This window comes from Streptomyces sp. NPDC002784 (genome assembly GCF_053592135.1).
Map to the genome: position 1 here is coordinate 55423 of NZ_JBSFVD010000021.1, position 56837 is coordinate 112259.

At 72.3% G+C, this 56837-nt stretch carries 47 protein-coding genes, 2 tRNA genes and 1 pseudogene (2 of these 50 only partly in view); 11 read left to right on the plus strand and 39 right to left on the minus strand.

The genetic code is table 11. The features are described from left to right. The 3 genes from ACWD1Z_RS29035 to ACWD1Z_RS29045 all read right to left on the minus strand — a co-directional run. Positions 1-126 carry the 5' end (the start) of a carbohydrate kinase family protein gene (locus ACWD1Z_RS29035; protein ID WP_451122542.1) on the minus strand. It extends 1020 nt beyond the left edge of the window, so the window shows 126 of its 1146 coding nt (coding positions 1-126); it begins with the start codon at positions 124-126; the stop codon falls past the left edge of the window. Positions 127-287: 161 nt separating this feature from the next. Continuing rightward, entirely contained in the window at positions 288-1577 is a 1290-nt protein-coding gene (locus tag ACWD1Z_RS29040) for a glucarate dehydratase family protein (RefSeq protein ID WP_451122543.1), read from the minus strand. Further along, complete coding sequence (locus ACWD1Z_RS29045) at positions 1574-2521, minus strand: 5-dehydro-4-deoxyglucarate dehydratase (RefSeq protein WP_451122544.1); 948 nt, start codon at positions 2519-2521, stop codon at positions 1574-1576. Before ACWD1Z_RS29045 ends, ACWD1Z_RS29040 begins: the two co-directional genes overlap by 4 nt. A gap of 281 nt (positions 2522-2802) precedes the next feature. Between ACWD1Z_RS29045 and ACWD1Z_RS29050 the strand changes: the two genes are divergently transcribed. Beyond that, complete coding sequence (locus ACWD1Z_RS29050; protein ID WP_451122545.1) at positions 2803-3987, plus strand: MFS transporter; 1185 nt, start codon at positions 2803-2805, stop codon at positions 3985-3987. Between the two features lie 41 nt (positions 3988-4028). Here the strand turns inward: ACWD1Z_RS29050 and ACWD1Z_RS29055 are convergent, their stop codons facing one another. From ACWD1Z_RS29055 to ACWD1Z_RS29075, 5 genes are all read right to left on the minus strand, one after another. Next, positions 4029-5018 carry an adenosine deaminase gene (locus tag ACWD1Z_RS29055; RefSeq protein WP_451122546.1) on the minus strand — a complete coding sequence of 330 codons (990 nt, stop codon included), beginning with the start codon at positions 5016-5018 and terminating at the stop codon, positions 4029-4031. Positions 5019-5038: 20 nt separating this feature from the next. After that, the gene (locus tag ACWD1Z_RS29060) at positions 5039-5944 is read right to left on the minus strand and encodes a ribonuclease Z (RefSeq protein WP_451122548.1); all 906 of its coding nucleotides are present in this window, start codon (positions 5942-5944) and stop codon (positions 5039-5041) included. A gap of 6 nt (positions 5945-5950) precedes the next feature. Next, positions 5951-6304 (minus strand): histidine triad nucleotide-binding protein, encoded by a 354-nt coding sequence (locus ACWD1Z_RS29065; RefSeq protein WP_451122550.1) that lies wholly within the window; start codon positions 6302-6304, stop codon positions 5951-5953. 97 nt (positions 6305-6401) lie between these two features. Continuing rightward, positions 6402-9596 (minus strand): S41 family peptidase, encoded by a 3195-nt coding sequence (locus ACWD1Z_RS29070; protein ID WP_451122552.1) that lies wholly within the window; start codon positions 9594-9596, stop codon positions 6402-6404. 54 nt (positions 9597-9650) lie between these two features. Continuing rightward, the gene (locus ACWD1Z_RS29075) at positions 9651-10208 is read right to left on the minus strand and encodes a hypothetical protein (RefSeq protein WP_451122554.1); all 558 of its coding nucleotides are present in this window, start codon (positions 10206-10208) and stop codon (positions 9651-9653) included. 111 nt (positions 10209-10319) lie between these two features. Here ACWD1Z_RS29075 and ACWD1Z_RS29080 point away from each other — a divergent pair, with 111 nt between their 5' ends. Then, a complete protein-coding gene (locus ACWD1Z_RS29080) occupies positions 10320-11927 on the plus strand; it encodes a hypothetical protein (RefSeq protein WP_451122556.1) in 1608 nt (535 codons plus the stop codon). A 30-nt stretch (positions 11928-11957) separates the two neighbouring features. Here ACWD1Z_RS29080 and ACWD1Z_RS29085 read toward each other — a convergent pair whose 3' ends face one another. The 4 genes from ACWD1Z_RS29085 to hrcA form a co-directional block, all read right to left on the minus strand. Next, positions 11958-12698, minus strand: a complete 741-nt coding sequence (locus tag ACWD1Z_RS29085) for a 16S rRNA (uracil(1498)-N(3))-methyltransferase (RefSeq protein ID WP_451122558.1) — start codon at positions 12696-12698, stop codon at positions 11958-11960. Then, a complete protein-coding gene (locus tag ACWD1Z_RS29090) occupies positions 12695-13780 on the minus strand; it encodes a nitronate monooxygenase (RefSeq protein ID WP_451122560.1) in 1086 nt (361 codons plus the stop codon). Before ACWD1Z_RS29090 ends, ACWD1Z_RS29085 begins: the two co-directional genes overlap by 4 nt. A gap of 123 nt (positions 13781-13903) precedes the next feature. Then, entirely contained in the window at positions 13904-15040 is a 1137-nt protein-coding gene (gene dnaJ / locus ACWD1Z_RS29095) for a molecular chaperone DnaJ (protein ID WP_250075151.1), read from the minus strand. Continuing rightward, positions 15041-16057, minus strand: coding sequence for a heat-inducible transcriptional repressor HrcA (gene hrcA, locus ACWD1Z_RS29100; RefSeq protein WP_389416089.1), 1017 nt, complete (start codon positions 16055-16057; stop codon positions 15041-15043). It abuts the gene before it with no gap. A gap of 161 nt (positions 16058-16218) precedes the next feature. Here hrcA and ACWD1Z_RS29105 point away from each other — a divergent pair, with 161 nt between their 5' ends. Together ACWD1Z_RS29105 and ACWD1Z_RS29110 are read left to right on the plus strand one after the other, a co-directional pair. Next, complete coding sequence (locus tag ACWD1Z_RS29105) at positions 16219-16944, plus strand: MBL fold metallo-hydrolase (RefSeq protein WP_451122563.1); 726 nt, start codon at positions 16219-16221, stop codon at positions 16942-16944. A gap of 34 nt (positions 16945-16978) precedes the next feature. Beyond that, positions 16979-17794 carry a DUF3097 domain-containing protein gene (locus ACWD1Z_RS29110; RefSeq protein ID WP_451122565.1) on the plus strand — a complete coding sequence of 272 codons (816 nt, stop codon included), beginning with the start codon at positions 16979-16981 and terminating at the stop codon, positions 17792-17794. Between the two features lie 35 nt (positions 17795-17829). On the opposite strand, the gene hemW is transcribed toward ACWD1Z_RS29110, so the two are convergent. After that, positions 17830-19062, minus strand: coding sequence for a radical SAM family heme chaperone HemW (hemW, locus tag ACWD1Z_RS29115; protein ID WP_451122567.1), 1233 nt, complete (start codon positions 19060-19062; stop codon positions 17830-17832). 28 nt (positions 19063-19090) lie between these two features. Then, on the minus strand, positions 19091-20968 hold the full coding sequence (locus ACWD1Z_RS29120; protein WP_451122569.1) for a SpoIIE family protein phosphatase: 1878 nt from the start codon (positions 20966-20968) through the stop codon (positions 19091-19093). Positions 20969-21070: 102 nt separating this feature from the next. On the opposite strand from ACWD1Z_RS29120, the gene ACWD1Z_RS29125 reads away from it, so the two are divergent. Both ACWD1Z_RS29125 and ACWD1Z_RS29130 read left to right on the plus strand, forming a co-directional pair. Further along, positions 21071-25099, plus strand: a complete 4029-nt coding sequence (locus ACWD1Z_RS29125; RefSeq protein WP_451122571.1) for a HAMP domain-containing protein — start codon at positions 21071-21073, stop codon at positions 25097-25099. Next, a pseudogene (locus tag ACWD1Z_RS29130) lies at positions 25096-25545 on the plus strand (response regulator); the annotation flags it as partial. The gene ACWD1Z_RS29125 and the pseudogene ACWD1Z_RS29130, both read left to right, overlap by 4 nt. Before the next feature lie 27 nt (positions 25546-25572). Here ACWD1Z_RS29130 and ACWD1Z_RS29135 read toward each other — a convergent pair. Both ACWD1Z_RS29135 and lepA read right to left on the minus strand, forming a co-directional pair. Then, the gene (locus tag ACWD1Z_RS29135) at positions 25573-27447 is read right to left on the minus strand and encodes an AMP-dependent synthetase/ligase (protein ID WP_451122573.1); all 1875 of its coding nucleotides are present in this window, start codon (positions 27445-27447) and stop codon (positions 25573-25575) included. Between the two features lie 251 nt (positions 27448-27698). Next, positions 27699-29567 (minus strand): translation elongation factor 4, encoded by a 1869-nt coding sequence (gene lepA, locus ACWD1Z_RS29140; RefSeq protein ID WP_451122575.1) that lies wholly within the window; start codon positions 29565-29567, stop codon positions 27699-27701. Positions 29568-29819: 252 nt separating this feature from the next. Between lepA and rpsT the strand changes: the two genes are divergently transcribed. Beyond that, positions 29820-30086 carry a 30S ribosomal protein S20 gene (gene rpsT, locus ACWD1Z_RS29145; RefSeq protein WP_030042978.1) on the plus strand — a complete coding sequence of 89 codons (267 nt, stop codon included), beginning with the start codon at positions 29820-29822 and terminating at the stop codon, positions 30084-30086. A 216-nt stretch (positions 30087-30302) separates the two neighbouring features. On the opposite strand, the gene ACWD1Z_RS29150 is transcribed toward rpsT, so the two are convergent. The 9 genes from ACWD1Z_RS29150 to leuS all read right to left on the minus strand — a co-directional run bounded on the left by ACWD1Z_RS29150 (position 30303) and on the right by leuS (position 41512). Beyond that, positions 30303-30698 carry a nuclear transport factor 2 family protein gene (locus ACWD1Z_RS29150; protein ID WP_389416080.1) on the minus strand — a complete coding sequence of 132 codons (396 nt, stop codon included), beginning with the start codon at positions 30696-30698 and terminating at the stop codon, positions 30303-30305. A gap of 66 nt (positions 30699-30764) precedes the next feature. Beyond that, complete coding sequence (holA, locus tag ACWD1Z_RS29155) at positions 30765-31751, minus strand: DNA polymerase III subunit delta (RefSeq protein ID WP_451122577.1); 987 nt, start codon at positions 31749-31751, stop codon at positions 30765-30767. Positions 31752-32031: 280 nt separating this feature from the next. After that, a complete protein-coding gene (locus ACWD1Z_RS29160; protein ID WP_389416078.1) occupies positions 32032-32277 on the minus strand; it encodes a hypothetical protein in 246 nt (81 codons plus the stop codon). A 162-nt stretch (positions 32278-32439) separates the two neighbouring features. Next, positions 32440-33267: an arylamine N-acetyltransferase family protein gene (locus tag ACWD1Z_RS29165; protein ID WP_451122579.1), complete on the minus strand. Its 828-nt coding sequence runs from the start codon at positions 33265-33267 to the stop codon at positions 32440-32442. A 4-nt stretch (positions 33268-33271) separates the two neighbouring features. Continuing rightward, the gene (locus ACWD1Z_RS29170; RefSeq protein ID WP_451122581.1) at positions 33272-35740 is read right to left on the minus strand and encodes a ComEC/Rec2 family competence protein; all 2469 of its coding nucleotides are present in this window, start codon (positions 35738-35740) and stop codon (positions 33272-33274) included. Next, positions 35737-36699, minus strand: a complete 963-nt coding sequence (locus ACWD1Z_RS29175) for a helix-hairpin-helix domain-containing protein (RefSeq protein ID WP_451122583.1) — start codon at positions 36697-36699, stop codon at positions 35737-35739. The genes ACWD1Z_RS29170 and ACWD1Z_RS29175 overlap by 4 nt, the downstream gene beginning before the upstream one ends. A gap of 107 nt (positions 36700-36806) precedes the next feature. Continuing rightward, entirely contained in the window at positions 36807-37652 is an 846-nt protein-coding gene (locus ACWD1Z_RS29180) for a DegV family protein (RefSeq protein ID WP_451122585.1), read from the minus strand. 71 nt (positions 37653-37723) lie between these two features. After that, complete coding sequence (locus ACWD1Z_RS29185; protein ID WP_451122587.1) at positions 37724-38464, minus strand: hypothetical protein; 741 nt, start codon at positions 38462-38464, stop codon at positions 37724-37726. Positions 38465-38635: 171 nt separating this feature from the next. Further along, entirely contained in the window at positions 38636-41512 is a 2877-nt protein-coding gene (leuS, locus tag ACWD1Z_RS29190) for a leucine--tRNA ligase (RefSeq protein ID WP_451122589.1), read from the minus strand. 434 nt (positions 41513-41946) lie between these two features. Between leuS and ACWD1Z_RS29195 the strand changes: the two genes are divergently transcribed. Together ACWD1Z_RS29195 and ACWD1Z_RS29200 are read left to right on the plus strand one after the other, a co-directional pair. Beyond that, the gene (locus ACWD1Z_RS29195) at positions 41947-43185 is read left to right on the plus strand and encodes a cytochrome b/b6 domain-containing protein (protein ID WP_451122591.1); all 1239 of its coding nucleotides are present in this window, start codon (positions 41947-41949) and stop codon (positions 43183-43185) included. Next, positions 43182-44789 (plus strand): NADH-ubiquinone oxidoreductase-F iron-sulfur binding region domain-containing protein, encoded by a 1608-nt coding sequence (locus ACWD1Z_RS29200; RefSeq protein ID WP_451122593.1) that lies wholly within the window; start codon positions 43182-43184, stop codon positions 44787-44789. Before ACWD1Z_RS29195 ends, ACWD1Z_RS29200 begins: the two co-directional genes overlap by 4 nt. 146 nt (positions 44790-44935) lie before the next feature. Here ACWD1Z_RS29200 and ACWD1Z_RS29205 read toward each other — a convergent pair. Further along, positions 44936-45008: transfer RNA gene (locus tag ACWD1Z_RS29205), tRNA-Ala, on the minus strand. A gap of 100 nt (positions 45009-45108) precedes the next feature. Here ACWD1Z_RS29205 and ACWD1Z_RS29210 point away from each other — a divergent pair. Further along, entirely contained in the window at positions 45109-46323 is a 1215-nt protein-coding gene (locus tag ACWD1Z_RS29210; protein ID WP_451122595.1) for a glycosyltransferase 87 family protein, read from the plus strand. Here the strand turns inward: ACWD1Z_RS29210 and ACWD1Z_RS29215 are convergent. From ACWD1Z_RS29215 to ACWD1Z_RS29250, 8 genes are all read right to left on the minus strand, one after another. After that, positions 46302-46535 carry a hypothetical protein gene (locus ACWD1Z_RS29215; protein WP_003976229.1) on the minus strand — a complete coding sequence of 78 codons (234 nt, stop codon included), beginning with the start codon at positions 46533-46535 and terminating at the stop codon, positions 46302-46304. The two genes, ACWD1Z_RS29210 and ACWD1Z_RS29215, sit on opposite strands and share 22 nt — an antisense overlap. Positions 46536-46538: 3 nt before the next feature. Next, entirely contained in the window at positions 46539-46712 is a 174-nt protein-coding gene (locus ACWD1Z_RS29220) for a hypothetical protein (RefSeq protein ID WP_389416068.1), read from the minus strand. 223 nt (positions 46713-46935) lie between these two features. Continuing rightward, positions 46936-47008, minus strand: a tRNA-Ala gene (locus tag ACWD1Z_RS29225). Positions 47009-47083: 75 nt separating this feature from the next. Next, positions 47084-47740 carry a histidine phosphatase family protein gene (locus ACWD1Z_RS29230; RefSeq protein ID WP_451122597.1) on the minus strand — a complete coding sequence of 219 codons (657 nt, stop codon included), beginning with the start codon at positions 47738-47740 and terminating at the stop codon, positions 47084-47086. After that, a complete protein-coding gene (gene rsfS / locus ACWD1Z_RS29235; protein ID WP_389416066.1) occupies positions 47737-48180 on the minus strand; it encodes a ribosome silencing factor in 444 nt (147 codons plus the stop codon). Before rsfS ends, ACWD1Z_RS29230 begins: the two co-directional genes overlap by 4 nt. Positions 48181-48273: 93 nt before the next feature. Further along, complete coding sequence (locus tag ACWD1Z_RS29240) at positions 48274-49902, minus strand: LCP family protein (RefSeq protein ID WP_451122600.1); 1629 nt, start codon at positions 49900-49902, stop codon at positions 48274-48276. 16 nt (positions 49903-49918) lie between these two features. Beyond that, a complete protein-coding gene (gene nadD / locus ACWD1Z_RS29245) occupies positions 49919-50557 on the minus strand; it encodes a nicotinate-nucleotide adenylyltransferase (RefSeq protein WP_451122602.1) in 639 nt (212 codons plus the stop codon). Positions 50558-50619: 62 nt separating this feature from the next. Then, entirely contained in the window at positions 50620-50784 is a 165-nt protein-coding gene (locus ACWD1Z_RS29250; protein WP_351983746.1) for a hypothetical protein, read from the minus strand. Between the two features lie 306 nt (positions 50785-51090). Here ACWD1Z_RS29250 and ACWD1Z_RS29255 point away from each other — a divergent pair, with 306 nt between their 5' ends. Beyond that, positions 51091-52191 (plus strand): M48 family metallopeptidase, encoded by a 1101-nt coding sequence (locus tag ACWD1Z_RS29255; protein ID WP_451122604.1) that lies wholly within the window; start codon positions 51091-51093, stop codon positions 52189-52191. Positions 52192-52224: 33 nt separating this feature from the next. Here the strand turns inward: ACWD1Z_RS29255 and ACWD1Z_RS29260 are convergent, their stop codons facing one another. From ACWD1Z_RS29260 to proB, 5 genes are all read right to left on the minus strand, one after another. Continuing rightward, entirely contained in the window at positions 52225-53292 is a 1068-nt protein-coding gene (locus ACWD1Z_RS29260; protein ID WP_451122606.1) for an SCO2583 family membrane protein, read from the minus strand. Between the two features lie 101 nt (positions 53293-53393). Beyond that, entirely contained in the window at positions 53394-53966 is a 573-nt protein-coding gene (locus tag ACWD1Z_RS29265; protein WP_451122608.1) for an SCO2584 family spore wall biosynthesis protein, read from the minus strand. Positions 53967-54073: 107 nt separating this feature from the next. Next, complete coding sequence (locus tag ACWD1Z_RS29270) at positions 54074-55360, minus strand: glutamate-5-semialdehyde dehydrogenase (RefSeq protein WP_451122610.1); 1287 nt, start codon at positions 55358-55360, stop codon at positions 54074-54076. A gap of 112 nt (positions 55361-55472) precedes the next feature. Beyond that, the gene (locus ACWD1Z_RS29275) at positions 55473-55937 is read right to left on the minus strand and encodes a hypothetical protein (protein WP_451122635.1); all 465 of its coding nucleotides are present in this window, start codon (positions 55935-55937) and stop codon (positions 55473-55475) included. A 169-nt stretch (positions 55938-56106) separates the two neighbouring features. Further along, positions 56107-56837 carry the 3' portion of a glutamate 5-kinase gene (gene proB / locus ACWD1Z_RS29280; protein WP_451122612.1) on the minus strand. 397 nt of this gene lie beyond the right edge of the window, so only the last 731 of its 1128 coding nucleotides appear in the window; its start codon lies beyond the right edge, outside the window; its stop codon occupies positions 56107-56109.

The window sequence follows — 56837 nt, forward strand, 5'->3', positions numbered from 1 at the left end:
CACGTCCCAGGGCGGATCGGCGGGGGTGCGCAGCGCGGCCAGGGGGTCGACCTGGGCCGGGCACTGCGGCCTCCCGGCGATGGCGGCGGAGGGTCCCTTTCCGGTGGACGCGGCGGACGCGATCACGGTGCGCTCCCTGACGTGGTGCGGTTCAGGCCAGTGTGCACCACCCCACTGACAACGCGCCGCCGCGCACACCGGCCCCACCGGTCGCGCCGGGCCGTCCCGGGCCCGGGGGCCGCCCCGGCGGGCCGGCACCGGGCACCACCTCCCCGGGAGGCGGCGAGCTACCAGCGCGGGACGGCCGGTGTGACCCAGTCGGGGTCGGCGACGCGCATCGCCGCAGCGTCGTCGCGCTCCCGCAGGGTGCCGTCGTCATCCAGCCACCGCCGATGCAGGAACCGCAGCCGTTCGCGGTCGAGTTCGACGCCGAGGCCGGGCCGGTCGGACACGGCGACCCTGCCGTCCTCGAAGCGCAGCCGCTCGGTGAGCACGTCCTCGGTCTGCCAGGGGTAGTGGGAGTCGCAGGCGTGGTGCAGGTTCGGGACGGTGGCCGCGACGTGGGTCATCGCGGCCAGGGAGATCCCCAGGTGGGTGTTGGAGTGCATGGACACCCCGACCCCGAAGGTCCGGCAGATCGCGGCCAGTTGCTGGGTGTTGCGCAGCCCGCCCCAGTAGTGGTGGTCGGAGAGGACGACCTGCACGGCGTCCCGGACGAACGCCTCCTCGATCTCGGCGAACGTCGTCACGCACATGTTGGTGGCGAGCGGCACCTCGGTCCCGGCGGCCACCTCGGCCATGGCCGGGGTGCCGAGCGCGGGATCCTCCAGGTACTCCAGGACGTCCGCCAGTTCTCTCGCCACCTTCAGCGAGGTCTCCACCGACCAGGCGCCGTTGGGGTCGAGCCGCAGCGGATGCCCCGGGAAGGCGTCCGCGAGCGCCCGTACGGCGGCGATCTCCTCGTCCGGCGGGAACACCCCGCCCTTGAGCTTGAACGACGTGAACCCGTACCGCTCCGTGAACGTCCGCGCCTGGGCGACGACGCCCGCCGGGTCCACGGCGGCGCCCCAGTCGTCCCGCTCCGCCGCCACGCCCGCCGGGTGCTCGGCCCACCGGTAGAACAGGTACGCGCTGTACTCGACCGCGTCGCGCACCTTGCCGCCGAGCAGGGCGTGCACCGGCAGCCCGAGTGCTTTGCCGAGCGCGTCCAGACACGCCACCTCGAAGCCGGACACCACGGACAGCCGCAGCTTGTCGGCGGTCTGGACGCCGCGCAGTCCGCCCACGTCGACCTGGTCCGAGACCCGGGAGCCGTCGACCGCGACGTCCTCGGCGAGGGCGAACAGGCCGTTCAGCTCGCTGACTCGCCGGCCGATCAGCCGCGCGGCGAAGGGCCGTGCCAGTTCCAGGTACTTCGTGTCGCCGTAGGTCTCCCCCACCCCGGTGATCCCGTCGGCGGTCACGACCTCCACGATCAGCCGGGGCGTGTAGGGCTGGTGGACGCCCTGGGTGTTGAGCAGGGGCGGGTCGGCCACGAGGACCGGCGTCAGCCGGACATCGGTCACGGTGAGGTTCACAGCGCGGCTCCTACGAGGTCCAGACCGGTGGTGAGCAGGGCTTCCAGGTCGGCGAGGTCGGCGTCCGACGGATCCGTCAGCGGAGCGCGCACCGGTCCCACCGGGCAGCCCCGCAGCCGCGCCGCCGCCTTCACCAGGGACACGGCATAGCCGGGCACGCGGTCGCGGAGTTCGACGAACGGGACGTAGAAGTCGCGCAGCAGCCGCTCCACCGTCTTGTCGTCGCCGTCGCGCAGGGCGGCGAAGAAGTGGTTCGCGATCTCGGGCGCGAAGGCGTGCACGGCGGAGGAGTAGGCGGGGACGCCGACGGCGGCGTAGGCGCGGGCCTGGATCTCGGCGGTGGCGGCGCCGTTGAAGAACAGGAAGCCCTCGGGGGCGGCGAGCGTGAGGCGCTGGAGCCGGTCGAGGTCGCTGTGGCCGTCCTTGAGCCCGACGACGTTCGGCAGGGCCGCGATCCGCCGCAGCGAGCCGGCGCTGAAGGCGACCTGTCCGCGCTGGTAGGCGATGAGCGGCAGCCGGGTGGCCGAGGCGATCCGCGCCAGCTGCCGCACCAGCCCTTCCTGCGGGGCGGCGACCAGGTAGTGCGGCAGGACGAGCAGGGCGTCGGCGCCCGCCTGCTCCGCGATGCGCACGAACCGTACGGCCTGCGCCCAGCCGTAGCCGATGCCCGCGACGACGGGCAGCCTCCCGGCCGCCTCCTCGACCGTCACGGTGACGACCGTGCGGTACTCGTCCTCGTCCAGCGAGAAGAACTCACCGGTGCCGCAGGCGGGGAAGACCGCGCCGGGCCGGGCGGCGATCCGCTCGGCGACATGGGCGCGGAAGCCGTCGGGGTCGAGGCTGCCGTCGTCGTGGAAGCTCGTCAGCGGGAACGACAGCACCCCGCCCGCCATCCCGTCCCGCAGCCGCCGTACGGCCGTATCGGTGTCGAGGGCCACGGTCATCCATCTCCCCACGCAGATGGTATCCATATATGTAGATGGAGGCTAAGGATGCGAACGGTCGGGCGTCAATGGCCGTGCCCCCGCAACCGGCTACCGACCAGCAGGAAGGCGCGTGTTTACCCGCCCTTTCCCCGGCGAAACAGAATGTGCCCCGGATCACACCACCCGCCCTTCTTCACCCCTCCCCCCGCTTGATACAAATTGCCCGCGCGTTCCTGTCCGTCGACGGTCGTCGCCCTCCCCCTTTCGAGCCGCTCCTCTCGCATGCCCTGGGAACGCCCGTGTCCGCCCGCACCACCCTGCCCTGGCCCCTCGTCGCCCTTTTCACGGCCGGGTACCTGGCTCCGTATCTCCTGCCGACCACCGTCGGCCGCCTCGATACGGGGCTCGACCTCTCCGCCACTCAGGCCGGCGCCATCGGCAGTGCCCTGCTGCTCGGTTCGGCCGCGGCGGGGTTCCTGCTCGCCTCGCGCGTCGACCGGATCGGCCCCCGCACACTGGCCCGCCTCGGCCTCACGCTCGCCGTCCTCGGCTACGGCGGGGCCGCGCTGACCCACTCCGTCCCGGCCGTCGTCGCGGGCGCCGTGATCGGCGGATGCGGCTCCGGTACGGTCACCGCGGTCGCCGCCACCGGGATCGCCGCCCGTCCGGACCCGCACCGGGTCACCACCTGCGGCCTGCTCGGCGTCTCCGCCCTCGCGGGCGCCGTGTACCTGACGGTCCCGCACCTGGGCCCCGGCCACGGCCTCCCGCTCGCCGCCATCGCGCTCACCGCGCTGGCCATGTGGCCGCTGACCGGCCGCCTCCCCGCCCCGGACCCTGTGGCCCGGACCCGGCAGGAGACCGGCCCGCTCCCCCATCCGCGCTCCGGACTCGTCCTCGCCGCCGCCCTGATGTGCTGGTCGCTGGCCCAGAACTCCCTGTGGGGCGTCAGCGGCCGGATCGGGCTGACGCAGGCTCACCTGAGCGAGGTCACGGTCGGCCTGGTGTTCGCCGTGGCGCTCGGCGCGGGCCTGCTCGGCGTGGTCGCGGCCGGCGCGATCGGCCCCCGGCTCGGTCACGCGCTGCCCATCGGCGCGGGTACGGCCGTCATCGCGGTCTGCATCGCGGTCAGCGCGTCCGCACGGGACCTGGCGACCTTCGCGGCCGGCGAGATCGCCTGGAACGCCCTCTACCCGATCGTCCTGTCCTACGTCATCGGCCTCGCCGCGTCCCTCGACGGCCGGGGGCGCTGGGCGGTCCTGGTCGGCTCGGCGTCCTCGCTGGGCACGGCGGCGGGTCCGCTGGCGGGCAGCGTGCTGTCGGCGCAGGCGGGCTTCCCGGCGATGGGGGCGGTGCTGGCCGTGGGGCTGCTGGTGGTCGGCGTACCCATGACGATGGTGGCGATGGGCGCCGGCCGGCGCTCGCTGCCGGTGGTGGAGATCCCGGTGGAAACCCCCGTGTACGACCGGGCGACGGCGGCCTGAACGCCGCTCTCAGGGGCGCGGGGAACCGCGCGCGGCGCCCCCTAGAACTCGTACGCCTCCACCTCGGCCAGATACCGTGCCCGCCGCTCTTCGTCGTGCTCCAGGAAGCTCGCCAGGAAGGAGTTGCGGGCCAGTTCGCGCAGCCGGTCGTCGGTCAGGCCCAGCGCCTCGCGCACCGCGCCGAAGTTGTCGCCCGCGTACCCCCCGAAGTACGCCGGGTCGTCGGAGTTCACCGTGCACAGCAGGCCCGCTTCGAGCATCGCGGGCAGCGGGTGGTCCGCCAGGGTGTCCACGGTGCGCAGGCGGACGTTGGAGAGCGGGCAGAGCGTCAGCGGGACCCGGTCCCGGACCAGCCGCTCCACCAGCGCCGGGGACTCCATGCAGCGCAGCCCGTGGTCGACGCGCTCCACGCCCAGCACGTCCAGCGCCTCGGTGATGTACTCCGGCGGCCCCTCCTCACCGGCGTGCGCCACCCGGCGCAGGCCGAGCGCGGCGGCGGCCTCGTACACCTCGCGGAACTTCACCGGCGGATGCCCGACCTCGGCGGAGTCCAGGCCGACGCCGACGATCCGGTCGAGGTAGGGCTTCGCGGCGTCCAGGGTCGCCATGGCCGACTCGGCGGACTCGTCGCGCAGGAAGCACAGGATGAGCTGCGTCGAGACGCCGTGGTCGGTCTCGCTGCGGTCCAGCGCGCGGGAGAGCCCCTCGACGACCGTGCCCATGGACAGCCCCCGCGCCAGATGGGCCTGCGGGTCGAAGAAGATCTCCGCGTGCCGCACGCCCTGCGCGGCGGCGCGGGCGAGATAGGCGTGCGCGAGGTCCTCGAAGTCCCGCTCGGTGCGCAGCACCGCCATGAGCTCGTAGTACAGGTTCAGGAAGGACTGCAGATCCTCGAACCGGTACGCCTCGCGGAGCTGGTCGGTGTCCGCGTACGGCAGCTCGACACCGTTGCGGGCGGCCAGCTCGAAAGCCAGCTCGGGCTCCAGGGTGCCTTCGATGTGAAGGTGCAGTTCTGCTTTCGGGAGGGGCATCAAAGCATCGTACGGGCCTCTCACCGACGTTTCGGAACCGGCACCCGCAGCAGATCGTGCGCCACCGTCAGCTCCCCCTCGAACCCGGCGGCCCGCGCCTGCCGCTCGAACTCGTCGGGCTCGGAGTAGCGCTGGCTGAAGTGCGTCAGCACCAGGTGCCGTACGCCCGCCTCCCGCGCCACGCGGGCCGCCTGGCCCGCGGTGAGGTGGCCGTGCTCCACGGCGAGGTCGGTGTCCTCGTCGAGGAAGGTCGACTCGATGACGAGCAGATCGCAGCCGTCGGCGAGCGCGTGCACGCCGTCGCACAGCCGGGTGTCCATGACGAACGCGAACCGCTGGCCGCGGCGCACCTCGCTGACGTCGTCGAGCCGTACGTCACCGAGCGCGCCCTCCCGCTGGATCCGTCCCACGTCCGGGCCCTTGATGCCGTGCGCGGCGAGCCGGCCGGGCAGCATGCGGCGGCCGTCGGGCTCGATCAGCCGGTAGCCGTACGACTCGACGGGGTGGGAGAGCTTGCGGGCCTCCAGCGTGTAGCCGGGGGTGGTGGCGAGTGTCCCGTCCTCGCTCACGGGTGCCTGGACGATCTCGACGGTCTCCCGGTACGCGGTCGCGTACCGCAGCCGGTCGAAGAAGCGCCGGCCCGACTTCGGGTAGTGCGCGGTCACCTCGTGCGGGACCTTGTCGAGGTTGATCCGCTGGATGACCCCGGCGAGGCCGAGCGAGTGGTCGCCGTGGAAGTGCGTGACGCAGATCCGGTTCAGGTCATGGGCGGCGACCCCGGCCCGCAGCATCTGGCGCTGCGTGCCCTCGCCGGGATCGAAGAGGATGCCCTCCCCGTCCCAGCGCAGCAGGTAGCCGTTGTGGTTGCGGTGCCTGGTCGGCACCTGGCTCGCGGTGCCGAGGACCACGAGTTCGCGTACGGACATGGCTCGTTACCCGGGGGGCCACTGCATGCCACGGCCGCCGAGGACATGGGCGTGGACGTGGAAGACGGTCTGGCCGACGCCGGCGCCGGTGTTGAAGACGACGCGGTAGGAGTCGAGCTTTTCCTGTGCGGCGACTTCTCCGGTCTCACCCAGGACGTCGGCGGCCAACTGCGGTGCGGCGGCGGCGAGTTCGGCAGCGTTCGGGTAGTGGGCCTTGGGGATGACCAGGATGTGGGTGGGCGCCTGGGGGTTGATGTCGCGGAACGCCACGGTGGTGTCCGTCTCGCGGACTACGGTCGCGGGGACGTGGCCTTCTGCGATCTTGCAGAACAGGCAGTCGTCCTGGGGTTCTCCTGCCATGCGGTTCCCTCCGGAGGGGTGCGCCCAATGATTCGGGGGCATCGTATCGTCGGCGGGTGCGAGTCCTTGGTGGCTGGTCGCGCAGTTCCCCGCGCCCCTAGGTGGGCATACCCGGGGGAGTTTTCGCCGGACTGCTCTCCAGCGCCTCAAGCGCCATCCGTACCGCCTCGTCCAACTGGGCGTCCCGGCCCGCCGCGTAGTCCTGCGGGCGCTGCACCACCTCCACGTCCGGGTCCACCCCGTGGTTCTCCACCCCCCAGCCGGAACCCTCCAGCCAGATCGCGTACTTCGGCTGGGTGATCAGGGTGCCGTCGACCAGGCGGTAGCGGCTGTCGATGCCGACCACTCCGCCCCACGTGCGGGTGCCCACCACGGGGCCGATGCCCAGGGCCTTGATCGCGGCGTTGACGATGTCGCCGTCCGAGCCGGAGAACTCGTCGGCCACCGCCACCACGGGGCCGCGCGGGGCGTCCTCGGGGTAGCTGGCGGGGCGCATGCCCCGGGGGACGCTCCAGCCGACGATCCGGCGGGCCAGCTTCTCCACGACCAGTTGGGAGGTGTGGCCGCCCCGGTTCTCCCGGATGTCGACGATCAGGCCCTCGCGGGTGACCTCGACCCGCAGGTCCCGGTGGATCTGCGCCCAGCCCGGCGCCTGCATGTCGGGGACGTGGAGGTAGCCGAGGCGGCCGCCGGAGCGTTCGTGGACGTAGGCCCGGCGGTCGGCCACCCAGTCGTGGTAGCGCAGGGGCTCCTCGTCGGCCACGGGGACCACCACCGCGTGCCGCAGCTCGCCGCCGCCCGCCGGGGACACGGTCAGTTCGACGGGCCGGCCCGCCGTGCCCACCAGCAGGGGGCCGGGGCCGGTCACCGGGTCGACCGGCACTCCGCCCACCGCGACGATCGCGTCCCCCGCCCGGACCGCGACCCCGGGTGCCGCGAGCGGGGCGCGGGCGTTCGGGTCGGAGGTCTCCGACGGCAGGACGCGGTCGATGCGCCAGGTGCCGTCCTCGCGGCGGGAGATGTCCGCGCCGAGCAGACCCTGGCGGGCTCCGGCGCCGGAGCCGCCGCGCGGGATGACGTAGGCGTGGGAGGTGCCGAGTTCGCCCTGGACCTCGTAGAGCAGGTCGACCAGGTCGTCGTGGGTGGCCAGCCGGTCAAGGACCGGGCGGTAGCGGTCGAGCACCGCCGCCCAGTCCACTCCGCTCATGTCGGGGCGCCAGAAGTGGTCCCGCATGATGCGGCCGGTCTCCTCGTACATCTGCCGCCACTCGGCGGCCGGGTCGATCACCTGCCGGACCCGGCCGAGGTCGACGGTGATGTTGGAGTCGCTGTCCTCGTCGCCCGAGGCCCGCCGGTCGCTGGGGACCACCTTGAGCCGGCCCTCGGTCCACAGCAGCACCCGCTTGCCGTCGCCGCTGACCTCGAAGTGGTCGGCGTCGGCGGCCAGATGCTCCACGCGCTGCTGGACGAGGTCGTAGCGCTCCAGCTCGGACTTGGGGTCCGGGTCGTCCGGGGCGGCCCGGGACGAGCCGAGTTCGCCGGTGACGGGGTGGCGCAGCCAGAGCAGGCCGTCCCTGGCGGCGCGCAGGCCGGTGTAGCGGGCGGCCTCGACCGGGAACGGCACGATCCGGTCGGCGAGCCCTTCGAGGTCGATCCGGGTGGCCGGGGCGCCCTCGCTGTCCGGTGTCTCGTCCTTGTCGGGCGCGTCGACGGGGCGCCCGTGCCGCTGCGGTCCGAACGGCGACGGCGTCACAGCGGCCAGCGTGATCAGGTAGGGGCGGGAACCGGCCACGAAGGCCAGGTCGAAGACGTGCTCGTCGTAGACCGGGTCGAAGGAGCGCGCCGAGAGGAACGCCAGGTGCTTGCCGTCCTGGGTGAACGCGGGCGCGTAGTCCTGGAAGCGCAGCGGTGTGGCCTCGGTGACCGAGAGGTCGGTGGTGTTGGCGAGGCGCAGTTGGCTCAGCGGGCTGGGGCCGGGGTGCGACCAGGCCAGCCAGGCGGAGTCCGGGGAGAAGACGAGTCCGGAGACATCGCCGTCCTCGCTGCGGTCGACCTCGCGGACCTCACCGGTCTCCCGTTCGACCAGGAGCACCCGTCCGTCGTGCGAGGCGACGGCGGCCCGGCTGCCGTCGGGGGCCACCGCCAGGCCGAGGACGCGGCCGAGCTGTCCGGCGGCGAGCCTGCGCGGGGTCGCGCCCGGGGCGAGTCCGGTCGCCGGGGCGAACTCCAGCGCGTCGTCGCCCTCGGCGTCGGTCACCCACACCACCCACTCCTCGCCGTCCACGCGGAAGGTGCGGGGCTTGCGGGCCCGTACGCCGGGTTCGGCGGCGAGCACACGGGCCGGTCCGGAGCGGTGGGTGACCCAGTGGATCGCGCCGCGCACCAGGACGGCGCTGCCGCGCCCGGTGTGGTCGGGGGCCGCGGCGCCGAACCAGCGGGCGGCGCTGACCGGATGCGGGCGGCGGTCGGTGCGCTGGCCGCCGAGCCGGATGTCGAGGCGGCGCGGCTCGGCGCCGTCCAGGTCGTCCAGCAGCCAGAGTTCACCGGCCGAGGCATAGACGATCCGGGTGCCGTCACCGGCGGCATGGCGGGCGTAGAAGCCGTCGAGGGGGGTGTGGCGGCGCAGGTCGGTGCCGTCGGCGAGGGAGGAGTAGAGCGCGCCGACGCCTTCGTGGTCGCTGAGGAAGGCGATGCGGTCACCGGCCCAGACGGGGTGCTCGATGTTCCCGTGCAGGTCCTCGTGCAGCCGGACGAACTCGCCCTGCCCCTCCCGGTCGATCCACAACTTGCCCATCCGGCCGCCCCGGTAGCGCTTCCAGTGGGCCGCCTCGAGACTCATGGTCGCGGACAGCAGCACGGTGTGCGGCCCGAGGGCCACATCCCCGACGACGCCGTACGGCAGGGTCGTCGACGGTCCGCCGTCGAGCGGGACGGCGTGCGCCCAGGTGCGGTCGCGGCTCGCCCGGCCCCGGTTGCTGGTCACGAGGACGTCGCCGTCGGAGGTCCAGCCGCGCACCCGGGTGCGGGCGCCCCAGTGCGTCAGGCGGGTGGAGGGGCCGCCGGACACGGGGGCGGTGTGCACCTCGGGGGCGCCGTCGCGGCTGGAGGTCCAGGCGACGGTGGCGCCGTCGGGCGAGATGCGCGGCAGCGAGACCGGCATGTTGTCGGCGCTGACCCGCCAGGCCCGGCCGCCGTCCAAGGGGGCGAGCCAGACGTCGTCCTCGGCGGTGAAGGCGACCAACTCGCCGTGCGGATGCGGATAGCGGAGATAGGCGGCGGCAGGCTGAGTCACCCGATCACCCTACGCACCCGCATGACCTCGGGTAAGGGGTTTGCGATCACTCCCTCACTTGCCCTCGGGCCAGCACTGCGGATCCTCCTTGCAGTACAGCGTCTTGGTGACGGTCACCGTGACGGTGGGTCCGGGCTGCCCCGGTCCGTCGCTGCTGGGCGGGGCCACCGGGGACGGGGTTCCCTCGCAGTCGCCGAGCCCGTCGACCTCGAACCAGACCTTGCCGGCCACCTTCGCGGTGAGGTGACCGCGCACGCACTTGCCGTCGGTCGCCCGGGTGACGAGACCGTCGACGGTGATGTCCTCGCCGTCCTTGGTCTTGCCGGTGCACTCCACCTCGGCGACGGTCTGTTCGGCCGCGTCCGGAGTCGAACCGTCCCCGTCATCGCCGTCATCGCCGTAGGAGGCCGTGCAGGTGAGCCACTGGACCTCCGCCTTCTGGCGCTCCAGTTCCCGGCTCACCGTCTGGTCGGTGGTCCACGCGATGGACGCGGTGCTCATGCCGCCGCCCTCGCACGCGGCCGTCCCGCCGACGGCGAGGACGACCAGTCCGGCCGCACCCGCCACGCGCGCCCCGCGCGGGCGACCCCAAATCCGCCTCAACACCCCCATGGAGGGCAGCCTGCCACCGTCCGGCTCGCTGCGGTAGAGCGCATACGGACACTCAGCACTCCCGCACGTCACAATCGAGTGCCGGCCAACTGCCCCTCTACCGGAGGACCGTTGACACCCCCGCGGATCCGCTCGCCCCGACTCCTGCCGGGACCGCGCGTCCCCGGCGAACCGCAGCAGGGCCCCGAGCCCGCGGCGGACCCGGCCGCCGGACCGCCCGCGCCGCCGCACCGGCGCCGGGTGCGGATGCTCGTCGACGTGGTCGACCAGCCGGACGAAGTGGCCTACGTGACCGCCCTGTTCGAGGAGCGGGGCTGGGCCGTGCGTCCCGCGGAGGGCGAGGAGGCGGCGCCCGCCCCGGCGCACCGGACCACCCTCGTCGTCGAGGTCCGGCTGCACGGGGCCCGCCTGGGCGCGCTGCGCACCGCCACCATGGAGGTCGAACGGCTCACCCGGCAGGCCGAGTTGGGCGCCTGGGCACGGGACGCGGCGCTGGTCGAGCACGAGCGGCCCGCCCGGACGACGTACTACCTGCACCGCGCGCTGCCGACGCTCGGGCGGGTGTGGATCTGGCTCGGCGGGGCCGACGAGCAGCGGGCGGTGACCGTCCCGGCGGGGCCGCGGTCCCGGGAGGCGGCCGAGGCCGAACTGGCCGCGCGCGCCCTGGGCGGCCGCCCCTACGACCCGGCGGCGCACGCCCTGCGGGTGCCGGGCCACTCGGACGCGGACCCGCCGCGCGACGAGACCCCGCACGAGCGCCGGGTCCGCCTGGTGTGGCTGTGGGCGGCGACGGCGGGCCTGCTGCTCGCGATGGTCTGCGGGATGTACGTCGTCTGGGCTGAGGGCGCCTGGAAGCTGCTGCCGGCGCTGCTCAGTCCGGCGGGGGCGCTGCCGCTGGGGCGGACCGCCAAGGAGACGCGGACGCGTGGCCGCGGGGTGCAGTGGGCGGCGGGAATCGCGGGCACCACGGCGCTGGCCGCGTTCGGGGCGCTGGTCGGTCAGGGCAGCAGCCCCGGTCAGCTGTGGGCGGCGCTGCTGCTGCTCGCGCTGGGCCTGTTCACGGGCGCCGGAGTGGTGCTGGCCCTCCGCCGTACCTTCTTCACCCGGCACGCGGCCTGGCTGGTGCCGCTGTCGGTGCCGGTGCTGTGGTCGCTGGTGGGCTGGCTGGGCGGGCAGATGCACGCGGCGTACCTGGACCGGTTCGACATCCGCGCGGACACGGTGCCCGTGTCCAGCCTCGGCCGGTACCTGGCGGCGGCCGAGCCCATGGGACTCGCCCTGGGCAGCGCGGTGTTCTTCGTGGCGGTCATCGGCTGGCTGCGCCACTTCCACCTGGGCCGGGACGGCAGCAACCGCCTCTTCGCCGCGGTCCTGGCCACCCTGCTGGGCGTGGTCTTCGCCCTCACCGCGATCGGCATCGGCACCCGCGACGCGGCGAGCGCGGCGGGCCGGGCCGCGGAGAACGTCGCCCACGACGGCAAGCGCCCGCCCGACTACTTCGGCGTCTACGCCCACTTCGTCTGCGTCCGCCCGGTGGACCCGGCCAAGCCCCTGGCCGTGGACAACGGCCCGGCTCCCACCGACCACCCCGTCCTGTCCTTCGGCACCGCGACCGACTGGATCTGGCTCTGGGACCCGTCCCGCCACGAGGGCCCCCGCCAGGAGTCCTTCGCGGTCCGCAGGGAGGACGTCCAACTCCTGCCGGCGACGTACTGCTAGGGCCGGTCGGCAGCGGGCTCCCCGGGGTGGTCAGCCCCAGCGGCCGGTGCGGGTGAGGAGCAGGGCCGCCGCCGCCGTTCCGGCGGTCGAGGTGCGCAGGACGGTCGGGCCGAGCACGTACGGCCGCGCCCCGGCCTCCTCGAACAGCGCCAACTCCTCCGGCGACACGCCCCCTTCGGGCCCGACGACCAGCACGATCTCGCCCTGCGCGGGCAGTTCGGCGGCGGCCAGCGGCTCGGTGCCGCTCTCATGGAGTACGGCGGCGAAGTCGGCCTTCGCCAGAAGTGCCGCGACCTGCTTGCTCGTTGCCGCGTCCGCGACCTCGGGGAAGCGGACCCGCCGGGACTGCTTGCCGGCCTCCCGCGCGGTGGCCCGCCACTTGCCCAGCGCCTTCAGTCCCCGCTCGCCCTTCCACTGCGTGATGCAGCGGGACGCCGACCACGGCACGATCCCGTCGACCCCGACCTCGGTCATCGTCTCGACGGCCAGCTCACCCCGGTCGCCCTTGGGCAGGGCCTGTACGACGGTGATGCGGGGCCGCGGCCCGGGTTCCTCGGCGACCGAGTCCACCCGGACGGTCAGCCGGTCCTTGCCCTCGGTCTCCAGCACCGCGCACTCCGCCCAGTGCCCGGCGCCGTCGGTGAGGACGACGTCCTCGCCGGGGCGCAGCCGCTTCACGGAGACCGCGTGGCGGCCCTCGGGCCCCTCCAGGACGTACCGTCCGCCGGGGGCCGCGTCGAGGCGCTCGACCACGAACACCGGAGCCGTCATCGTCCCGCACCGCCTTCCTGGGCGGCCGACAACGCTGTCCTGGCGGCGGCGAGTTCGGCCGCGAGGACCTCGACCAGCTGGCCGGCGGGCAGCTCCCGTGCCATCCGGTGGCCCTGCCCCGCCCACAGCGCCATGCCCTGCGCGTCGCCCGCCTTGGCGGCGGCCTTGCGCAGCGGCGAGGTGAGGTGGTGGATCTCGGGGTAGGCGGCGGGGGCGTAGGGGCCGTGCTCGCGCAGGAAGCGGTTGACGAGCCCGCGCGCGGGGCGGCCGGAGAACGCCCGCGTCAGCTCCGTACGGACGAACAGGGGGTTGGTCAGCGCCTGCTTGTGGACCGCGTGGGCGCCGGACTCGGGAGTCGCGAGGAACGCGGTGCCGAGCTGCGCGGCGCTCGCGCCCGCGGCGAGCACGGCGGCGATCTGGCTGCCGCGCATGATGCCGCCGGCGGCGACCACGGGGAGGGCGACGGTCTCGCGGATCTGGGCGAGGAGCGACAGCAGGCCGATGCCGGTGCCGTCGGTCTCGGGGTTGTCGCGGTGCGTGCCCTGGTGGCCGCCGGCTTCGACGCCCTGCGCGATCACCGCGTCGGCACCGGCCCGCTCGACGGCGAGGGCCTCGTCGGCGGTGGTGGCGGTGACGAGGGTGAAGGTTCCGGCCCGGCGCAGGGAGTCGAGCACGTCACTGCTCGGCACGCCGAAGTGGAAGGAGACCACCGGTACCGGGTTGTCGAGCAGGACGGCGAGCTTGGCCTCGTAGCCGTCGTCCCGCCCGCTGTCGCGGTCCCCCAGCTCGGTCTCGTACCAGCCGGCCTCTCCGGCGAGCTGATGGGCGTACACGTCGACGGCCGCCGCGTCCGCGTACTCCGGCTGCGGCATGAAGAGGTTCACGCCGAACGGGCGGCCGGTGAGCCCCCGCAACTGCTTGATCTCCTGGTACATGCCGTCGGCGGTCTTGTACCCGGCGGCGAGGAACCCCAGCCCGCCGGCCTCGGCCACGGCAGCGGCGAGGGCCGGCACGGAGACGCCGCCCGCCATGGGGGCCTGCACGATCGGAAGGGGAAAAAGATCGGTCAGTGCGGAGGACATGACGGCATGTTGTCACGTCCTCCGAACAACTCCGAATCCACCCGTCCGTACGACAGGACCCAGAGCCGGCGCCAGGCGTCAGCGCCCGCCGAAGGCATCCCGCGACAGCGCCTCCACCCCGCGTCAGCGCCCGTTGAAAGCATCCTTCAACCGCGAGAACAACCCCTGCTGCCCCGGCTGGAACTGGCCCTGGGGCCGTTCCTCGCCGCGCAGTTTGGCCAGTTCGCGGAGCAGACGCTCCTGTTCCGGGTCGAGCTTGTTCGGGGTCTGGACCTCGACGTGGACGATCAGGTCGCCCCGGCCGCCGCCGCGCAGATGCGTGACGCCCCGGCCGTGCAGCGGGATCGACTGGCCGGACTGGGTGCCCGGGCGGATGTCGACCTCCTCCAGGCCGTCGAGGGTCTCCAGCGGCACCTTGGTGCCGAGGGACGCCGCCGTCATCGGGAGCGTCACCGTGCAGTGCAGATCGTCGCCGCGCCGCTGGAACTGCGCGTGCGGCAGCTCGTGGATCTCGACGTAGAGGTCACCGGCCGGACCGCCGCCCGGGCCCACCTCGCCCTCACCGGCGAGCTGGATCCGCGTGCCGTTGTCGACACCGGCCGGGATCTTGACCGTGAGCGTACGGCGGGACCGCACCCGGCCGTCACCGGCGCACTCCGGGCACGGCGTCGGCACCACGGTGCCGAAGCCCTGGCACTGCGGACACGGCCGCGAGGTCATGACCTGGCCCAGGAAGGACCGCGTCACCTGCGACACCTCACCGCGCCCGCGGCACATGTCGCACGTCTGCGCGGAGGTCCCCGGCGCGGCGCCCTCGCCGCTGCAGGTGTTGCAGACGACCGCCGTGTCGACCTGGATGTCCTTCGTGGTGCCGAAGGCGGCCTCGTCGAGCTCGATCTCCAGCCGGATCATGGCGTCCTGGCCCCGGCGGGTGCGCGAGCGCGGCCCGCGCTGCGACGCCGTACCGAAGAACGCGTCCATGATGTCCGAGAAGTTCCCGAAGCCGCCCGCGCCGAAGCCGCCGGCGCCCGCGCCGCCCGCCTGGGACAGCGGGTCGCCGCCGAGGTCGTAGACCTGCTTCTTCTGCGGGTCCGAGAGCACCTCGTAAGCGGCGTTGATCTCCTTGAACCGCTCCTGGGTCTTCGGATCGGGGTTGACGTCCGGGTGCAGCTCGCGCGCGAGCCGCCGGAAGGCCTTCTTGATCTCTTCCTGCGACGCGTCGCGACGCACGCCGAGAACGGCGTAGTAGTCCGTGGCCACTTACGACTCCGCCAGGATCTGTCCGACGTACCGTGCCACTGCGCGTACCGCTCCCATCGTTCCCGGGTAATCCATGCGGGTCGGTCCGACCACGCCGAGCTTGGCGACTGCCTCGCCGCCCGAACCGTAGCCGACCGAGACCACGGACGTGGAGTTGAGTCCCTCGTAGGCGTTCTCGTGACCGATGCGTACGGTCATGCCCGAATCCCCGGCCTCGCCAAGGAGCTTGAGGAGCACGACCTGCTCCTCCAGTGCCTCCAGGACGGGCCGGATGGTGAGGGGGAAGTCATGTCCGAAGCGGGTGAGATTGGCGGTGCCGCCGATCATCAGCCGCTCCTCGTTCTCCTCGACCAGCGTCTCCAGCAGCGCGGAGAGGACGGCCGAGACCGTGCCGCGATCCTCCATGTCGAAGCCCTCGGGGAGGTCCTCGACGAGGGTCGGCACATCGGTGAAGCGCCGGCCCGCGATCCGGCTGTTCAGCCGGGCCCGCAGATCGGCCAGGGACGCCTCGCCGAACGGCGCGGGGCAGTCGACCATCCGCTGCTCGACCCGCCCGGTGTCCGTGATCAGCACCAGCATCACGCGCGCGGGGGCGAGCGAGAGCAGCTCGACATGGCGCACGGTGGACCGGGTGAGCGACGGATACTGCACGACGGCGACCTGCCGGGTGAGCTGCGCGAGCAGCCGTACCGTCCTGGCCACCACGTCGTCGAGGTCGACGGCGCCCTCCAGGAAGTTCTGGATGGCCCGCCGCTCGGGCGCGGTCATCGGCTTGACGCCGGCCAGCTTGTCGACGAAGAGCCGGTAGCCCTTGTCGGTCGGGATGCGCCCGGCGCTTGTGTGCGGCTGGGCGATGTAGCCCTCGTCCTCCAGCGCCGCCATGTCGTTGCGGACGGTCGCCGGGGAGACGCCGAGGTTGTGCCGCTCGGTCAGGGCCTTCGACCCCACCGGCTCCTCGGTGCCCACGTAGTCCTGGACGATGGCGCGCAGCACCTGCAGCCTGCGTTCACTCAGCATCCGCGCACACCTCCAGAAGTCGCACCCCCAGTCCCCCGGGGCCCTTCGCCTGGCACTCGGTCCGCCCGAGTGCCAGCGTTCCCGGCCCAGTGTACGGCGGTGGGGCACTCCCCGGGCAAGGTCGGTCCTGCTGTGATGGGTCGTACAGCTAGCGTCGCGGTATGACGGTGACTTGGGAAGAGCTGGGATGGGAGCGGGTCGCGGCCGGGGTGGGCCGGTGCCGGCTGCCCGGCTGGGACTGTACGGCGGGCCTGGTCGTCGGAGAGGGTAAGGCGCTGGTGGTCGACGCCGGGTCGAGCCTGGCCGAGGGGGCCCGGCTGCGGATGCGGGCGGAGGCGCTCGCCGGTCACCGTGTGACGCATCTCGCGCTGACGCATCCCCACTTCGACCATGTCCTCGGGGCCGCGGCGTTCGCGGAGGCGGAGGTCTACGGCGCGGTGGGCATCGACTCGGTGTACGGGCCGCACGGCCGGGCGGCGCTGCGCGCGGACGCGGTGCGCCACGGGCTGGACGCGCGCGCGGCCGACGAGGCGGTGGACGTCCTCACGCCGCCCCGGCATCACGTCTCCGGCGAGTGGACCCTGGACCTCGGCCCCGGCCGCCAGGTCCTGCTGGCGAACGTGGGCCCCGGCCACACGGCCCACGACCTGGTGGTCCTGGTCCCCGGCTCCCCGGAGGTCGTCTTCTGCGGCGACCTGGTGGAGGAGTCGGGCGACCCCCAGGCCGGCCCGGACGCCGTACCGTCGCGGTGGCCGGCGGCGCTGGACCGGCTGCTGGCGCTGGGCGGCGAGGACGCGCTGTACGTGCCCGGTCACGGGGCGGTGGTGGACGCGGCGTTCGTGCGGGCGCAGCGGGACGCGCTGGCGGCCCGTTTCGGCGTGTCGTAGGACCTGGTCCGGCGCTTCTCCTATCGTCATCCGAATGCGCCAGTACTCTCCGGACCTGACCCCGCCGTGGAAGAAGCCCAAGCCGGTCCCCGAGGTCGAGGCGGAGCCCGGCCTGGTGGTCGAGGAGCCCGGCACCGGCTTCTGCGGAGCGGTGATCCGCTGCGAGGCGGGCACGGTGACCCTGGAGGACCGCTTCGGCAAGCACCGGGTGTTCCCGCTGGAGCCGCGCGGGTTCCTGCTGGAGGGCAGGGCGGTGACGCTGGTACGCCCGTCCTCGGGATCTCCGGCACGCCCCGCCCGTACCGCCTCCGGCTCGGTCGCCGTGCCCGGGGCACGCGCGCGGGTCGCCCGCGCCGGGCGGATCTACGTCGAGGGCCGCCACGACGCGGAACTGGTGGAGAAGGTCTGGGGCGACGACCTGCGCGTCGAGGGCGTGGTGGTGGAGTACCTGGGGGGCGTCGACGACCTGCCGGGCATCGTGGCGGAGTTCGCGCCGGGGCCGGACGCGCGGCTGGGGGTGCTGGTGGACCACCTCGTGCCCGGCACCAAGGAGTGGCGCATCGCACAGCAGGTGACCAGCGATCACGCGCTGGTCGTGGGCCACCCCTACATCGACATCTGGGAGGCGGTGAAGCCGTCGTCCCTGGGCATCCCGGGCTGGCCGCGGGTGCCGCACGGGCAGGACTGGAAGACGGGCGTGTGCCGGGCGCTCGGGTGGCCGTCGGAGAACACGGGCGCGGTGTGGCAGGCGATTCTGGCGCGGGTGAACTCGTACAAGGACCTGGAGCCGGAGCTGCTGGGGAGAGTCGAGGAACTGATCGACTTCGTCACGGACAGCGGCGGGGCCTGACGCCCCGAGGGCGCCGGGACCCGCCTTGGGAGCGATCAGTCCACCAGGTCCCGGACCACCGCGTCCGCCAGCAGCCGCCCCCGGAGCGTCAGTACCGCGCGGCCCTCCTCGTAGGGGCCCTCCTGGAGCAGCCCCTCCGCCCGTGCCCGCCGGGCGGCCGCCAGGCCCGCCTCGTGCAGCAGGGACAGCGCGACGCCCTCACGCAGGCGCAGCTCCAGCAGGATCCGCTCGACGCGGCGGTCCTCCGCCGGGAGCAGCTCCCGGCCGGCGCCCGGGGACCGGCCCGCCGCCAGGGCCGCCGCGTAGGCCCCCGGATGCTTCACGTTCCACCAGCGCACCCCGCCCACGTGCGAGTGCGCCCCGGGACCGGCCCCCCACCAGTCGGCGCCGCGCCAGTACAGCTCGTTGTGCCGGCACCGGCCCGCCTCCGAGGTCGCCCAGTTCGAGACCTCGTACCAGTCGAAGCCCGCCGACGACAGCACGGATTCCGCCATCAGGTAGCGGTCGGCGTGGACGTCGTCGTCGGTCATCGGGACCTCGCCCCGGCGGATCCGGCGGGCCAGCTGCGTGCCCTCCTCGACGATCAAGGCGTACGCGGAGATGTGGTCGGGGCCGGCGCCGATCGCCGCGTCCAGCGAGGCCCGCCAGTCGTCGTCCGTCTCGCCGGGCGTGCCGTAGATCAGGTCCAGGTTCACCTGCTCGAAGCCCGCCGCGTGGGCCTCCGCCACGCATGCCTCCGGCCGCCCCGGCGTGTGCGTGCGGTCCAGCACCTGCAGCACATGCCGCTTCGCGCTCTGCATGCCGAAGGAGATCCGGTTGAACCCGCCCTCCCGCAGCGCCGACAGGTACGCCGGGTCCACCGACTCCGGGTTCGCCTCCGTCGTGATCTCGGCGTCCGGCGCGAGGCCGAACTCGTCGCGGATCGCGTGCAGCATCCGGACCAGATCGTCCGCCGCCAGCAGGGTCGGCGTACCGCCGCCCACGAAGACCGTCCGGACCTCGCGGGGGTCGTCGCCGAGGACCTTGCGGGCGAGCCGGATCTCGTCGGTCATGGTGTCCGCGTAGTTGTCGCGGGACGCCAGCACGCCCCCCGTGCCGCGCAGCTCGGTCGCGGTGTAGGTGTTGAAGTCGCAGTACCCGCAGCGGGTCGCGCAGTAGGGGACGTGCAGATAGAACCCGAGCGGGCGGTCGGCGGCGCCGGCGAGCGCGGCGGCGGGCAGCGCGCCGTCGTCGGGGACCGGCTCGCCGTCGGGGAGTGCGGAAGGCATGCGTTCCATTGTCCAGCACCCCGCGCCCTTACTCGGCCTGGAGCACCAGCAGCGCCAGATCGTCCTCCGGCGGCCGTCCCCCGAAGTCGTGCACGAGCCGCCGGATCCGCTCGGCGATCGACTGCGCGCTGAGCCCGGCGCACCCGGCGAGCGCGGCAGCGAGCCCGTCGCCGTCGTCGAACTGGCGCGATCCGCTGCGCCGCTCCGTCACCCCGTCCGTCACGCACAGCAGGCTGTCCCCGGGCCCCAGCGCGAAGGTCTCACTGGTGTACGTGGCGTCCTCGATGACCCCGAGCAGGGTCTGCGGCCGCGCGACCGTGCGGACGCCCCCGTCGGGCCCGAGCAGCAGCGGCAGCGGATGCCCGGCGGAGGCGAGGGTGCAGCGCACGCCCCCGTCGAAGGGGACCAGCTCGCCGTAGAGCAAGGACAGGAAACGGGTCTGCGGGCCGTCGCCCGGTGCCGCCGGGCCGACCAGGGCGCGCGCCCGGGCGTCGGCGGCCTCGGTGGCGTCGTCGAGGAGGAGCTGGTTGAGGCGGTCCAGCACGTCCGGTACCCGGTACCCCTCGCGGGCCAGCAGCCGCAGCCAGGGGCGGGCCAGGCCGATCACCACCGCCGCCTCCGGGCCCTTGCCCTGGACGTCGCCCACGGCGAAGCACCAGCGGCCGGCGCCGGCCGGGAAGACGTCGTAGAAGTCGCCGCTCGGGCCGCCCTTGTCGCAGGGCTCGTAGACGAGGGCGCTGCGCACGCCCGGGATCTCGGCGACCGCGCCGGGCAGCAGCCCGCGCTGGAGGACCGCGCTGATGGTGGCCTGGCGGGCGTACTGCCGGGCCGCGCCGATGGCCAGCGCCACCCGCCGGCCGAGGTCCTCCACCAGCCCGGTGACCTCGTCGGGGAACCCCTCGGGTCCGGACTGCCCGATCACGAGCGTGCCCAGCGGCCGGCCGCCCGCGACCAGGCGGTACGCCAGGGCCGTGCCGACCGGCTCGTGCTCCCCCAGCGCCTGGCCGGGCCACGGGTGCGGCACGGGCCCGGAGCCCGGGTCGTCCGGCGGGTGCGGCGGCTCCTTCTCCAGTGCCCGGCGCAGGTCCTCGATGCGGTTCTCGCTGCCGTGCCAGACCCGGGCGAGGCGGGGCCCGGCGCCCGGGGTGCCGTGCGGGGACCGGCCGCGCCCGGTGAACTCGTCCTCCAGCCACACCGCGCACCAGTCGGCGAGCCGGGGCACCAGCAGCTGCCCGGTGAGGGCGGCGACCAGATCCTCGTCGAGCTGTCCGGCGAGCAGGTCCGAGGCCTCGGCGAGGAAGGACAGGGCACCCCGGTGGAGCCAGTCCCGGTCCCGCTCGGGCCGTCCCGGACCGGGGCCCCGTACCGGGAAGGGGGGCGGGCCGGTGGGCGCCGCGTGCTCGTCGGGCTCCTCCTCGGCGGGCAGCCGGGCCCACACCGTCTTCACGCCGGTGCGGTACGTCACGCCCCAGCACTCGGCGAGCCGGGCCACCAGGGTCAGTCCGCGCCCGTACTCCGCCGTGCCGTGCGCCGGTTCGGACGCGCCGTCGCGCGGGGCGCGCGCGGGGTGGTGGTCGGAGACCTCGACGACGATCGTGCCGGTCTCCTCCTCCGTCCGGCAGACCAGCTCGATCTCGGTGCCCGCGTGGACGACGGCGTTGGTGACGAGTTCGCTGACCACCAGGACGGCGTCGTCGGCGAGGCGGCGGGTATGCGCCTGGGTGCCGGGCAGGCCGAGGTCGGCCCACTCGGCGAGCGCGGCCCGCACGAGGGCGCGGGCGGAACCGGGCGCGAGGGGGCTTCCCGGCAGGGTGGCGCAGGCCCACGCACCCGGGCGCGCGCCATCGCGCGCAGGCGCGCCGGAGGCACGGGAAGCGGTCTCCCGTTGCGCCGGAATGGCCCCCATGGACAGCTCCCCGAGCGGTTCGGACGAATTCGCCTCAGTCGACGCCGACAGAGTGACAGACTGGCCACGCCCATAAGCACCGAGTTACCGAAGTGGGCCGCCATGAGTGAGAACAGTGGTACACGCACGCTCGAAGACGGTCAGATTCGGGCATCGGATCTGCGCCCTCTGCTCGTCGCGATGACCTCGGCGAGGGACGGCGACTTCCGGCGGGTGTCCGATCCCGGCACCGGCGTGGTGGCCGAACTCGTCGCGGCCTACAACCAGATCATGAACCGCAGTCTGCACTTCAACTCCGAGGTGCAGCGCGTCAGACGGGAGCTCGTCCGGCACGGCCGGCTCGACGAGCGGCTGGCGGCGAGCCCGGGCCAGGGCGCCTGGACGGCCCGGATCAATGACGTCAACCAGCTGCTCGACGCCATCGTGGCCCCGGCGGCCAACGCGACCCGGGTCCTGGACGCGGTGGCGGGCGGCGACCTGACCCAGCGGGTCGATCTGCACGACGGTTCCCGGCAGTTGCGGGGCGATCTGCGGCGGCTGGGCCGGGCCGTGAACAAGATGGTCGACCAGCTCTCCCTGTTCACCGGCGAGGTGACCCGGGTGGCCCGCGAGGTCGGCACCGAGGGACGGCTCGGCGGCCGGGCCAAGGTGCGCGGGCTGTCGGGCAGTTGGCGGGACGTGACCGAGGCGGTCAACACCATGGCCGCCCGGCTGACGGCACAGGTGCGGGACATCGCCCTGGTGACGACGGCGGTGGCGCGCGGCGACCTGACCCGCACGGTCACCGTCGAGGCCACCGGTGAGCTGCTCGAACTGAAGCTGACCGTCAACACGATGGTCGACCAGCTCTCCGCCTTCGCCGACGAGGTCACCCGCGTCGCCCGCGAGGTCGGCACCGAGGGCCAGTTGGGCGGGCGGGCGCAGGTGCGGGGCGTGTCCGGGGTCTGGAAGGACCTCACCGACAACGTCAACTTCATGGCGTCGAACCTCACCTCGCAGGTCCGCAACATCGCCCAGGTCACCACCGCCGTCGCCAACGGCGACCTCAGCCAGAAGATCACCGTCGACGCGCAGGGCGAGATCCTGGAACTGAAGTCGACCATCAACACCATGGTCGACCAGCTCTCCGCCTTCGCCGACGAGGTCACCCGCGTCGCCCGCGAAGTCGGCACCGAGGGAAACCTCGGCGGCCGGGCTCAGGTGCGCGGTGTGAGCGGGGTCTGGAAGGACCTCACCGACAACGTCAACTTCATGGCCGACAACCTCACCTCCCAGGTGCGCAACATCGCCCTCGTCTCCACCGCCGTGGCCCAGGGCGACCTCGGCAAGAAGATCACCGTGGAGGCCAAGGGCGAGATCCTGGAACTGAAGTCGACCATCAACACCATGGTCGACCAGCTCTCCGCCTTCGCCGACGAGGTCACCCGCGTCGCCCGCGAGGTCGGCACCGAGGGAAACCTCGGCGGTCAGGCCCAGGTGCGGGGCGTGAGCGGGGTCTGGAAGGACCTCACCGACAACGTCAACTTCATGGCGCTGAACCTCACCTCGCAGGTCCGCAACATCGCCCAGGTCACCACCGCCGTCGCCAACGGCGACCTCTCCAAGAAGATCACGGTCGACGCGCGCGGCGAGATCCTGGAGCTGAAGGACACCGTCAACACGATGGTGGAGCAACTGCGCGCCTTCGCCGACGAGGTCACCCGCGTGGCCCGGGAGGTCGGCACCGACGGCAACCTCGGCGGACGGGCCCGGGTGCTGGGGGTCTCCGGCGTCTGGCGGGACCTGACGGACAACGTCAACTACATGGCCGACAACCTCACCTCGCAGGTCCGCAACATCGCCCAGGTCGCCACCGCCGTGGCCCAGGGCGACCTGTCGAAGAAGATCGACGTGGACGCGCGCGGCGAGATCCTGGAACTCAAGACCACCATCAACACCATGGTCGACACGCTCTCCTCGTTCTCCTCCGAGGTCACCCGCGTGGCCCGCGAGGTCGGCTCCGAGGGCCAGCTCGGCGGCCAGGCCCGGGTCGAGGGCGTGTACGGCACCTGGAAGCGGCTGACGACCAATGTGAACGAGCTGGCGCTGAACCTGACCACCCAGGTCCGCGCCATCGCCGAGGTGGCCTCGGCCGTGGCGCAGGGCGACATGTCCCGCTCGATCACCGTGGAGACGCGCGGCGAGGTCGCCGAGCTGAAGGACAACATCAACCTGATGGTGGCCAACCTCCGCGAGACGACCCGCGCCAAGGACTGGCTGGAGTCCAACCTCGCCCGCCTGGCCTCCCTGATGCAGGGCCACCGGGACCTGATGGAGGTCGCCGACCTGATCCTGCGCGAGCTGACCCCGCTGGTGAACGCCCAGTACGGCGCGTTCTACCTGGCGGACCCGGAGCAGGACGGCACCACCGCCCCGACCAAGGGCCTGGCCTTCATCGCCGGATACGGCGCCGCGCAGGGCGCCACCATGGAGACCGGCGGCCTCCCGGTCCACGGCCTGGTGGCGCAGGCGGCCCGCGAGAAGAAGCGCATCCTCGTCGAGGAGGCCCCACCGGACTACATCAAGATCAACAGCGGTCTCGGGGAAGCCGCTCCCACCACCATCGTCATCATCCCGATCCTCTTCGAGGACAAGCTCCTCGGGGTGATCGAGCTGGCGTCCTTCTCCCGCTTCTCCGATGTCCACCTGGCCTTCTTCGACCAGTTCGTGAACACCATCGGCGTCGCCATCAACACCATCATCGCCAACTCCCGCACCGAGTCGCTCCTCGGCGAGTCCCAGCGGCTGGCCATGCAGCTGCAGGAGCGCTCGGACGAACTGCAGAAACAGCAGGCGGAGTTGCAGCACTCCAATGCCGAACTGGAGGAGAAGGCGGCCCTGCTGGCCACCTCCTCGCAGTACAAGTCGGAGTTCCTGGCGAACATGTCGCACGAGCTGCGCACCCCGCTGAACTCCCTGCTGATCCTCGCCCGTCTCCTCTCGGACAACCCGGACGGCCATCTCACCGACCAGGAAGTGCAGTTCGCGACGACGATCCACCGCTCGGGCTCCGACCTGCTGCAGCTGATCAACGACATCCTCGACCTGTCGAAGATCGAGGCCGGCCGGATGGACGTACGCCCCAAGCGGCTGCCGCTGATCAAACTGCTCGACTACGTCCACGCCACCTTCCGCCCGCTCACCCACGACCGCGGGCTCTCCTTCGAGGTGTCGGTCGGCGAGGACGTCCCGCGCGAGATGTACTCGGACGAGCAGCGCCTGCAGCAGGTGCTGCGCAACCTGCTGTCCAACGCCATCAAGTTCACCGCCTCGGGCCGGGTCGAGCTGCGGGTCAGTCTGGTCAAGGACGCGGAGGCCGGTGAGCGGGTGATCGCCTTCGAGGTGTCCGACACCGGCATCGGGATCGCGCCGGAGAAACTCCCGGTGATCTTCGAGGCGTTCCAGCAGGCCGACGGCACCACCAACCGCAAGTACGGCGGCACCGGTCTCGGCCTGTCCATCAGCCGGGAGATCGCGGGCCTGCTGGGCGGCCGTATCGTCGCCGAGAGCGAGCCGGGACAGGGCTCCACCTTCACCCTGTACGTCCCGGTCGTCAGCCCCGGCCACCCGGTGTCCGACGACCGGAGCACCGTACTGGTGCCGGAGCAGATGTCCCCCCTGCCGGAGGCGGACGACGCCTGGCCCACGCCGACCAAGCTGGAGGAGTGGCAGTCGGGCCGGGCGGGGCAGGTGCTGTCCGGGCGGCGCGTGCTGATCGTGGACGACGACATCCGCAACGTGTTCGCGCTCACCCATGTGCTCGGCCGGGTCGGCATGCCGGTGCTCTACGCGGAGAACGGCCGCGAGGGCATCGAGACCCTGGAGCGCAACCCGGACGTCGAACTCATCCTGATGGACATCATGATGCCGGAGATGGACGGCTACGAGACCATCGCCGCGATCCGCCGCACCCCGCGCTGGGTGGACCTGCCCATCATCGCGCTGACCGCGAAGGCCATGCCCGGCGACCGGGAGAAGTCCATCGCGCGCGGCGCCAACGACTACGTACCCAAACCGGTGGACGTGGACCGGTTGCTCACCGTCGTGTGCGCCCTGCTGGACCCGGAGGAGACGCACGAGGCGACGCCATGAGCGCCCAGGACGCACGGGACGGGCGCGCCGGCATCCTCCTGGTCGACGACATGGAGGACAACCTGATCGCCCTGGAGGCGGTCCTGGGCTCCCTCCACGAGCCGCTGGTGCGGGCGCGTTCCGGCGAGGAGGCGATGAAGGCCCTGCTGCGCCGCCGCTTCGCCCTGGTCCTGCTGGACGTCCGGATGCCCGGCATGGACGGTTTCGAGACGGCGGCGAACATCAAGCGCCTGGACCAGACGAAGGACGTCCCGATCATCTTCCTGACCGGCGCGGAGGACGACACGGGGTACGCCTTCCGCGGCTACGCCACCGGCGCGGCCGACTATCTGACCAAGCCCTTCGACCCGTGGGTGCTGCGGGCGAAGGTGAAGGTGTTCCTGGACCTGCACAGCAAGCAACTCCAGTTGGAGGCGCTCAGGGCGGAGGTCCAGGAACTGCGGGAGCTGGTCGGCAGGGACCCGGCGTAGCCGCTACGCCTCGCGCGTCCCGGCGTACATCTCCTCGATGAGGTGCTTGTACTCCCGCTCCACGACCGGCCGCTTCAGCTTCAGGCTCGGCGTGATCTCCCCGTGCTCCACGTCGAGGTCCCTCGGCAGCAGCCGGAACTTCTTGATGGTCTGCCACCGCTGCAGGTTCTCGTTGACCTGCTTGACGTACCCCTCGACCATCGCCACCGTCTCCGGCGCCGCGACGACCTCCGCGTACGACTTGCCCTCCATCCCGTGCTCCTTGGCCCAGCCCATCAGGGCCAGCTCGTCCAGGGCGATGAGCGCCGTGCAGAAGTTCCGGTCGGCGCCGTGCACCAGGATGTTGGAGACGTACGGGCAGACCGACTTGAAGGAGCCCTCGATCTCCGTCGGCGCGATGTACTTGCCGCCGGACGTCTTGAACAGGTCCTTCTTGCGGTCGGTGATCCGCAGGTAGCCGTCGGGCGACAGCTCGCCGATGTCGCCGGTGTGGAACCAGCCGTCCGGCTCCAGCACCTCCGCCGTCTTCTCGGGCAGGCCGTGGTAGCCCTCCATGATGCCGGGGCCGCGCAGCAGGATCTCGCCGTCGTCGGCGATCCGGACCTCGCAGCCGGGCAGCGGCTTGCCGACCGTGCCGGTGCGGTACGCCTCGCCCGGGTTCACGAAGGAGGCCGCGGAGGACTCGGTCAGGCCGTACCCCTCCAGGATGTGGATGCCGGCACCGGCGAAGAAGTAGCCGATCTCCGGGGCCAGCGCGACCGAGCCGGAGACACAGGCCCGCAGCCGGCCGCCGAAGGCGTCCCGCAGCTTGGAGTAGACGAGGGCGTCGGCGACCTTGTGCTTCGTGCGGAGGCCGAAGGGGACGGACGCGGTGCCGGTGCGCCGGAAGTTGTCCTGGCTGACCTTGGCGTACTCGCGGGCCACCTCGGCCGCCCACTGGAAGATCTTGTACTTGGCCCCGCCGCCCGCGCGGGCCTTGGCGGCGACGCCGTTGTAGACCTTCTCGAAGATGCGCGGCACGGCCGCCATGTACGTCGGCTGGACGACCGGCAGGTTCTCGATGATCTTGTCGACGCGGCCGTCGACGGCGGTGACATGGCCGACCTCGATCTGGCCGGAGGTGAGCACCTTGCCGAAGACGTGGGCGAGCGGCAGCCACAGGTACTGCACGTCGTCCTGGCCGACGAGGCCGGTCGCGCCGATGGCCTTGGCCATGTACGACCAGTTGTCGTGCGGCAGGCGCACACCCTTGGGACGCCCGGTGGTGCCGGAGGTGTAGATGAGGGTGGCGAGCTGGTCCTTGGTGATCGCGCCGACCCGCTCCCTGACCAGGCCGGGGTCCTTCTCCAGCCGGGCGGCGCCGCGCCTCTCCAGCTCGTCCAGGGTGAGGATCCAGTCGGCGGTCTCGACGCCCGCCGGGTCGATCACCACGACATGGGTGAGGTCGGGCAGTTCGGCGCGCTTCTCGACGGCCTTGGCGAGCTGGGCCGCGTCCTCGGCGATCAGCACCCGGCTGGCGGAGTCCGAGAGGATGAACGCCGACTCCTCCGCGTTGGTCTGCGGATAGATCGTGGTCGTGGCGGCGCCGGCGCACATGATCCCGAGGTCGGCGAGGATCCACTCGATGCGGGTCGAGGAGGCGAGGGCGACCCGCTGCTCGGGCTGCACCCCCAGCTCGATGAGGCCGGCGGCGATCGCGTAGACCCGCTCGGCGGCCTGGCCCCAGTTCAGCGACTTCCAGTCGTCCGGGCCCTCCCCGGCCGCGTTCGGCACGGGATAGCGATAGGCCTCGGCGTCCGGCGTGGCCGCCACGCGCTCCAGGAAGAGGGCCGCCACGCTCGGCGGACGGTTCTCGATCAAAGTCTGTGTGTCGCTCACGACATCCTCCGGGGCCCGCGACGACGCGGCTGGCTCAGAATGCGGCTGGTTCTACTCGCGTGCCGTTGTTTAACTCGCGAGTAACTATCGAGCAGGGATCAGAGTAAGGCGCGACCGGCCGGGGCGTAAGAGCCCGCGCCCTGTCACTTCCTACAGAGACCTACCCCTTACATGCGCCGGAGCCCGCCGCACTTTCGTACGACGGACCCCTCGATGCCCGATTTGCCGGGCTGAGCACCGGTAACCGGCGGTTACTTCTTGCCCTTGCCCGACCCCGCGCTGTCATCACTGCTCAGTACGGCGATGAAGGCCTCCTGCGGAACTTCCACGGAACCCACCATCTTCATCCGCTTCTTGCCCTCCTTCTGCTTCTCCAGCAGCTTCCGCTTACGGGAGATGTCACCGCCGTAGCACTTGGCGAGGACGTCCTTGCGGATGGCGCGGATGGTCTCGCGGGCGATGACCCGGGAGCCGATGGCGGCCTGGATGGGCACCTCGAAGGCCTGCCGCGGGATCAGCTCGCGCAGCTTGGCGACGAGCCGCACCCCGTACGCGTACGCCGCGTCCTTGTGGGTGATCGCGGAGAAGGCGTCCACCTTGTCGCCGTGCAGCAGGATGTCGACCTTGACCAGGCTGGAGGTCTGCTCACCGGTGGGCTCGTAGTCCAGGGAGGCGTACCCGCGCGTCTTCGACTTCAGCTGGTCGAAGAAGTCGAAGACGATCTCGGCGAGCGGCAGGGTGTAGCGGATCTCGACCCGGTCCTCGGAGAGGTAGTCCATGCCGAGGAGGGTGCCGCGCCGGGTCTGGCACAGCTCCATGATCGAGCCGATGAACTCGGTCGGGGCGAGGATCGTGGCGCGTACGACCGGCTCGTACACCTCGTTGATCTTGCCCTCGGGGAACTCGCTGGGGTTGGTGACGATGTGCTCGGTGCCGTCCTCCATCACCACCCGGTAGACCACGTTCGGCGCGGTCGCGATCAGGTCGAGCCCGAACTCGCGCTCCAGCCGCTCGCGGATCACGTCCAGGTGCAGCAGCCCGAGGAAGCCGACGCGGAAGCCGAAGCCGAGGGCTGCGGAGGTCTCCGGCTCGTAGACCAGGGCGGCGTCGTTGAGCTGGAGCTTGTCCAGGGCCTCGCGCAGCTCGGGGTAGTCGGAGCCGTCCAGCGGATACAGACCGGAGAAGACCATCGGCTTCGGGTCCTTGTAGCCGCCGAGGGCTTCCGTCGCGCCCTTGTGCATGCTGGTGACGGTGTCACCGACCTTGGACTGGCGGACGTCCTTCACACCGGTGATCAGATAGCCAACCTCGCCGACGCCGAGACCGTCGGCGCCGAGCATCTCCGGCGAGTTGGTGCCGATCTCCAGCAGCTCGTGGGTGGCGCCGGTCGACATCATCTTGATGCGCTCGCGCTTGCTGAGCTGGCCGTCGATGACACGGACGTACGTCACGACACCGCGGTAGGAGTCGTAGACCGAGTCGAAGATCATCGCGCGGGCGGGGGCGTCCTTGACGCCGACCGGCGCCGGGACCTCGCGGACCACCCGGTCGAGCAGCGCGTCGACGCCGACGCCCGTCTTGGCGGAGACCTTGAGAACGTCCTCGGGGTCGCAGCCGATGAGGTTGGCGAGCTCCTCGGAGAACTTCTCCGGCTGGGCGGCCGGCAGGTCGATCTTGTTCAGGACGGGGATGATCTTGAGGTCGTTCTCCATCGCCAGGTAGAGGTTGGCGAGGGTCTGGGCCTCGATGCCCTGGGCGGCGTCGACGAGGAGGACGGTGCCCTCGCAGGCGGCGAGCGACCGGGAGACCTCGTAGGTGAAGTCGACGTGCCCCGGGGTGTCGATCATGTTGAGGATGTGCGTGTTGCCCTTGTCCGTGGTGGGCGCCCAGGGCAGACGCACGGCCTGGGACTTGATGGTGATACCGCGCTCGCGCTCGATGTCCATGCGGTCGAGGTACTGAGCGCGCATCTGCCGTTGCTCGACCACACCGGTCAGCTGGAGCATCCGGTCGGCGAGCGTGGACTTGCCGTGGTCGATGTGCGCGATGATGCAGAAATTGCGGATCAGAGCCGGGTCGGTTCGGCTCGGTTCGGGCACATGGCTAGGGATCGCGGGCACGCAGGGTCCTGATTCTTGAGGTGTCCGCAGCCGTCTGCGGTCTCGGGTCGGAACGATCGGGTCTATACGTAGGCTCCATGGTCCCACGGGCGGCGACCGGAGACCGGTTTGGGCCGCATGCTGGGCCACTGGTAGCCTGGGTGGCTGTGTCTCTTGCCCTCTCAGCGCGAGGCACACCCCAAGAAAATCACCCGGTACGGATTCCGTGCGGCTTTCGCGCGGACCCGTGCCAGAACCTGTAGAGGCTCATTCGTGGCGAACATCAAGTCCCAGATCAAGCGGATCAAGACCAACGAGAAGGCCCGGCTGCGCAACAAGGCCGTCAAGTCCTCCCTGAAGACCGCGATCCGCAAGGCCCGTGAGGCCGCTGCCGCGGGTGACGCCGAGAAGGCCACCGAGTACCAGCGCGCTGCCGCGCGTCAGCTCGACAAGGCCGTCTCGAAGGGCGTCATCCACAAGAACCAGGCCGCCAACAAGAAGTCGGCGCTTGCTTCGAAGGTCGCTTCCCTCAAGGGCTGAACCCTTCTGATCTGACCGCCGGAAGGACCCAGAGCGGGCCCTCTCTCATCCGCTCCCGTCCGGCACCCCGAGCTCGCACGCGGCCTGCGTTCGCCACGCGGGTGCGAGCTCAGCAGCTTCACGCTTCACATGAAGGCCCCGGCACCCCGCCCTTCCCCAGGACGGGCGCCGGGGCCTTCGGCGTGGGCGGGGGCCTTGCCTGGGGATGGGCCGGTGTCACGTCCAGAAGGCGTTGGCCTGGTCGATGTCCTCGACGCACTCGTCGAGATCGGTGGCCTTGTCCCCGACGATCCGGAAGATGATGCAGCCCTTCTCGTCGATGCGCTTTCCGTTGCGCTCGGCGCTGAAGCGGTGCAGGGCGACGCAGTGACCGCGACCGTCGACCATGAGGTGGAGCAGTTCGGCGTTCATCGTGCCGCCGGTCTCCTCGAAGAGCCGGCCGTACATCTCGATGATCGCGTCCTGGCCCTTGTAGTCACCGGACAGCGGGTGGCTGCCCGGCACGTGGTGGGTGCAGTCCGATGCCATCAGCCCGCGCAGGGCGTCCATGTCACCGGAAGCGAAAGCCTCGTATCCCTTGCGGACGAGTTGTGCGTGCGGGTGTTCAGCCATGGCGACCGCCACCTTTCCTGATCCGGCGATGGTGGCTGACACCCACGATTTTCCTCCCCGCCGCGGTCAGCGTCCTCTGGAGCGAGCCGCCCGCGCGATGATGACGACCGCCTTCTCCAGGGCGTACTCGGGGTCGTCCCCGCCGCCCTTGACCCCGGCGTCTGCCTCGGCGACGGCCCGCAGCGCGACGGCCACCCCGTCGGGCGTCCAGCCGCGCATCTGCTGGCGCACCCGGTCGATCTTCCAGGGCGGCATGCCCAGCTCACGGGCGAGATCGGCGGGGCGCCCGCCCCGGGCGGAGGAGAGCTTGCCGATGGCCCGGACGCCCTGCGCGAGCGCGCTGGTGATCAGGACGGGCGCGACGCCCGTGGCCAGGGACCAGCGCAGCGCCTCCAGAGCCTCGGCGGCCCGGCCCTCTACGGCACGGTCGGCGACGGTGAAGCTGGAGGCCTCGGCCCGACCGGTGTAGTACCGCCCGACCACGGCCTCGTCGATCGTCCCCTCGACATCGGCGACCAGCTGCGACACGGCGGACGCCAGCTCCCGCAGATCACTCCCGATGGAGTCGACGAGCGCCTGGCATGCCTCGGGGGTTGCGGAGCGGCCGGTGGCCCGGAACTCCTGCCGCACAAAGGCCAGCCGGTCGGCGGGCTTGGTCATCTTGGGGCAGGCGACCTCCCGGGCACCCGCCTTCCGGGCCGCGTCGAGCAGCCCCTTGCCCTTCACCCCGCCGGCGTGCAGCAGCACCAGTGTGATCTCCTCGGCCGGCGCCCCGAGGTAGGACTTCACGTCCTTGACGGTGTCGGCGGACAGGTCCTGGGAGTTGCGCACCACGACGACCTTGCGCTCGGCGAAGAGCGACGGACTGGTCAGCTCGGCGAGGGTGCCCGGCTGCAACTGCTCCGGGCTCAGGTCCCGCACATCGGTGTCGGCATCAGCGGCCTTGGCCGCCCGCACGACCTCCTGCACAGCCCGGTCGAGGAGCAACTCCTCCTGCCCCACGGCAAGCGTCACGGGGGCAAGCGGATCGTCGGTAGCACTTTTCCTGGCCATCGGGTCAAGGATGGCATGGGGGGCTGACAGTGGGGGACGGGGTGGGGGCTGCTGGGGTTGCCGGGGGCCTGCTGCTGACGCGCCGGGAGGGGGCGTAACGCGGCGTGCAGGGGAGACGGCATGCCGCCGACATGCCAGGGGCGGTGTAACAAGGCGTGCTGGGGGCGGCATAACCCGGCGCGCCGGGGCGGCCCGAGGCGTGGCATAACACGGTGTGCCGGGGCGGCGTAACGCGACGCGCAGGGGGCAGCGCCCGCCGCCAGCAGCGCGGCGGGCAAGCCTACGGCTCCTCCCGCCACCCCTCCCACTCCCCCGCGAACGCGTCCAGCTCCGCCGGATCCAGCGCCGCGTCCTCGTCCCGCAGCACCACAAGCCACTGCGCGTCCTCCGCGTCGTCCTCCCCGGCCAGCGCGTCCCGCACCAGCCGGGGCTCCTCGGCCACCCCGAACCGCTCCCGGAGCGCCTCCACGACCTCCTCGGCCGCGTCCCGGTCGGGCAGCACCAGCACATGTCTCACATCACTCACGCAGCCATTCTCCAGCCGCGCCCGCCCCTGCCAGCCCTCACCCCTGCAGCCCTCCCCCTGCCAGCCCTCACCCCTGCAGCCCTCCCCCTGCCAGCCCTCACCCCTGCAGCCCTCCCCCTGCCAGCCCTCACCCCTTCCGCACCGCCGGCCCCCTACCGCCCCTCACCCCTTCCGCACCGCGGGCACCCGCTTCAGTTCGATCCCGAACCGCTCCCGGTACACCGCCAGCACCTCCTCGTCCGTGGCGAGGTACCGCTCCTCCTGGCCCCCGTCCGCGCCCGTCGTCTTGAACGTGCGCCCGCTCAGCGTGATCCGCCCCCCGTCCTCCGTCACCCGCGAACACACCAGCGACTGCGTGAAGTGCGAGGCCGGCGAGGTGGAATGCCACCACGCCCCGGCGACGAAGTCACCGAGCACCCGGGGCCGCCTCTCCAGCCGGTACTCCGGCCTGCCGTTCATCACGACGTCCAGGTCCGCCGCCTCCGGCAGCCGGGGGCCGCCCCGCACCCCGGCCGCGTCCGGCCCCGCCTCCACGATCCGGAACACCCCCGCCGGATCCTCCTGCTCACCCCGCGCCTCCAGCGCCAGCGGAAAGTGGCTGTGCGCCCCGAACCCGACGTCGGCCAGCCACTCGCCCCCGTCCACGGTCCGCACCCGCAGCGCGAGATGGTCGTACGGGATCCCCAGTCGCCCTTCCCGGTCGTAGACCCGTCCCGCCAGCAGCGTCACCTCGTACCCGAGCGCCGCGAGCAACGCCCCGAAGGCGCCGTTCAGTTCGTAGCAGAACCCGCCCCGCCGCGCGCCGACCAGCTTGTCCAGCAGCCGCTTCTCCTCCAGCACGATCTCCTCGCCGAGGTGGATCGACAGGTTCTCGAACGGCACGGTGCGCAGATGGCTCAGGTGCAGCTCGCGCAGGACGTCCACGGTCGGCCACGCCGGGTGGGCCACCCCGAGCCGGCTCAGATAGGCATCAACTTCTGCGGAATTCATGCCCTCAGTCTCCCGCCACCCGCAACTCCCCGCCCGCACCGACCACCGCCAGCGCCCCGTCCTCGTCCGTCCGCAGCACCACCGCCCCCTGCGCCCGCAGCGCGGCGACCGTGCCGGGGGCCGGATGCCCGTATGAATTGCCCTCCCCCGCGGAGATGAGCGCCAGCCTCGGCGCCGCCCTGCGCATCAGGTCCGGGTCCTGGTACGCCGAGCCGTGATGGGCCACCTTCAGCACATCCACCCCGCCCAGCAGCCCGCCCGCCGGCGATCTCAGCAGCGCCCGCTGGGCCGGCGGTTCGAGGTCCCCCAGCAGCAGGAACCGCACCCCCGCCACTTCCGCGAGCAGGGTGACACTGGCGTCGTTCGGCCCTTCCGTTCCCGGCACCGCAGCCGGCGGCGGCCACAGCACCTCCCAGGACAGCGCGCCGGTCCGCCGCCGCTCCCCGGCCACGGCCCGGGTCACCGGGACGCCCCGCGCCGCGGCCAGCCTCCGGACGAACTCCGCCTGCTCCTCCGGCTCCTGGCAACCGCTCGTCCCGATCCCTCCCACGGCCCGGCCGCGCAGCACCCCGGGCAGGCCCGCCACATGGTCGGCGTGGAAGTGGGTGAGCACGACCAGCGGGATCCGGGTGATGCCCAGCGTGCGCAGACAGCGGTCGACGAGTTCCGGGTCCGGTCCGGCGTCCACCACCACCCCGGTGCCCGCACCGGCCGCGAGCACCAGCGCGTCCCCCTGTCCCACATCGCACATCACCAGCCGCCAGCCCGGCGGGGGCCAGCCGCTGATCACCCGGACCAGGGGCGGCGGCTGCACCACGGCCAGCACCAGCAGCACCGCAGCCGCCCCGCACCACCAGGGGTGCCGCCACAACCGCCACCCGGCGAGCAGCACGGCCACCGTGACCAGGGCCAGCAGCCCCGCCCCGGCCCAGCCGCCCGGCCAGTCGATCCCCGCACCGGGCAGCGCCGCCCCGGTACGGGCGATGCCGGCGATCCATCCCGCGGGCCAACTCGCGCACCACGCCAGCGCCTTGGCCACCGGCATCGCCACCGGGGCGGTCGCCAGCGCGGCGAACCCGAGGACCGTGGCCGGCGCGACCGCGATCTCCGCCAGCAGATTGCACGGCACCGCCACCAGGCTCACCCGGGCCGACAGCACCACCACGACCGGTGCGCACACCGCCTGCGCGGCCGCCGCTGCCGCCACCGCCTCGGCCCACCGCGGCCCGACCCCGCGCCGCCGCAACGCGGCACTCCAGCGCGGTGCCAGCGTCAGCAGCGCCCCGGTGGCCAGGACCGAGAGCAGGAACCCGTGACTGCGGGCCAGCCAGGGGTCGAAGAGCACCAGCAGCAGGACGGCCGTCGCCAGCGCGGGCACCAGGGACCGGCGGCGCCCGGTCGCCAGGGCGAGCAGCACCACGGCCCCGCAGGCCGCGGCGCGCAGCACGCTCGGGTCCGGTCTGCACACCACCACGAAGGCGAGCGTGAGCGCCCCGCCGCACACCGCGGTGGCCCGCAGGGACAGCCCGAGCCGGGGCGCGAGCCCCCGCCGCTCCGCGAGGCGGGCCGTGCCCGGCGGCCCGATGAGCAGCACGAGAACGATGGTGAGGTTGCTCCCGGAGACCGCGAGCGTGTGCGCGAGGTCGGTCTCCTTGAACGCCTCGTCCAGTTCCGGGGTGATCCGTGAGGTGTCCCCGACGACCAGGCCCGGCAGCAGCGCCCGCGCGTCCGCCGGCAGTCCGTCGGTCGCCTCCCGCAGTCCGGCCCGCAGCCTCCCGGCGAAGCGCTGTGCCGCCGACGCCGGCTCCACGACCTCCGGCGCCGCCTCGCCCCGCACCCGCAGCACGGCCGCGATCCGGTCACCGCCCGTCAGCGGCGGTGCCGACCGCGCGCTCACCCGCAGCCGGGTGGACGGCAGCAACCGCAGCCAGGGCGACCCCGCGGACGCCTCCACGACCACCAGCACCGGCGTCCGCGTCACCGCCGCCGCCCGGCCCTCGGCCGCCACCCGCCGCACCTCGGCGTTGACCAGCACGGCGGCCGGACGCGTCCGGTCCCCGCTGACCCGGGGCCGGGTGAGCCGGGGATCGGAGGTGAGCTCCACCTCCGCGGTCACCGTGGCGTACTCCCGGGCAAGTTCCGGCACCGGTCCGCGCCGCAGATCGGCGCCGTGCAGCCCGGCGGAGGCGGCGGCCGCGGCGACACAGAGCAGGACCGCGGCGACCGGCACGCCGGTCCGGGCCGGCCGTCGCGCCCACAGGAGCACGAGGGCCGGACACAGGGCCCCGGCCACCACCCCGGCGCTCCATCCGGCCGGTGCGGTCAGCATCAGCGCCGCTGTCGCCCAGGCCGCCAGCGCGGGCGGTACGAGTCGAAGATCCGTCGGTCCTTCCTGGCGCGGGTGGGACGCGCCGAGCCGTCTTCCGGAGGCCGCGTGCACCTCGGGGCGTGCGGCCTCGGGGGCGCCCGTCATGGCCGTACGAGGTTCCGCAGGTCGGCGAAGCGGCGCTCGCCGATGCCGTTGACCTCGCGCAGTTCCGCCACGGAGCGGAAACCGCCGTTGCGGGTGCGGTGGTCGATGATGTGCTGGGCCAGGACCGGTCCGACGCCGGGCAGGGTGTCGAGCTGCTCGGCCGTGGCCGTGTTGAGGGAAACCGGGGCGGCTGAGGCCGCACCGGGCACCGGAACACCGCCTTGCACCGGTCCGGCCGCACCCGGCGCCGGGGCGGGCACGCCCACGACGACCTGTTCGCCGTCCACCAGGAAGCGCGCCCGGTTCAGCCCTGCCGTACTCGTGCCGGGCCGCACCCCGCCCGCCGCGCGCAGGGCGTCGTCGACCCGGGAGCCCGGCGGCAGCCGGTGGATGCCCGGTTCGCGCACCTTGCCGCTGACGTCCACCACGATCTCGGTCCCGGCGGACGCGCCGACGAGGCCGGCTCCCGGTTCGGCGCTCTCCTCCCCCGCCGCGTAGGAGGCGGCCCGCACCACCTCGGGCGCCCGCACGTCCTGCGTCCGCCCGGCCCAGAAGTGCTGCACCGCGAAGCCCGCGGCGACGACCAGCAGCACGGTGAGCGCGAGGAGGCTGCGCCGCTCGAGACCGCACCGGGCCTGCATCCACACCGGCAGCCGCTCCCGCAGCGCGAGGCCGGCACGCCCCCGCCAGTCCTCGGTCGCATCGGCGCCGGGCGCGCCCGGGTCCGGGCCGCCCTCGCCCTCCTCCGGCGGAGGCCCCTTGTCCGACTCCCTTTCCTCCAGGGCCCGTTCACCGAAGAGCAGCTCCGCACGCCGGCGGAGTTCCTCGGCGGGGGCATGGCGGTGCCGGGCGCGGCCTCGCGAGCGGGTGCGGTGGTGACGGGCGCGGACATCGGAACGGGGGCCGCGGCCCGGTCCACTGGCCGCGGCGGCGGTGCGAGTAGGTGATCGAAGTGCCATGTCCCGAGAATGGGGCACTTCGGAAATCAGCGATGATCTTGCTCAATTCCCGGGGACAGCACACCGGTTGTGGACAACTCCCTCACCCGTGTGGGTGAGACCACCCCTCACCGAGGCGAGACCACGACCCCCAGCAACCCGGGCCCGGTATGCGCCCCGATCACCGCCCCCACCTCGCTCACATGCAGATCCGCAAGCCCCCGCACCCGCGTCCGCAGCCGGTCCGCCAGCGCCGACGCCCGGTCGGGGGCGGCGAGATGGTGCACGGCGATGTCGACCTGTGCGCCGCCGGCCCGGTCCGCGACGATCTCCTCCAGCCGGGCGATGGCCTTCGACGCCGTCCGCACCTTCTCCAGGGGCTCGATACGGCCGCCGTTCAGCTGCAGCAGCGGCTTCACCGCGAGCGCCGAGCCGAGCAGCGCCTGGGCCGCTCCGATCCGGCCACCTCGGCGCAGATAGTCGAGCGTGTCGACGTAGAAGTAGGCGGAGGTGCCCGCCGCCCGCTTCTCCGCGGTCATGACCGCCTCGTCCACCGTGCCGCCCGACTCCGCGACCTGCGCCGCGGCGACCGCGCAGAAGCCGAGCGCCATCGCGATCATCCCGGTGTCCACCACCCGCACCGGCACCGGCGCCTCCCGGGCGGCGAGCACCGCGGCGTCGTAGGTGCCCGACAGCTCGGCGGACAGATGCAGCGAGACGATGCCGGTGGCGCCGGACTCCGCGACCTCGCGGTAGGTCTCGGCGAACCGCTCGGGGCTGGGGCGCGAGGTGGTGACGGAACGCCGTTTCTGCAGCGCCTGGGCCAGGGAACGGGTCGAGATCTCGGTGCCCTCGTCCAGCGCCTGGTCCCCGAGGACCACGGTCAGGGGCACCGCTGTGATGCCGTGGCGCTCCATCGTCCGTGGCGGCAGGTAGGCCGTTGAATCGGTGACGATCGCGACATGGCGGGACATGAGCTGGAGGTTACCTGGCGTAGCGCCCGGGCGGCAGTCCGACCCCTTTCACCTGCGCGGCCGTGGCCGGATCAGGTGGTGCTCTCGGGGCGGGGCTTCTTCTGCTGCCAGGGGTAGGCCGGACGCGGGTCCGGCGGGGTGATGGCCGCTCGCGTCGGCTCCTCGGCCGTCCGCTGCCGGGAACCCTCCGGCCAGGTCTGCTGCGCGGCCGGCGCTTCGGCGGCGGGCGCCTCGGGCCACGGCGGCGGAGTGGTGGCGGGCGTCTCCTCGGTGGTCCAGTGCCGCAGGGCACCGGCCTCCATGTCGATCTGCGCGCTCAGCGAGTCCAGCTCGTCGTCGGCGAAGCGGCGGGCCCGGTCGCGGGCCGCCCACCGCAGCGCGTCCGCCGACTTGACGATGCGCTCGGTGCGCTCGCGCAGGTCCGGCAGCCGCTCGGCGAGGGTCGTCCGGTCCGGCTCGCTCTCCAGGCGCCGCAACTCGTCGTCCAGTTCGTGGCCGTGGGCGCTGAGCCGCTCGAAGAGACCGAGGGACTCCTTCAGGGACTCGTCCTCGGCCACGCCCGCGCGCAGCGCGTCCTGGGTGGCGCGCATCGAGGTGCGCAGTTTCAGCCGCAGCTGGGCCAGTTCGCCCGCCGGGCCGATCTGGGCGAAGGACTTGGCGCGCAGGGTGTGGTCCTCGACCGTGCGGCGGGCCTGGGTGATCGTGCGGTCCACACCGCGCTTGGCGGCGCCGACCGCCTTCACCGTGGCGTAGGCGCCGAGCACCACGAGGAGCACGAAGAGCAGGGCCACGACTGCGATCACTGCTTCCACGATGCTCCTCCTCGGTTCCGCGACACCACTCGCCGCGCTGCTCTCCACGGTAAACGCAGCGGGCAGGCCCGGAGTTCCAGATGAACCCCGAACCTGCCCGTAGGGGACGACCCGGAGGCAGCGTCCGCACGGCGTTCGCGGTGAAGACCGTGAACGGGCGCGCGCGCCCGGCTACGCCGTGACGATGTTCACCAGCTTCGGCGCCCGCACGATCACCTTCCGGATCCCGGCGCCGTCCAGCGCCGCCACGACCTTGTCGTCGGCCAGCGCCACCTTCTCCAGCTCCTCCTCGGAGATGGACGGCGCGACCTCCAGCCGGGCCTTGACCTTGCCCTTGATCTGCACGACACAGGTCACCGTCTCGTCGACGACGTACGCCGGGTCGGCCACCGGGAAGTCCCGGTGCACCACGGAGTCCTCGTGGCCCAGCTTGCGCCACAGCTCCTCGGCGATGTGCGGGGCGAGCGGGGCGACCAGCAGCACCAGCGCCTCGGCGACCGACCGCGGCACCGCGCCGCCCGCCTTGGTCAGGTGGTTGTTCAACTCGGTGACCTTGGCGATCGCGGTGTTGAACCGCATGCCCTCCAGGTCACCGCGCACCCCGTCGATCGCCTTGTGCAGCGCGCGCAGCGTGTCCTCGTCGGGCTCGGCGTCGACGACGGTCACCTCACCGGTCGCCTCGTCGACGACATTGCGCCACAGCCGCTGCAGCAGCCGGAACTGGCCCACCACCGCGCGCGTGTCCCACGGCCGCGAGACGTCCAGCGGGCCCATCGCCATCTCGTACAGGCGCAGGGTGTCGGCGCCGTACTCGGCGCAGATCTCGTCCGGAGTGACCGCGTTCTTCAGGGACTTGCCCATCTTGCCCAGCAGCCGGGAGACCTGCTCGCCCTGGTAGTAGTAGGAGCCGTCGCGCTCCTCCACCTCGGCGGCCGGTACGGCGATCCCGCGCGCGTCCCGGTAGACGTAGGCCTGGATCATGCCCTGGTTGAACAGCTTGTGGAACGGCTCGGCCGAGGAGACGTGCCCCAGGTCGAACAGGACCTTGGACCAGAAGCGCGCGTACAGCAGGTGCAGCACCGCGTGCTCGGCGCCGCCGACGTACAGGTCGACACCGCCGTGCGGCTGTCCCTCGCGCGGGCCCATCCAGTACCGCTCGATCTCCGGGCCGACCAGCTGCTCGGAGTTGTGCGGGTCCAGGTACCGCAGCTCGTACCAGCAGGAACCGGCCCAGTTGGGCATGGTGTTGGTCTCGCGGCGGTACGTGCGGGGGCCGCGCCCGTCGCCCAGGTCCAGGGTGACGTTCACCCAGTCCTCGTTGCGCGACAGGGGCGTCTCGGGCTGGGTGTCGGCGTCGTCCGGGTCGAAGGTGCGCGGGGAGTAGTCCTCGACCTCCGGCAGCTCCAGCGGCAGCATCGACTCGGGCAGGGCGTGCGCGATGCCCTCCTCGTCGTAGACGATCGGGAAGGGCTCGCCCCAGTAGCGCTGGCGGCTGAACAGCCAGTCGCGCAGGCGGAAGTTGACGGTGCCCTCGCCGGCGCCGGTGCGCTCCAGCCACTCGGTGATGCGTGCCTTGGCCTCGACGACGCCCAGGCCGTCCAGGGAGACGTCCGCTCCGGCGGAGTTCACGATCTTCGCGTCGTGCGAGACGAAGGCCGCGTCCCAGGCGGCGGGGTCCGTGCCGCGGCCGTCGGTCGGCTCGACCACGCAGCGGATCGGCAGTTCGAAGGCGCGCGCGAACTCGAAGTCACGGCTGTCGTGCCCCGGTACGGCCATGATCGCGCCGGTGCCGTAGCCCATCAGCACGTAGTCGGCGATGAAGACCGGCACCTGCTCGCCGTTGACCGGGTTGGTGGCGTACGCGCCGATGAAGACGCCGGTCTTGTCCTTGGCCTCGGCCTGGCGCTCGACGTCGGACTTCGAGGCGGCCTGCGCGCGGTAGGCGGCGACGGCCTCGGCCGGGGTGGCGTGGCCGCCGGTCCACACGTCGTGCGTGCCCTCGGGCCAGGCGGTCGGCGTGAACTTCTCGACCAGCGGGTGCTCGGGCGCCAGCACCATGTAGGTCGCGCCGAACAGGGTGTCGGGACGCGTGGTGAAGACGGTGATGCGCTCGCCGTCGATCGGGAAGTCGACGCGGGCGCCCTCGGAGCGGCCGATCCAGTTGCGCTGCTGGAGCTTGATGGCCTCGGGCCAGTCCAGCTCCTCCAGGTCGTCCAGCAGCCGGTCGGCGTAGGCGGTGATGCGCATGTTCCACTGGCGCAGCTCGGCCTTGAAGACGGGGAAGTTGCCGCGCTCGGAGCGGCCGTCGGCGGTGACCTCCTCGTTGGCCAGCACGGTGCCCAGGCCGGGGCACCAGTTGACCGGCGCGTCGGAGGCGTAGGCCAGGCGGTACTCGCCCAGCAGGTCGGCGCGCTCGGTGGCGCTCAGCCCGGCCCAGGAGCGCCCGCCGGGCACCGCGCGCTCACCGCTGTCGAACTGGGCGACCAGGTCCGCGATCGGGCGGGCCCGGCGCGCCTCCTCGTCGTACCAGGAGTTGAAGATCTGCAGGAAGATCCACTGGGTCCACTTGTAGTAGTCCGGGTCGATCGTGGCGAACGACCGGCGCTTGTCGTGGCCCAGGCCCAGCCGGCGCAGCTGGACCTTCATGTTCTCGATGTTGGCCTCGGTGGACACGCGCGGGTGCGTGCCGGTCTGCACGGCGTACTGCTCGGCGGGCAGGCCGAAGGCGTCGAAGCCCAGGGTGTGCAGGACGTTGTGGCCGGTCATCCGCTGGAACCGGGCGAATACATCGGTGGCGATGTAGCCCAGGGGGTGGCCGACGTGCAGGCCCGCACCGGAGGGATACGGGAACATGTCCATGATGAACTTCTTGGGCTTGGCGACCAGCGCGGGATCCCCGGCCAGGTCACCGCTCGGGTTCGGCGCCGCGTAGGTGCCCTCGGCGTCCCAGAAGTCCTGCCAGCGTGCCTCGATCTCCGCGGCCATGGCGGCCGTGTAGCGGTGCGGCGCGGCCGCCTCAGCAGCGGCAGCGGGGTTCGTCTCGCTCATGATCCTCAAAGCTCCATCGATCGTCTCTGCCGGCGCTGTGACATTCCTGGAAACGAAAAATCCCCTCGCACAGGAGGGGACGCCGCGCCGATTCCGGCCACTCGATCCGACGGTGGCCGGGGCTGATCAGCGCGGCTCGCTAAGCAGAAGGCGTACGGCACGCATGGCGTCAGGGTACCGCAGGCGTCGAGCGGGTCGCGACGGGCTTCCGGGAGGCCGCGAGGCCGCCGGACACCCCGGAGCCGCTTGTGAAGATTCGGAAAAACTGAACAAGGTTCAATCATTACCCGGCGTAAGGGCCCCTAGCAGGACAACACCGGCCCCGCACCCCTCATTGATAACAACGCAATAACTCAAATGGCGTACTGCCCTGTAGGGAGCCACTTAGAGTGCGGCAGCGGGACCGCTTTACCGAACTGCTCGGAGTTGCCCCCATGAACCCTCGACGTAGTACCACCTCGCTTCCCCAGCCCGGCCGCTCGGCCTACGGGGCGGCGACGGCGGTCGTTCTGCTGCTCATACCCGTGGTCGTGCTGGTCGGAGGTGACAGATTCCGCGAATTCCTGAACTTCGGCGCGGGCGTGCTGTCCCTCGTCTCGCTGAGCTGCTCGGTGATCTGGGGCCTGGTGGCCCAGGACCGGATCTTCCTGAACACCCGCCAGCGGATCATCGGCCAGGCCGTGCACCGCACGACGGCGGTCGCCGCGATCGCCTTCCTGCTGCTGCACATCACGACCGAGGTCGCGCTCGACCACACCGAGCTGATCGCCGCCGTGATCCCCTTCTCGCTCGGCTTCACCGGTCCCGAGGGCCTGGTCGGGCTCGGCTCCCTGGCCGGGCTGCTGATGATCTTCGTGGGCATCACCGGCGCCCTGCGCGGCGCCTTCGCCTCCCCCGCCCCCGTCGCCGCCCGCTGGCGGGCCATGCACATGCTGGCCTACCCGGCCTGGTGCGCGGCCCTGGTGCACGGCCTGTACGCGGGCCGCGCGGCCAAGCCGGTCTTCGTCTTCCTGTACTGCCTGTGCCTGGTCGGCGTCGGCGCCGCACTGGCGCTGCGCGCGGCGCCCCGCCCCGTCAAGCGCCGGGTCGCCGACAAGATCGCCGAGATCCTGGGGACCACCGCGGAGCGCTCGGCGCGCGAGGACCTGGACGCGAGCCGGGCCCGGGTCACCGAGTCCGCCGCGCTCCCCGGCTACGAGCCCCGGCGGACCGCGCCCCCCGTCCCCGAACCGGCGAACGGCTTCGCGGCCGCCTACCGCGCCGTGAACACACCCCCGCGCCCCCAGCAGTCCTTCACCGCCGACCCGACAGCGCGGATGGACCTGCCGCCGGACCTGCAGCCCACCGAGGCGCTGCCGCGCATGGACGGCGGCTCCAGCACCTCCGGAAGCTGGCCGATCCCCTCGCCCCCGCCCGTCGGCGAGGCGCCCCCGTCGTCCTACGACCCCCTCAATGACACCGGATACAACATCCCGGCCTATGGCAATCCGGGCGTCGGCGGGTACGGCGGAAGTGATGTGTACGACACCGCTGAGTCGAACACCCTCTACGGCACGTACAACCCCAATGACACGTACAACAGCGGTCCCGCCAATGAACCACCCTCCGGTGAGTCCTTCGACGCACCGGGTCCGGGCGAACCTTGGAACATGCCTTCCGGAGGCTATAGGTGAACGAGGCCCTGCCCGACGTACCAGAAGTCCGCGTGGTCGGTCTTCCCCAGCTCACGTCGGGCTTCGACCTTGTCGAACGACTCGATCTGCCCATGCACCTCAAGGTGCACGGGCCGCTCGAACCGATGGGCGGCGAGCAGCTCGCGCAGCTCGCCGAACGCATCAGTCTGAAGGGCCGCGGCGGCGCGGGCTTCCCCTTCCACAAGAAGCTGCGCTCGGTCGCCGAATCGGCGATCAAGCGCGGCGTCAGGCCGGTCGTCGTCGTCAACGGCAGCGAGGACGAACCGGCCTGCCGCAAGGACACGGTGCTCATCAACCGGGCCCCGCATCTCATCCTGGACGGCGCGCTGCTGGCCGCCGAGGCGCTGGGTGCCCGCACGCTCGTGGTGGGCGTCACCCGTGAGTCGACCCAGCGCTCCATGGAGGCCGCGCTCGCCGAACGCGGTCTCAGCAACGGCCGCCGGTCCGCGCTGCGCGCCCGCGTGCAGCGCAATCCGGTACGGATGGTCACCGGAGCGGCGGCGTCGCTGGTCCGGTCCATCGACGGCGGCCCGGCGATCCCGCCCGGCCGCAAGATCAGCGCATCCCAGAGCGGCGTCGGCGGCGCGCCCACCCTGCTGTCGAACGCCGAGACCTTCGCCCAACTCGCCATCGCCGCCCGCATCGGCCCGGAGCGCTACGGCAACACCGGCCTGTACGACGAGCCCGGCACCGTCATGCTGACGGTGTCCGGCGCGGTCGCCCGCCCGATGGTGATCGAGGTCCCCACGGGCGTCCCGCTGCGCTACGTCCTCCAGCTCGCCGGCGCCCCGCCGGTGCCGCAGGGCGTGCTGACCGGCGGCTACCACGGCAAGTGGATCGACGCGGCGGCGGTCAACGAGGCGATCGTCTCGCGCAACTCCCTGGACGCGGTGGGCGGTTCGCTCGGCGCGGGCGCGATCCTGCCGATCACCCAGAACACCTGCCCGCTGGGCGAGTCGCTGCGGGTGGCGCAGTGGCTGGCCGAGGAGAGCGCGGGCCAGTGCGGCCCCTGCTACCTCGGTCTGCCGGCCGCGGCGCGCGGCCTGGAGGACATCCTCAATGGCGGCGGGCCCGCCGCCCTCGAAGCGCTCAAGCAGGTCGCGAAGAACGTGAAGCGGCGCGGCGCGTGTTCGCACCCGGACGGCTCGGCGATGTTCCTGGAGTCGACCATCAAGGCGTTCACCGACGACCTCGCCGCCCATGTCCTCGGCAACGGCTGCGGACGGCCCGTGGAGGGCGTGCTGCCGCTCTTCGCGGAGGGCAGGGCACCGACCGGCATCCCCGGCGGCGAGTCCGGCACCAACGGCCCCAGCCGCCAGAAGATCTACGTCGACTGGACGCTGTGCCGCGGGCACGGCCTGTGCGCGGACATCCTCCCCGAGGTCTTCGAACTCGGCGCCGACGGCTTCCCCACCGTCGCCCAGGCCCAAGTGCCGCGCTACGCCGAGGCGAAGGCGCTGCGCGCGGTCCGCCGCTGCCCCGCGCTCGCCCTGCGCCTGGAGGACCAGACGGAGCGCGCCCCCACCCGCAACAACCTCCCGGTCCTCTCCCAGGGCCGCGGCCGCCGCGCCCTGGGCCGCTGAACCCAGGAGGGGCCACCCCGAACTCCGGTGGCCCCTCCTGGGGGTGCGGGTGGCGCAGCCCCCGCCGCGCGCGGCGCAGCCGCGCAGAAAACGACGAGGGCGACCCGGTCCGCGCTTTCCGCGGACACAAGTCGCCCTCGCACAAGTGGAGCTAAGGAGAATTGAACTCCTGACCTCCTGCATGCCATGCAGGCGCTCTACCAACTGAGCTATAGCCCCGTGTTCTGGTCCGCCCGGTTTCCCTGGCGGCGACGCCAACATTACCGGTCGACCCGGTGCACCACCAAATCGTTTCCGTTCCAGGCCGGTACGGCCGCTAATGTCGGCTTCCGTGACCGTGCTCGCGCTCTCCGCAGTCCACCGCCGGACACCGGTCGCCCTGGGGACCTGCGTCCTCTCCTTCGCGGCGTTCTGGCTGGCCCAGCGCACCGCGGACGTCTCGATGATCGATCTGATGGTCTACCGGGCCGAGGGCGCGACGGTACGCGAGGGAGGCGACCTCTACGCGCTGCGGGCGACGGCGGCCCGACTGCCCACCACCTACCCGCCGTTCGCGGCCCTGATGTTCACCCCGCTCACCCTCCTCGACGTGGCGGGCATGCGCACCCTGGGCACGGCCGGGAACCTCGCCCTCCTGGTGGTGTTCGTACGGCTGTCCCTGCGCCTCGTGGGCCACGCGCGCGGGGGCAGCACCTGGTGGATCGCCGCGGTCGCCGTGTGGTGCGAGCCGGTGTGGACGACCCTGCGCTACGGCCAGATCAACCTGCTGCTCGCGGTCCTGGTGCTGTGGGACCTGACCCGCCGCCCCGGCGACCGCTGGGCCGGCGTCGGCATCGGCCTCGCCGCCGCGGTCAAGCTCACTCCCGCGCTGTTCGCGGTGTTCCTGCTCGCCACCGGCGTGGCCGCGCACGTCACGGGCGGCCGCGGCGGCCCCTGGCTGCGGCACGCGCGCGGGGCGGCCGTCGCGTTCACCTCGGTCACGCTCGTGACGGCCGCCGTCCTGCCCCGGGACTCCTGGCGGTTCTGGACCCGCATGGTGTTCGAGGCGGGCCGGGTCGGCCACCCCGAGGAGACCGCCAACCAGGCGCTGCGCGGTGTCCTGGCGCGCCTGCTGCACACCCCGGAGCCCGGCGCCCCCTGGGTCGCCTCGGCGGCCCTGGTGGCCGCGGGAGGGCTCGCCGTGGCGGTGACGGCGGAACTGCGCGGGGAGCACGCCTGGGCGGTCACGGCGTGCGCGGTGACCGCCCTGCTGATCAGCCCCGTGTCCTGGTCCCACCACTGGGTGTGGTGCGTGCCGCTCGTGGTGCTCCTCGGCACGCACGCGTACCGAGCCGCCACCGCGGCCGGGCTGCTCGTCTTCAGCTCGTACACCCTGTGGTGGGTGCCGCACGGCCGGGGGCGCCCCGAACTCCAGCAGGACACCGGAGAGTTGATCCTGTCCGCGCCGTACGGGGCCGCCGGCTGCCTGTTCCTCGTGCTCGCCGGGGTCACGGTGCGCGACCCCGGCCGGCGTCAGGCCGTGACGAAGGAGTAGAAACGCTTGAGCGTGCAGTGCTCCTCGAGAAGACGGCCGTAGATCGGCTCACCCTCGAGTTCGCGGTACGTCTCGATCGGGTCGCCTTTTATGATCAGCGCCCGCGCGCACTCCTCGCACCAGTACTGATAGTCCGGATTGACCGGTTCCATGTCGCGGACGATCGGCGTTCCGCTGCCGCACCAGTCACACTTTCGCCTGTGTGCACCCATCGATCAGCTCCAGCTGTGGCCGCAGGCCGTGCACACGTAGGAAATCCCGCCGTTGTCACCGAGCACCTGGGCGACATGGACGGAACCGCAGGAAGGGCAGCTGAGGCGGGTGACCGTGTCCCGTGTCCAGCGTGCGTCGAAGGGGCGACCGCCCTCTTCGAGGATGCTCGCAGGCATCACTGCTCCCTCCCGTCGGGCCGCGCCCCCTTCCGGCCGTTTGATTCTGCCACGGCCGGGCCAATACGGTCAGCGACGCCTCAGTACCAGTCGGGACACAGGGCGCCTCCACAGAGGTATACGCCTGGTCGGTCCCAAGTGACTCAAGCCCGTTCGGGATCAGTGTGCACGAAAAATCCCACCCCCCGGAGGGGATGGGATCCTGATCGTCGAAGTCGATCTGTGGAGCTAAGGAGAATTGAACTCCTGACCTCCTGCATGCCATGCAGGCGCTCTACCAACTGAGCTATAGCCCCTCGCGTTCTCCCTGCTCGGGCCGGGCGAACAAGAAGAACTTTAGCCTGCGACCTGCCGGAAAGTGAAATCCGGGGTCAGTCGTCGTCGCCGAGCACCGGCTCCGGCAGCGTGCCTGCGTTGTGCTCCAGCAGCCGCCAGCCGCGGGCGCCCTCGCCGAGGACGGACCAGCAGCAGTTGGAGAGGCCGCCGAGGCTTTCCCAGTGCTGCGCCTCCAGGCCGAGCAGCCGGCCGATGGTGGTGCGGATCGTGCCGCCGTGGCTGACCACCACGAGGGTGCCGTCGTCGGGCAGCTTCTCGGCATGCCGCAGCACCACCGGGGCGGCCCGGTCGGCGACCTCGGTCTCCAGTTCGCCACCGCCGCGGCGGACCGGCTCCCCGCGCTTCCACGCGGCGTACTCCTCGCCGTGCCGGGCGATGATCTCGTCGTGCGTGAGTCCCTGCCAGACGCCCGCGTAGGTCTCGCGCAGGCCCTCCTCGTGGGTCACGTCCAGGCCGGTGAGCGCGGCCAGCTCGGCGGCCGTGTGCGCGGCACGCCGGAGGTCGGAGGCGACGATCGCGTCGGGCTTGAGCGAGGCGAGCAGCCGGGCGGCCCGGCGGGCCTGGCCGATGCCCTCCTCGGTGAGGGCCACGTCCGTGGTGCCCTGGAAGCGGCGCTCCACGTTCCACGAGGTCTGTCCGTGCCGCCACAGGATGACGCGGCGGCCCCGCCTGGCGTCGGCGGAGGCGCTCACCCGAGCCCTCCCAGCTCGGCGGCGTCCTCCTCCGCCCGGAGCTTGGCGTGCTCCTCGGCCTTGCCGCGGGTGGCCTTGGCGTCCTCGGGCAGCGCCAGCTCGGGGCAGTCCTTCCACAGCCGCTCCAGGGCGTAGAAGACCCGCTCCTCGCTGTGCTGGACGTGGACGACGATGTCGACGTAGTCGAGCAGGACCCAGCGGGCCTCGCGGTCGCCCTCGCGGCGGACCGGCTTGGCGCCGAGCTCCTTGTTCAGCCGCTCCTCGATCTCGTCGACGATCGACTTGACCTGGCGGTCGTTGGGCGCGGAGGCCAGCAGGAAGGCGTCGGTGATCGACAGCACGTCGCTGACGTCGTAGGCGATGATGTCGTGCGCGAGCTTGTCGGCGGCAGCCTGGGCGGCCGTGTGGATGAGCTCGATGGAACGGTCAGTGGCGGTCACTACAAGGCTTTCGGTCGGCGGTCGATAGGACTCAAGGGTCTCACGACCGCCGACGACGCCCCACGTGATGGTTCGCGCACCGGGCCCACCGGCCTACGCCGACGACGGCTCGTAGTCCTGGCCCAGGATCACCGAGACGCTCGCGTTCGAGGTGATCTCGCCCTTGGCCACCGCGCTGGTGGGCAGCCCCAGGGTCTTGGCGACCTCGGTGGCGTTCTCCTTGTCGGCGGCGTCCGCGTAGAGGACCTTCGAGGCGCTCTGGGCGGCGGAGGCGGTGCCGCCCTCCAGGAAGGTGAAGCCGCCGTTGAGCAGGACCACGCGGGCCTTCTCCGTGTTGTCCTGCACACCGGTGGCGTTCTGCACGGAGACGCGGACGGCCGCGTCCTGGTCGGGGCTCTTCGCGGTGCCGCCGAGGACGTCCTTGACCACGCTCGCGCTGGTCTCGGCGCTCAGGGTCCCGTCCTCCTGCACCGGCAGCAGCGCGGTCCGGTAGTCGCCGCCCTTGGCGAGGTCGGCGAGCTCGGCGAGGAAGGTGCCGAGGTCCTTGTCCGTCATGGACGGATCGAGGATCTGCTGGAGCGTCTGCACGGTGACCGTGGCGGCCTGCGCGTCCGAGGACAGCTTGCGCAGCACCCCCTGCATGACCTGCCCGAACCGCTCCAGCTGGGCGTTCTGCTCCTCGCCGGATCCGCGGTAGGTGGCGTAGGCGACGGCCATCTTGCCGCTGAGGGTCTGAGCCTCGCCCTTGTTCACCAGCGGGACGGCGCCCTTGGACTTGGCGGCCGGGTCGGGCACGTCGGTGTTGGTGTCGATGTCGATGTTGCCGACGAGGTCGACGAGGTTCTGGAGGTAGGGGGTGTCCAGCCGCCAGGTGCCCTGGATCTCGGTGCCGAGGACCGTGTCGAGCGCCTCCCGGGTGCCGGTGGAGCCGTCGTCCTCGACGGACTTGGCCAGCGTGCTGGTGGTGCCGTCGTCACCGGTCAGGGCGAGGGAGTTGGGCAGCAGGACGGTGGTGCCCTGCCGGGTGGTGGTGTTGTCGACGAGCAGCGCCGTCGCGGTGTCGCCGCTCTTGGTGTCGTGCAGGTGCACCACGACCACATCGCGGTTCTGGGCGCCGCCGGCGGTCGTGGTGCCGGTCTTGTCGCCGGAGGAGGAGAGCCCGGGCAGTTTCCCGGCGTACCAGAGGTAGCCCACCCCGCCGACCGCGCACAGCGCCAGCACGACGACCAGCGCGACGATCCGGCTGCGGGCCCGGCGCCGGGCCTCCTCGCGGCGCTCGGTGCGGTTCTCGGTGAACTTCAGCCAGTCGATGACGTCCTCGGGGTCCCCCTCGGGGTCCTCCACGAAGGCGAACTGCTCGGTGCGGTAGTCCCGCTGGTCCCGCGCGGGCTCCTCCGGCTCCGCCACGGGCCCGGCCTGCTGCGGGATGTAGGCGGTCTGCTCGGCGACCCGGGGCTGCTGCCCGCCGGCCGCGGCCTGGCCGTAGGGGTCGTAGGGCGCGGCCTGGCCGTAGGGGTCGTACGACTGCACCGGCTGCTGCTGACCGGTCGCGTACGGGTCGTAGCCGTACCCCTGCTGAGCGTAGGGGTCGTACGGCTGCTGAGGGGGCTGCTGCGACTGCTGGACCTGCTGGTAGACAGGCCGCCCGTACTCGTCGTAGCCGACGATCTCGTACTGCTCGGCCCCGTACCCCGCGGACCCCGCGTCGTATCGGTCGTTCACCGGTGCCCCTCTCGGCTCACTCGCCGCGGTACAGCTCGCGCTTGTCGATGTAGCGCACGACTCCGTCCGGCACCAGATACCAGACCGGGTCGCCCTTGGCGACTCTCGCACGGCAGTCTGTGGAGGAGATGGCCAGAGCGGGAACCTCGACGAGCGAGACACCGCCCTCCGGGAGCCCGGGGTCGGCCAGGTGGTGGCCGGGCCGGGTGACCCCGATGAAGTGCGCGAGGGCGAACAGCTCTTCCGTGTCCCGCCAGGTCAGGATCTGGCCGAGGGCGTCGGCGCCGGTGATGAAGAAGAGGTCGGTGTCCGGGTTGAGCGCCTTGAGGTCGCGCAGCGTGTCCGTGGTGTAGGTCGGGCCGCCGCGGTCGATGTCGATCCGGCTCACCGAGAACTGCGGGTTCTCGGCGGTCGCGATGACCGTCATCAGGTAGCGGTCCTCGGCCGGGGAGACGGCGCGGTGGCTCTTCTGCCACGGCTGCCCGGTCGGCACGAACACCACCTCGTCCAGGTGGAACTGCGCGGCGACCTCACTGGCCGCCACCAGGTGCCCGTGGTGGATCGGGTCGAACGTTCCGCCCATGACGCCGAGACGGCGCTTGCCGGGGCTCGCCGGGCCGCTGTCCGGGCCGGTAGGCATGTCCTGCTCTCCCATGCGAGCAGACCCTACCGGCCCGGCTCGCGGGCCACGGTCGCCAGACCCCCCGGGGCCGGGCTTCAGCGGTCGCGGTTGAAGCGGGTGGTGATCCACAGCAGCAGCATCAGGATGACGAACGCGGCGCCGCCCGTCACCAGGGGGTCGAGGCTCTCGTGGTTGCCGCCGTGCTCTCCGCCCTCGGCAGCGAGGGTGACCAACTGGGCAGCGGTGCTGGGGAAGCTCATCTTCGGCAGGACCTTCGGGTGTGGGCGGGATAAAGATGTCGGCCCATCGTAAGCGGGCGGCTCCGCGCCGCTCACGCCGACTCCGCCGTTGGCGCACGCCGCGACAGGGGCGCTCGCGCGGCGAGGCAACTTATCCGGCGGCCCGCTCGTCCTTCGACGTGTACCCCGGCAACGGGACCCACGCGGTCAGGTCGCGCGGCTCCTTGAGCACCACTGCCCGTCCACGGCAACTCCGCCTAGGCTGGAGCCTGCTCCCGGGGCCCGAAGGGGCCGCACACGGCCACACAGACGCACATGGGGGACCACATGTCCGACGACGGCCACCAGCACGAGGGGCACGAGCACGTGCCGAGCAGGCAGCGCAGGCGCTTCCCCGGGATCTCCTCGCGTGCGTACGAGCACCCGGCCGACCGCAGCGCCCTGGTGGCGCTGCGCAAGCTCAGCGGCTTCGACACGGTCTTCAAGGCGCTGAGCGGGCTGCTGCCCGAGCGGAGCCTGCGGCTGCTGTTCCTGTCCGACTCGGTGCGGGTCTCGGACCAGCAGTTCGCGCACCTCGACGACATGCTGCGGGACGCCTGTCACATCCTGGACCTGGAGAAGGTCCCGCCGATGTACGTCAACCAGGACCCGCAGCCGAACGCCATGTGCATCGGTCTGGACGAGCCGATCATCGTGGTGACGACCGGGCTCGTCGAGCTGCTCGACGAGGAGGAGATGCGGGCGGTCGTCGGGCACGAGGTGGGGCACGCGCTGTCCGGGCACTCCGTGTACCGGACGGTCCTGCTGTTCCTGACCAACCTCGCCATCCGGGTCGCCTGGATCCCGCTCGGCACCGTTGCGATCATGGCGATCGTGACCGCGCTGCGCGAGTGGTTCCGCAAGTCGGAGCTGTCCGCGGACCGGGCCGGGCTGCTGGTCGGGCAGGACCTGACGGCCTCCATGCGCGGCCTGATGAAGATCGCGGGCGGCAACCACCTGCACGAGATGAACGTGGACGCGTTCCTGAAGCAGGCCGAGGAGTACGAGGCGGGCGGCGACCTGCGCGACTCGGTGCTGAAGATCCTGAACGTGCTGCCCCGCTCCCACCCCTTCACCACGGTCCGGGCGGCCGAGCTGAAGCGGTGGGCCGAGTCCCGGGACTACCAGCGGATCATGGACGGCCACTATCCGCGCCGCGCGGAGGACAAGGACACCTCGGTGTCGGACTCCTGGCGCGATTCGGCGACGCACTACGCCACGCAGGTGAAGTCCTCCAAGGACCCGCTGATGAAGCTGGTCACGGACATCGCGGGCGGGGCGGGCGACCTCGGCGGCCGGGTCCGCCGGGGCTTCGGGGGCTTCACCAACTCCGCGCCGGAGGACCGGCCGCCCACGGACCCGCCTCCGCCGCCGCGGGACGGCGAGTAGGCCGACGGGCCGCACACGGCAACGGCCGGCCGCTCACACCCTCGGCTGGGCGCTCGCCGCGAGCGAGCCGCACAGCGCCGTCGCGTTCCCCGTGGCGTAGGGGTCGGTGCCGGCCGGGCCGCCCGCCTTGGCGGTCTGGCCGGCCAGCAGCGGGCGCAGCCGGTTGGCCGAGTCGTCGGCGCAGGACAGCGGGCCCGCCTGGACGTAGGAGACGATCAGCTGGGTCTGGCGCATGCGCAGGTCGTCGCGGTCGAAGCGGAACTGCAGCTCGCGCCGGACGGTGAACAGGGACGCCTCGGCCTCCGGGGCGCCGGCCGGCCGCAGCGCGTACACGAAGGTGTGGTCGGCGGTGACCTCCAGGGTGGACGCGTCGCTCTCGGCGGCCGTGAGCGTGCCCTGGACCCGGATCTTGCGGTCGGCGAGTTCCACGCTGTTCGGGTCGAAGCGCACCATCCAGCCGATCGGGGCGTGCCGGCCGTCCGCGGTGGGGTGGTCGAAGCTCTGGTCGAACTGGTCGAGCTGGTCCGGGTCGAGCAGCACCCGCACCGGCCGGACCTGTTCGCCGACGACGACCTCGGGGTAGAGCGCGGAGCGGACGATGTAGTCCTTGGCGATGGTGAGCGCGTTCACGACCTGGCCGTCCGAGAAGTGCGCGGTGGGCCGGGAGGCGGGCAGCGGGACGCCCTCGGCGCCGATCCGGTACTGGGCGGCGGGGCTGTGCGCGTACAGCGACTCGGTGTCGGTGGAGCCGGGCACCTCGCCCTGCGGGGCGAGTGGGATCACGGTCATCCGCAGCGGCTCGACGGGCCCCGGCTTCGCCGCGTCCTGGTAGGGGTGCCGTACCCCCATGTAGATCGCGGTGCCGAAGGCGACGGCGATCAGCAGGACCAGGATCAGCGCCTGCCGGGACAGACCGCGGCGCGTGGGCGGCAGGCGGCGTACGGCGGGGGCGTGATCGTCGATGCGCTCCTGGGCGGAGAGTTCCTGGAGCCGGGCAGCGCGGACGAACGACTCGTCGAAGACGACGGATCGGTACTCCTCCTCGCCCCCTGCGGGTCCGCCCTCGGGTGTCCCCTCAGGGGGGTCTCCAGGCCCTCCCATATCTTCAGGGTAGGTCTCCGGAAGCTCGGGCAAACGCCCCGCTCTGCGCCAACTTCTGACAGGTTCTCACCAAAAACGGCGGGATTTCGCCGGGGGTCCGTTCAGGGGGTGCGCGGCTCGGCCGGGATGGCCGGCTGGGAGTGGTCGGCGGAGGCGGAGGGGGCCACCGCGCCGCCCTGCTCCGGTCCCGTGGAGGCCGGCGGCGGGACCCGGTCCCGGTTGTTCGAGGACGCGCCCCGGTACACCGCCGTGAAGGCCAGCGCGACCATGCCGATGCCCATCACGAGGGCGAGTATCCAGGCGACGGGACGGTGCCAGCGGACCTGCTTGCCGTAGGTGCCCGGGGCGCCGTAGCGGCCGTCGAGGACGTCGGTGTCGTCCGGGTCGTCGTAGTCGGGATCACGGCCGAAGGGGCCCCGGCGGTCGGCGCCGTATCCGTCGTAGCGCTCGCCCCGGCCGTGGGTCCGGCGGGCCTCCGCCTCGGAGGCCTCCGCTCTGGCCTGGGCGGAGGCCAGCAGGCGCTCGACGGCGGTCGGCTCGTGCACCCTGGCCGCCTGGACGAATGCCTCGTCGAAGACCACGGAGGCGAACTCTTCGTCCGACACCCCGCGGTCGTGGTCGTCGTCGGGCTCCCAGCCGTCCGGAAACGGCGTACCCCCCACGTCCTCCGGCACGGCTCCAGAGTAGACCTGGGGGGTCGATTTGGGCAGAGAGTACGGAAATTCATCCGCCCAGTGAGACGGCAGGGGGCGCGTGCCCCCCGCATATGCGCCCCGGTGGTTCAGCGGCGCACGTGGCCGTCGCCGGTGACGATGTACTTGGTGCTGGTCAGCTCCGGCAGGCCCATCGGGCCGCGGGCGTGCAGCTTCTGGGTGGAGATGCCGATCTCCGCGCCGAAGCCGAACTGGCTGCCGTCGGTGAAGCGGGTCGAGGCGTTGACCGCGACGGTGGTGGAGTCGACCAGCTGGGTGAAGCGGCGGGCGGCCTGCTGCGAGGTCGTCACGATCGCCTCGGTGTGGCAGGAGGTCCACAGCCGGATGTGCTCGACCGCCTTGTCGAGGGAGTCCACGACGGCGGCGGCGATGTCGTAGGAGAGGTACTCCGTCTCCCAGTCCTCCGGGGTGGCCTCCACCACGGTCGCCCGGGAGTCCTTGGCGTACGCCATCACCCGCTCGTCGGCGTGCACGGTCACCCCGGCCTCCGCGAGGGCCTCCAGCGCCCGGGGCATGAATTCGGGGGCGATGTCCTGGTGGACCAGGAGGGTCTCGGCGGCGTTGCAGACGCTGACCCGGTGGGCCTTGGAGTTGATCAGGACGGCGACGGCCGTGTCGAGGTCGGCGTTCGCGTCGACGTACACATGGCAGTTGCCGGTGCCGGTCTCGATGACCGGGACCGTGGACTCGTTGACGACCGTCCGGATCAGCGAGGCGCCGCCGCGCGGGATGAGGACGTCGACCAGGCCCCGGGCGCGCATCAGCTCGCGCACGCTCTCCCGGCTCTGGCCCGGCACCAGCTGGACCGCGTCGGCGGGCAGTCCGGCACCGCCGACGGCGTCCCGGATCACCCGGACGAGGGCGGTGTTGGACTCGTAGGCGGAGGCGGAGCCGCGCAGCAGGACGGCGTTGCCGGACTTCAGGCACAGGGCGGCGGCGTCCACCGTCACGTTCGGGCGGGCCTCGTAGATGATGCCGACGACGCCGAGCGGGACGCGGACCTGGCGCAGGTCGATGCCGTTGGGCAGGGTCGAGCCGCGCACCACCTCGCCGACCGGGTCGGGCAGCGCGACGACGTCCCGCACGTCGGAGGCGATGGCCCGCACCCGCTCCGGGGTGAGCGTCAGCCGGTCGACGATCGCCTCGCTGGTGCCGGCCTCGCGGGCGGCGGCGACGTCCTTGGCGTTGGCGTCGACGATCTCGCTCGTACGGACCTCCAGCGCGTCCGCGATGGCGAGCAGCGCGTCGTCCTTGACGGACCGCGGCAGCGGCGCGAGGTCGGCGGCGGCGGCCTTGGCGCGGTAGGCGGCCTGGGTGACCGGGGTCATCGAGTCGTACGGCGAGAGCGTGGTCATGAGGGAAGCGTAGTGCGCGGGGCGGGCCGGTTCGCGGGATGTCCCACACCGCGAGACAAGCCGTCCGAAGCTCACGCAAAAGGGGTTCTCCAGGGGCGCTCGACGCGGCGCGTCAGTAGGGGTGCACACCCACCGGGGTGGCGGGCGGCGGGCCGTATCCCTCGGCGATGCGCTGGTGGTAGGTCTCCCGGTCGATGACCTCCAGGCCGACGATTTCCCAGGGCGGCAGGCCGGCGCTCTGCCGGTGCTCGCCCCACAGGCGCAGCGCCACGGCGGCCGCGTCGTGCAGGTCGCGGGCCTCTTCCCAGTACCGGATCTCGGCGTGGTCCTGGGCGTAGCGGCTGGTCAGCAGGAAGGGGTGGTCGTGGGCGAGCTGTTCGAGGGCGCGCCGCACCTCCGTCAGCGGGGCCTCCTCGCCGGAGACGCTGAGGGTGACGTGCCACAGCCGGGGCAGGTCCGCCGGCTGCGCTCCCCCGGCCAGCTCGCCGGTCGCGACGCTGGTCAGGGCGCGCTCCTCGCCGGCCGCCCGGGAGGAGGAACCGCCGATTCCACCGCCGGACGCCGCCCCAGGGCGCACTCGTCTCACGACGGCCTCCTTCGTCCCACGGTCGAGCAGTGCTCGCACGGAATGTCCCTGAGACAAAGTTGAGCAGTCCGCAAGCAGTTCTGTGGCACTTTTGCGGAACGTCCACCTCAGGGCGACACCTTTGCCGGGGCGTTCACCCCGTTTTCGGACGGAGGCCGGGTCAGGGCTCCAGCAGGACGAGATCGTCCCGGTGGACGACCTCGCGTTCGTAGGCCGGGCCGAGCTCGCGGGCCAGCTCGCGTGTGGAGCGTCCGATGAGCTGGGGGATCTCCTTGGCGTCGAAGCTGACGAGGCCGCGGGCCACCGCCCGCCCGGTCCCGTCGCGCAGCTCGACCGGGTCGCCCGCGCTGAACTCGCCCTCCACGGCGGCGATCCCGGCCGGCAGCAGCGACTTGCGGCGGTCCACGACCGCCCGTACCGCGCCGTCGTCCAGGGTCAGCGCGCCCTGCGGGGTGGAGGCGTGCTGGAGCCACAGCAGCCGGTCGGCGGACCGCTTGCCGGTGGCGTGGAAGTAGGTGCCGGTGTCCCCGCCGGACAGCGCCTCGGCGGCGTGGACGGCGCTGGTGAGCACCACCGGGATGCCCGCGGCGGCGGCGATCCGGGCGGCCTCGACCTTGGTGACCATGCCGCCGGTGCCGACGCCGGCCTTGCCCGTGCTGCCGATCTCCACGTCCGCGAGGTCCTGGGGTCCGCGCACCTGCGCGATCCGGGAGGTGCCGGGCTTGCTGGGGTCGCCGTCGTACACGCCGTCCACGTCCGACAGCAGCACCAGCAGGTCGGCGCGGACCAGGTGGGCGACGAGGGCGGCGAGCCGGTCGTTGTCGCCGAAGCGGATCTCGTCGGTGGCGACGGTGTCGTTCTCGTTGACGACCGGGAGGGCGCCCATCGCCA

What these genes read in the sequence shown, in the direction of transcription:
- ACWD1Z_RS29165 (WP_451122579.1), bottom strand. Translation starts at nt 33,267, where the DNA reads ATGAATTCCGCAGAAGTTGATGCCTATCTGAGCCGGCTCGGGGTGGCC.
- nadD (WP_451122602.1), bottom strand. Translation starts at nt 50,557, where the DNA reads ATGGGAGAGCAGGACATGCCTACCGGCCCGGACAGCGGCCCGGCGAGC.
- ACWD1Z_RS29110 (WP_451122565.1), top strand. Translation starts at nt 16,979, where the DNA reads ATGCGCCAGTACTCTCCGGACCTGACCCCGCCGTGGAAGAAGCCCAAG.
- ACWD1Z_RS29175 (WP_451122583.1), bottom strand. Translation starts at nt 36,699, where the DNA reads ATGGCACTTCGATCACCTACTCGCACCGCCGCCGCGGCCAGTGGACCG.
- ACWD1Z_RS29210 (WP_451122595.1), top strand. Translation starts at nt 45,109, where the DNA reads ATGTCGGCTTCCGTGACCGTGCTCGCGCTCTCCGCAGTCCACCGCCGG.
- ACWD1Z_RS29060 (WP_451122548.1), bottom strand. Translation starts at nt 5,944, where the DNA reads ATGTCCGTACGCGAACTCGTGGTCCTCGGCACCGCGAGCCAGGTGCCG.
- hrcA (WP_389416089.1), bottom strand. Translation starts at nt 16,057, where the DNA reads ATGCTGAGTGAACGCAGGCTGCAGGTGCTGCGCGCCATCGTCCAGGAC.
- ACWD1Z_RS29180 (WP_451122585.1), bottom strand. Translation starts at nt 37,652, where the DNA reads ATGTCCCGCCATGTCGCGATCGTCACCGATTCAACGGCCTACCTGCCG.
- hemW (WP_451122567.1), bottom strand. Translation starts at nt 19,062, where the DNA reads ATGCCTTCCGCACTCCCCGACGGCGAGCCGGTCCCCGACGACGGCGCG.
- ACWD1Z_RS29045 (WP_451122544.1), bottom strand. Translation starts at nt 2,521, where the DNA reads ATGACCGTGGCCCTCGACACCGATACGGCCGTACGGCGGCTGCGGGAC.
- leuS (WP_451122589.1), bottom strand. Translation starts at nt 41,512, where the DNA reads ATGAGCGAGACGAACCCCGCTGCCGCTGCTGAGGCGGCCGCGCCGCAC.
- ACWD1Z_RS29270 (WP_451122610.1), bottom strand. Translation starts at nt 55,360, where the DNA reads ATGACCACGCTCTCGCCGTACGACTCGATGACCCCGGTCACCCAGGCC.
- holA (WP_451122577.1), bottom strand. Translation starts at nt 31,751, where the DNA reads ATGGCCAGGAAAAGTGCTACCGACGATCCGCTTGCCCCCGTGACGCTT.
- ACWD1Z_RS29260 (WP_451122606.1), bottom strand. Translation starts at nt 53,292, where the DNA reads ATGGGAGGGCCTGGAGACCCCCCTGAGGGGACACCCGAGGGCGGACCC.
- ACWD1Z_RS29215 (WP_003976229.1), bottom strand. Translation starts at nt 46,535, where the DNA reads ATGGGTGCACACAGGCGAAAGTGTGACTGGTGCGGCAGCGGAACGCCG.
- ACWD1Z_RS29105 (WP_451122563.1), top strand. Translation starts at nt 16,219, where the DNA reads ATGACGGTGACTTGGGAAGAGCTGGGATGGGAGCGGGTCGCGGCCGGG.
- ACWD1Z_RS29085 (WP_451122558.1), bottom strand. Translation starts at nt 12,698, where the DNA reads ATGACGGCTCCGGTGTTCGTGGTCGAGCGCCTCGACGCGGCCCCCGGC.
- ACWD1Z_RS29250 (WP_351983746.1), bottom strand. Translation starts at nt 50,784, where the DNA reads ATGAGCTTCCCCAGCACCGCTGCCCAGTTGGTCACCCTCGCTGCCGAG.
- ACWD1Z_RS29150 (WP_389416080.1), bottom strand. Translation starts at nt 30,698, where the DNA reads ATGGCTGAACACCCGCACGCACAACTCGTCCGCAAGGGATACGAGGCT.
- ACWD1Z_RS29120 (WP_451122569.1), bottom strand. Translation starts at nt 20,968, where the DNA reads ATGGGGGCCATTCCGGCGCAACGGGAGACCGCTTCCCGTGCCTCCGGC.
- ACWD1Z_RS29075 (WP_451122554.1), bottom strand. Translation starts at nt 10,208, where the DNA reads ATGGGGGTGTTGAGGCGGATTTGGGGTCGCCCGCGCGGGGCGCGCGTG.
- ACWD1Z_RS29195 (WP_451122591.1), top strand. Translation starts at nt 41,947, where the DNA reads ATGAACCCTCGACGTAGTACCACCTCGCTTCCCCAGCCCGGCCGCTCG.
- ACWD1Z_RS29170 (WP_451122581.1), bottom strand. Translation starts at nt 35,740, where the DNA reads ATGACGGGCGCCCCCGAGGCCGCACGCCCCGAGGTGCACGCGGCCTCC.
- ACWD1Z_RS29220 (WP_389416068.1), bottom strand. Translation starts at nt 46,712, where the DNA reads ATGCCTGCGAGCATCCTCGAAGAGGGCGGTCGCCCCTTCGACGCACGC.
- ACWD1Z_RS29055 (WP_451122546.1), bottom strand. Translation starts at nt 5,018, where the DNA reads ATGCCCCTCCCGAAAGCAGAACTGCACCTTCACATCGAAGGCACCCTG.
- ACWD1Z_RS29065 (WP_451122550.1), bottom strand. Translation starts at nt 6,304, where the DNA reads ATGGCAGGAGAACCCCAGGACGACTGCCTGTTCTGCAAGATCGCAGAA.
- ACWD1Z_RS29090 (WP_451122560.1), bottom strand. Translation starts at nt 13,780, where the DNA reads ATGTCCTCCGCACTGACCGATCTTTTTCCCCTTCCGATCGTGCAGGCC.
- ACWD1Z_RS29125 (WP_451122571.1), top strand. Translation starts at nt 21,071, where the DNA reads ATGAGTGAGAACAGTGGTACACGCACGCTCGAAGACGGTCAGATTCGG.
- ACWD1Z_RS29255 (WP_451122604.1), top strand. Translation starts at nt 51,091, where the DNA reads ATGTCCGACGACGGCCACCAGCACGAGGGGCACGAGCACGTGCCGAGC.